The organism is Halorubrum salsamenti, assembly GCF_007671685.1.
In the GTDB taxonomy this organism is placed as follows: Archaea; Halobacteriota; Halobacteria; order Halobacteriales; family Haloferacaceae; genus Halorubrum; species Halorubrum salsamenti.
In genome coordinates, this window is record NZ_VCNL01000002.1 from 829,921 (window position 1) to 881,139 (window position 51,219).

51 protein-coding genes and 2 tRNA genes (1 of these 53 only partly in view) are annotated in these 51,219 nt (G+C 68.0%); 26 read left to right on the forward strand and 27 right to left on the reverse strand.

The genetic code is table 11. The features are described 5' to 3' along the window. Window positions 1-565 carry the 5' portion of a hypothetical protein gene (locus FGL94_RS08770; protein WP_144923539.1) on the reverse strand. 2 nt of this gene lie to the left of the window's left edge, so only the first 565 of its 567 coding nucleotides appear in the window; its start codon is at window positions 563-565; its stop codon straddles the left edge of the window (only 1 of its three bases is visible, at window position 1). A gap of 160 nt (window positions 566-725) precedes the next feature. Between FGL94_RS08770 and FGL94_RS08775 the strand changes: the two genes are divergently transcribed. After that, the gene (locus FGL94_RS08775) at window positions 726-1,418 is read left to right on the forward strand and encodes an undecaprenyl diphosphate synthase family protein (protein ID WP_144923543.1); all 693 of its coding nucleotides are present in this window, start codon (window positions 726-728) and stop codon (window positions 1,416-1,418) included. A 51-nt stretch (window positions 1,419-1,469) separates the two neighbouring features. On the opposite strand, the gene FGL94_RS08780 is transcribed toward FGL94_RS08775, so the two are convergent. Continuing rightward, complete coding sequence (locus FGL94_RS08780; protein ID WP_144923546.1) at window positions 1,470-2,636, reverse strand: inorganic phosphate transporter; 1,167 nt, start codon at window positions 2,634-2,636, stop codon at window positions 1,470-1,472. A 175-nt stretch (window positions 2,637-2,811) separates the two neighbouring features. On the opposite strand from FGL94_RS08780, the gene larC reads away from it, so the two are divergent. Then, complete coding sequence (gene larC / locus FGL94_RS08785; RefSeq protein WP_144923549.1) at window positions 2,812-4,281, forward strand: nickel pincer cofactor biosynthesis protein LarC; 1,470 nt, start codon at window positions 2,812-2,814, stop codon at window positions 4,279-4,281. 21 nt (window positions 4,282-4,302) lie between these two features. Here larC and FGL94_RS08790 read toward each other — a convergent pair whose 3' ends face one another. Continuing rightward, window positions 4,303-4,614: a hypothetical protein gene (locus FGL94_RS08790; RefSeq protein WP_144923551.1), complete on the reverse strand. Its 312-nt coding sequence runs from the start codon at window positions 4,612-4,614 to the stop codon at window positions 4,303-4,305. Window positions 4,615-5,152: 538 nt separating this feature from the next. Here FGL94_RS08790 and aspS point away from each other — a divergent pair. The 3 genes from aspS (at window position 5,153) to FGL94_RS08805 (ending at window position 7,705) form a co-directional block, all read left to right on the forward strand. Beyond that, window positions 5,153-6,457, forward strand: coding sequence for an aspartate--tRNA(Asn) ligase (gene aspS, locus FGL94_RS08795; RefSeq protein WP_144923554.1), 1,305 nt, complete (start codon window positions 5,153-5,155; stop codon window positions 6,455-6,457). A gap of 200 nt (window positions 6,458-6,657) precedes the next feature. Further along, the gene (locus FGL94_RS08800) at window positions 6,658-6,951 is read left to right on the forward strand and encodes a hypothetical protein (protein WP_144923557.1); all 294 of its coding nucleotides are present in this window, start codon (window positions 6,658-6,660) and stop codon (window positions 6,949-6,951) included. A gap of 1 nt (window position 6,952) precedes the next feature. Further along, a complete protein-coding gene (locus tag FGL94_RS08805) occupies window positions 6,953-7,705 on the forward strand; it encodes a DUF4382 domain-containing protein (RefSeq protein WP_144923560.1) in 753 nt (250 codons plus the stop codon). A gap of 271 nt (window positions 7,706-7,976) precedes the next feature. On the opposite strand, the gene FGL94_RS08810 is transcribed toward FGL94_RS08805, so the two are convergent. From FGL94_RS08810 to FGL94_RS08820, 3 genes are all read right to left on the reverse strand, one after another. Next, entirely contained in the window at window positions 7,977-8,654 is a 678-nt protein-coding gene (locus FGL94_RS08810) for a TVP38/TMEM64 family protein (RefSeq protein WP_144923563.1), read from the reverse strand. 62 nt (window positions 8,655-8,716) lie between these two features. Continuing rightward, window positions 8,717-9,244: a hypothetical protein gene (locus tag FGL94_RS08815; RefSeq protein ID WP_144923566.1), complete on the reverse strand. Its 528-nt coding sequence runs from the start codon at window positions 9,242-9,244 to the stop codon at window positions 8,717-8,719. 87 nt (window positions 9,245-9,331) lie between these two features. After that, window positions 9,332-10,159, reverse strand: coding sequence for an NAD(+)/NADH kinase (locus FGL94_RS08820; RefSeq protein ID WP_144923569.1), 828 nt, complete (start codon window positions 10,157-10,159; stop codon window positions 9,332-9,334). 120 nt (window positions 10,160-10,279) lie between these two features. On the opposite strand from FGL94_RS08820, the gene FGL94_RS08825 reads away from it, so the two are divergent. Both FGL94_RS08825 and FGL94_RS08830 read left to right on the forward strand, forming a co-directional pair. Beyond that, window positions 10,280-11,572, forward strand: a complete 1,293-nt coding sequence (locus FGL94_RS08825) for a KaiC domain-containing protein (RefSeq protein WP_144923572.1) — start codon at window positions 10,280-10,282, stop codon at window positions 11,570-11,572. A 58-nt stretch (window positions 11,573-11,630) separates the two neighbouring features. Next, entirely contained in the window at window positions 11,631-12,050 is a 420-nt protein-coding gene (locus FGL94_RS08830) for a hypothetical protein (RefSeq protein WP_144923575.1), read from the forward strand. A gap of 255 nt (window positions 12,051-12,305) precedes the next feature. Here the strand turns inward: FGL94_RS08830 and FGL94_RS08835 are convergent. Further along, window positions 12,306-12,376, reverse strand: a tRNA-Gly gene (locus FGL94_RS08835). Window positions 12,377-12,467: 91 nt separating this feature from the next. Between FGL94_RS08835 and FGL94_RS08840 the strand changes: the two genes are divergently transcribed. Beyond that, window positions 12,468-13,943 (forward strand): M28 family metallopeptidase, encoded by a 1,476-nt coding sequence (locus FGL94_RS08840; RefSeq protein ID WP_144923578.1) that lies wholly within the window; start codon window positions 12,468-12,470, stop codon window positions 13,941-13,943. 44 nt (window positions 13,944-13,987) lie between these two features. On the opposite strand, the gene nadE is transcribed toward FGL94_RS08840, so the two are convergent. Then, window positions 13,988-14,905: an NAD(+) synthase gene (gene nadE, locus FGL94_RS08845; protein ID WP_144923582.1), complete on the reverse strand. Its 918-nt coding sequence runs from the start codon at window positions 14,903-14,905 to the stop codon at window positions 13,988-13,990. Window positions 14,906-15,348: 443 nt separating this feature from the next. On the opposite strand from nadE, the gene FGL94_RS08850 reads away from it, so the two are divergent. Beyond that, window positions 15,349-15,882 carry an Rrf2 family transcriptional regulator gene (locus FGL94_RS08850; protein ID WP_144923584.1) on the forward strand — a complete coding sequence of 178 codons (534 nt, stop codon included), beginning with the start codon at window positions 15,349-15,351 and terminating at the stop codon, window positions 15,880-15,882. Between the two features lie 7 nt (window positions 15,883-15,889). Here the strand turns inward: FGL94_RS08850 and truA are convergent, their stop codons facing one another. From truA to FGL94_RS08865, 3 genes are all read right to left on the reverse strand, one after another. Next, window positions 15,890-16,768: a tRNA pseudouridine(38-40) synthase TruA gene (truA, locus tag FGL94_RS08855; RefSeq protein ID WP_144923587.1), complete on the reverse strand. Its 879-nt coding sequence runs from the start codon at window positions 16,766-16,768 to the stop codon at window positions 15,890-15,892. After that, window positions 16,765-17,274, reverse strand: a complete 510-nt coding sequence (locus FGL94_RS08860; RefSeq protein WP_144923590.1) for a universal stress protein — start codon at window positions 17,272-17,274, stop codon at window positions 16,765-16,767. Before FGL94_RS08860 ends, truA begins: the two co-directional genes overlap by 4 nt. 79 nt (window positions 17,275-17,353) lie before the next feature. After that, window positions 17,354-17,554 (reverse strand): XapX domain-containing protein, encoded by a 201-nt coding sequence (locus tag FGL94_RS08865; RefSeq protein ID WP_144923593.1) that lies wholly within the window; start codon window positions 17,552-17,554, stop codon window positions 17,354-17,356. A gap of 134 nt (window positions 17,555-17,688) precedes the next feature. Here FGL94_RS08865 and FGL94_RS08870 point away from each other — a divergent pair, with 134 nt between their 5' ends. After that, window positions 17,689-18,255, forward strand: coding sequence for a peptidylprolyl isomerase (locus tag FGL94_RS08870; protein WP_144923596.1), 567 nt, complete (start codon window positions 17,689-17,691; stop codon window positions 18,253-18,255). 19 nt (window positions 18,256-18,274) lie between these two features. Here FGL94_RS08870 and FGL94_RS08875 read toward each other — a convergent pair whose 3' ends face one another. Then, on the reverse strand, window positions 18,275-18,457 hold the full coding sequence (locus FGL94_RS08875) for a hypothetical protein (protein ID WP_144923599.1): 183 nt from the start codon (window positions 18,455-18,457) through the stop codon (window positions 18,275-18,277). A gap of 45 nt (window positions 18,458-18,502) precedes the next feature. Beyond that, entirely contained in the window at window positions 18,503-19,450 is a 948-nt protein-coding gene (locus FGL94_RS08880; protein ID WP_144923602.1) for a D-2-hydroxyacid dehydrogenase, read from the reverse strand. Between the two features lie 133 nt (window positions 19,451-19,583). Between FGL94_RS08880 and FGL94_RS08885 the strand changes: the two genes are divergently transcribed. Genes FGL94_RS08885 through FGL94_RS08900 form a run of 4 tightly spaced genes read left to right on the forward strand, consistent with a single transcriptional unit; the run spans window position 19,584 to window position 21,873 of the window. Next, window positions 19,584-20,204 (forward strand): DUF2589 domain-containing protein, encoded by a 621-nt coding sequence (locus FGL94_RS08885; protein ID WP_144923605.1) that lies wholly within the window; start codon window positions 19,584-19,586, stop codon window positions 20,202-20,204. 10 nt (window positions 20,205-20,214) lie between these two features. After that, window positions 20,215-20,817, forward strand: a complete 603-nt coding sequence (locus FGL94_RS08890) for a DUF2589 domain-containing protein (protein WP_144923608.1) — start codon at window positions 20,215-20,217, stop codon at window positions 20,815-20,817. Next, on the forward strand, window positions 20,814-21,548 hold the full coding sequence (locus FGL94_RS08895) for a hypothetical protein (RefSeq protein ID WP_144923611.1): 735 nt from the start codon (window positions 20,814-20,816) through the stop codon (window positions 21,546-21,548). The genes FGL94_RS08890 and FGL94_RS08895 overlap by 4 nt, the downstream gene beginning before the upstream one ends. Further along, a complete protein-coding gene (locus FGL94_RS08900) occupies window positions 21,541-21,873 on the forward strand; it encodes a hypothetical protein (protein WP_144923614.1) in 333 nt (110 codons plus the stop codon). Before FGL94_RS08895 ends, FGL94_RS08900 begins: the two co-directional genes overlap by 8 nt. Before the next feature lie 67 nt (window positions 21,874-21,940). Here FGL94_RS08900 and FGL94_RS08905 read toward each other — a convergent pair whose 3' ends face one another. Then, window positions 21,941-23,176: a cystathionine gamma-synthase gene (locus FGL94_RS08905; protein WP_144923617.1), complete on the reverse strand. Its 1,236-nt coding sequence runs from the start codon at window positions 23,174-23,176 to the stop codon at window positions 21,941-21,943. 98 nt (window positions 23,177-23,274) lie between these two features. Next, window positions 23,275-23,385: transfer RNA gene (locus tag FGL94_RS08910), tRNA-Glu, on the reverse strand. 423 nt (window positions 23,386-23,808) lie between these two features. Between FGL94_RS08910 and FGL94_RS08915 the strand changes: the two genes are divergently transcribed. From FGL94_RS08915 to FGL94_RS08940, 6 genes are all read left to right on the forward strand, one after another. Then, window positions 23,809-24,807, forward strand: coding sequence for a phosphate signaling complex PhoU family protein (locus tag FGL94_RS08915; RefSeq protein ID WP_144923620.1), 999 nt, complete (start codon window positions 23,809-23,811; stop codon window positions 24,805-24,807). 84 nt (window positions 24,808-24,891) lie between these two features. Next, window positions 24,892-25,275, forward strand: a complete 384-nt coding sequence (locus tag FGL94_RS08920) for a hypothetical protein (RefSeq protein ID WP_144923623.1) — start codon at window positions 24,892-24,894, stop codon at window positions 25,273-25,275. Between the two features lie 66 nt (window positions 25,276-25,341). Beyond that, entirely contained in the window at window positions 25,342-25,629 is a 288-nt protein-coding gene (locus tag FGL94_RS08925; protein WP_144923626.1) for a ubiquitin-like small modifier protein 1, read from the forward strand. Beyond that, window positions 25,626-25,976 (forward strand): hypothetical protein, encoded by a 351-nt coding sequence (locus FGL94_RS08930; RefSeq protein WP_144923629.1) that lies wholly within the window; start codon window positions 25,626-25,628, stop codon window positions 25,974-25,976. Before FGL94_RS08925 ends, FGL94_RS08930 begins: the two co-directional genes overlap by 4 nt. Beyond that, window positions 25,976-26,374, forward strand: coding sequence for a hypothetical protein (locus tag FGL94_RS08935; protein ID WP_144923632.1), 399 nt, complete (start codon window positions 25,976-25,978; stop codon window positions 26,372-26,374). Before FGL94_RS08930 ends, FGL94_RS08935 begins: the two co-directional genes overlap by 1 nt. 54 nt (window positions 26,375-26,428) lie before the next feature. Beyond that, a complete protein-coding gene (locus FGL94_RS08940) occupies window positions 26,429-27,148 on the forward strand; it encodes a fumarylacetoacetate hydrolase family protein (protein WP_144923635.1) in 720 nt (239 codons plus the stop codon). A 410-nt stretch (window positions 27,149-27,558) separates the two neighbouring features. Here the strand turns inward: FGL94_RS08940 and FGL94_RS08945 are convergent, their stop codons facing one another. The 5 genes from FGL94_RS08945 to FGL94_RS08965 all read right to left on the reverse strand — a co-directional run bounded on the left by FGL94_RS08945 (window position 27,559) and on the right by FGL94_RS08965 (window position 35,760). Then, entirely contained in the window at window positions 27,559-28,761 is a 1,203-nt protein-coding gene (locus tag FGL94_RS08945) for a DUF418 domain-containing protein (protein WP_144923638.1), read from the reverse strand. Window positions 28,762-28,865: 104 nt separating this feature from the next. Continuing rightward, window positions 28,866-29,936: a Gfo/Idh/MocA family protein gene (locus tag FGL94_RS08950; protein WP_144923641.1), complete on the reverse strand. Its 1,071-nt coding sequence runs from the start codon at window positions 29,934-29,936 to the stop codon at window positions 28,866-28,868. Between the two features lie 115 nt (window positions 29,937-30,051). Beyond that, entirely contained in the window at window positions 30,052-30,492 is a 441-nt protein-coding gene (locus FGL94_RS08955; protein ID WP_144923643.1) for a hypothetical protein, read from the reverse strand. 97 nt (window positions 30,493-30,589) lie between these two features. Beyond that, window positions 30,590-32,326 (reverse strand): thiamine pyrophosphate-binding protein, encoded by a 1,737-nt coding sequence (locus FGL94_RS08960; protein ID WP_144923646.1) that lies wholly within the window; start codon window positions 32,324-32,326, stop codon window positions 30,590-30,592. Between the two features lie 92 nt (window positions 32,327-32,418). Next, a complete protein-coding gene (locus tag FGL94_RS08965) occupies window positions 32,419-35,760 on the reverse strand; it encodes an LAGLIDADG family homing endonuclease (protein WP_144923649.1) in 3,342 nt (1,113 codons plus the stop codon). 113 nt (window positions 35,761-35,873) lie between these two features. On the opposite strand from FGL94_RS08965, the gene FGL94_RS18265 reads away from it, so the two are divergent. After that, the gene (locus FGL94_RS18265) at window positions 35,874-36,017 is read left to right on the forward strand and encodes a hypothetical protein (protein WP_186313363.1); all 144 of its coding nucleotides are present in this window, start codon (window positions 35,874-35,876) and stop codon (window positions 36,015-36,017) included. 129 nt (window positions 36,018-36,146) lie between these two features. On the opposite strand, the gene FGL94_RS08970 is transcribed toward FGL94_RS18265, so the two are convergent. The 4 genes from FGL94_RS08970 to FGL94_RS08985 all read right to left on the reverse strand — a co-directional run bounded on the left by FGL94_RS08970 (window position 36,147) and on the right by FGL94_RS08985 (window position 39,916). Beyond that, entirely contained in the window at window positions 36,147-36,872 is a 726-nt protein-coding gene (locus tag FGL94_RS08970; protein WP_144923652.1) for a hypothetical protein, read from the reverse strand. 85 nt (window positions 36,873-36,957) lie between these two features. Next, complete coding sequence (locus FGL94_RS08975) at window positions 36,958-37,926, reverse strand: aldo/keto reductase (RefSeq protein WP_144923655.1); 969 nt, start codon at window positions 37,924-37,926, stop codon at window positions 36,958-36,960. Between the two features lie 123 nt (window positions 37,927-38,049). Next, a complete protein-coding gene (trmB, locus tag FGL94_RS08980) occupies window positions 38,050-39,102 on the reverse strand; it encodes an HTH-type sugar sensing transcriptional regulator TrmB (protein ID WP_144923658.1) in 1,053 nt (350 codons plus the stop codon). Window positions 39,103-39,175: 73 nt separating this feature from the next. After that, window positions 39,176-39,916 carry a proteasome assembly chaperone family protein gene (locus FGL94_RS08985; RefSeq protein WP_144923661.1) on the reverse strand — a complete coding sequence of 247 codons (741 nt, stop codon included), beginning with the start codon at window positions 39,914-39,916 and terminating at the stop codon, window positions 39,176-39,178. A 174-nt stretch (window positions 39,917-40,090) separates the two neighbouring features. Between FGL94_RS08985 and FGL94_RS08990 the strand changes: the two genes are divergently transcribed. Continuing rightward, window positions 40,091-41,203 carry a mechanosensitive ion channel family protein gene (locus tag FGL94_RS08990; RefSeq protein WP_394348594.1) on the forward strand — a complete coding sequence of 371 codons (1,113 nt, stop codon included), beginning with the start codon at window positions 40,091-40,093 and terminating at the stop codon, window positions 41,201-41,203. Between the two features lie 86 nt (window positions 41,204-41,289). Further along, window positions 41,290-43,020: an MATE family efflux transporter gene (locus tag FGL94_RS08995; RefSeq protein WP_186313364.1), complete on the forward strand. Its 1,731-nt coding sequence runs from the start codon at window positions 41,290-41,292 to the stop codon at window positions 43,018-43,020. 36 nt (window positions 43,021-43,056) lie between these two features. Here FGL94_RS08995 and FGL94_RS09000 read toward each other — a convergent pair whose 3' ends face one another. Then, entirely contained in the window at window positions 43,057-43,284 is a 228-nt protein-coding gene (locus FGL94_RS09000; protein ID WP_144923667.1) for a DUF7385 family protein, read from the reverse strand. A 55-nt stretch (window positions 43,285-43,339) separates the two neighbouring features. Continuing rightward, complete coding sequence (locus tag FGL94_RS09005) at window positions 43,340-44,164, reverse strand: DUF7117 family protein (protein WP_144923670.1); 825 nt, start codon at window positions 44,162-44,164, stop codon at window positions 43,340-43,342. Between the two features lie 177 nt (window positions 44,165-44,341). Here FGL94_RS09005 and FGL94_RS09010 point away from each other — a divergent pair, with 177 nt between their 5' ends. The 3 genes from FGL94_RS09010 to FGL94_RS09020 all read left to right on the forward strand — a co-directional run bounded on the left by FGL94_RS09010 (window position 44,342) and on the right by FGL94_RS09020 (window position 49,904). Further along, on the forward strand, window positions 44,342-45,439 hold the full coding sequence (locus FGL94_RS09010) for a DUF7544 domain-containing protein (protein ID WP_144923673.1): 1,098 nt from the start codon (window positions 44,342-44,344) through the stop codon (window positions 45,437-45,439). A 234-nt stretch (window positions 45,440-45,673) separates the two neighbouring features. After that, a complete protein-coding gene (locus FGL94_RS09015; RefSeq protein ID WP_144923676.1) occupies window positions 45,674-47,926 on the forward strand; it encodes an NADP-dependent malic enzyme in 2,253 nt (750 codons plus the stop codon). A gap of 778 nt (window positions 47,927-48,704) precedes the next feature. Then, the gene (locus FGL94_RS09020) at window positions 48,705-49,904 is read left to right on the forward strand and encodes a Cdc6/Cdc18 family protein (RefSeq protein WP_144923679.1); all 1,200 of its coding nucleotides are present in this window, start codon (window positions 48,705-48,707) and stop codon (window positions 49,902-49,904) included. 113 nt (window positions 49,905-50,017) lie between these two features. Here FGL94_RS09020 and FGL94_RS09025 read toward each other — a convergent pair whose 3' ends face one another. Beyond that, window positions 50,018-50,578 carry a TATA-box-binding protein gene (locus tag FGL94_RS09025; protein ID WP_004046033.1) on the reverse strand — a complete coding sequence of 187 codons (561 nt, stop codon included), beginning with the start codon at window positions 50,576-50,578 and terminating at the stop codon, window positions 50,018-50,020. Between the last annotated feature and the right edge of the window lie 641 nt (window positions 50,579-51,219).

The following is a 51,219-nucleotide window of genomic DNA, read 5'->3' on the forward strand; positions in this document are numbered from 1 at the left end:
AAGGGGTGTCGGTGTCGGTCGCGTCGGTGGCGCCGGTCGCGTTCGTCGCCTCGCTCTCGTCGCCCCCCCGAAGCCGGTAGTGGATCGCGAACACGACGAGGGCGGCGAGGACCGGCGGGACGACGCCGGCGATCTGCGGGAGCCCGTAGAGGGCGCCGACGACGGCCGACTCGGTCGGCTCGCGGAGCTCCGCCGGCGCGGAGATGATCAGCCCGACGTACAGCGAGAGGAGGAACAGGAATCCGCCGTACGCGAGCTTCCGGTCGTATCCCGACTTCACGGGGTCGCCGCGGCGGTGTCGGCGAGCGACGAACAGCAGGGGCGCGAGCAGGGGCGCGACCGCGGCGAACCCGGCGATCACGTACAGCGACCGAGAGAACAGGAACGTTCCGCCCTGTACCTCCGCGGTCTCGGCCATCCAGACGACGAGCGCGAGGGAGACCACCGTCGCGATCAGTCCGGCCGCGAGCGCCCCGATCACGCCGTACACGCGCATCGTCCACGACTCCGTCTCGCGGATCGCGTAGGGGATCGCGCCGAACACCCCGCGGTAGCTGTCTGCCATCGCCGCCGCTACGGGCGACGGCGAATTAAACCCCTCGTCGCCGGCCGCGTCCGGTTCGAGTGCCGCGGTCGGCGCTTTTTTCCCGGGAGTCGTGACGCCCGGGAACGCCGCGACGTCCTGGTGACGTGATCTTTTATACTCCGCAGTGGGACCTTCCAACGTGGGCCTGTACGACACGTACCTCGCCGTTCGCCACCGCCTCCACGACGGCGACCCGCCCGAACACGTCGCGATCGTCATCACCGAGCGCGACCTCCTCGCCGACGGCGCGTTCGACACCCTCTCGGCGTCGCTCGGGTGGGCCTTCGAGTACGGCGCGGACCGCGTCACCGTCTCGGTGTCCGTGCTTGACGCCGCCGTCGTCCCGACGCTCGTCCGCGAACTCCGTCAGGTTGACGCCCCCCGACGGCTCGTCGTTCGGGGACCGGAAGACGCGGCGCTCGACGGGGGCGCGGCCGATTTCGAACGCGACGCCGAAAGCGGCGCCGGAAGTGGCACCGGACAGCGGGTGCGCGACGAGCGATCGAGTGACGCGCCGATCCGGATCACGGTCGGGCTCGGCGGCAAGGCCGAGTTCGCGGCCGCGGTCCGGGAGCTCGCGGCCGACGTGGACGTCGGCGACCTCGATCCGGAGTCGATCGACGCCGCCGACATCTCGGACCGGCTGGTGTTCCCCGAGGAGCCGGACCTCGTGATCAAGACCGGAGCCGAGCGGCTCTCCGACTTCGCCATCTGGCAGTCGGTGTACGCCGAGCTCTACTTCACTGACGTGAACTGGCGAGACTTCAGAAAGCGGGACTACCTCCGGGCGGTGCTCGACTTTCAGGACCGACAGCGCCGGTTCGGTCGGTGAGCGCGGGGCGTCCACGCGCTCCCCCGTTCCCCCGCTCGCGGCGGCGCGTCCTCACCAGACGAACCGGAACAGGAGCGTGAACGTGACGAGCGCACCGACCGTCGAGAGGATCGGGACGACGTTCTGCATCAGCACGACGCGCGCGCTCGTGCTCGGGTTGAACAGGTCCGACGCGGAGGGGATGTCCGACGGGTCGCCCTCGCCGATCGGTCCCGTCTCGTCGGCCTTCAGCGCGCCGACGGAGACCTTCGGCTCCTTCTCGCCGCTGATCCCCTGTTTGACCGTCACGGTCCGCGTCGCGCGTCCCCACCCGAGGCCGACGATCGACATCGTCGCGATGATGACGAACGACGCCGGGATCCCCACCGCCGAGAGGCTGATGACGATCCCGGAGGAGACGCAGGCGACGACGATCGCCGCGGTGAGCGGGAGGTCGGTGATGTCGTTGCCGAGCGTGTCGAGCGTCCGGCGCGCGATCGTGAACGCGCCGACCGCGACGGCGGCGCTCCCGAGGAGGATCATCGGCGTCATCTCGACGTTATCGAGCGCGACGAGCGGCGCGATCGCGTTCGCGATGTTCGACGTGCCCGAGGAGAAGGCCATCAGACAGCCGATCGCGATGACGACGAAGCCGCCGACCAGCTCGCGGCGCGTCGTGTTCGGCCCCGGGACGGGCGTCGGGACGAGCCCCGACCGGTCGAACTCGAACAGCGCGCCGTCGGTGCTCTCGATCGCCACCCAGCTGTCGATCGCGGGGTAGAAGTACCGACCGACGACGCCGGAGACCCAGAACCCGATGATCGGCGCGACGATCCACCAGATGGCGATCTCGCCCATCACGGCCCGGTCGAGGGTGCCGGTCGCCAGCCCCAGCCCGGCGATGGCGCCGACCGCCGTCATCGACGTCGACGCGGGCACGCCGGCGAAGTTCCCGACGAACAGCGCGCCGCCGATGAAAAAGAGGACGACGATGCTCGTCTCCAGCGTGAACACGTTCCCGCCGGTGACCAGGTCCTCGCCGAGCGTCGTCACGACGCGCTGTCCGAGCGTCCCCGCGCCGATAAAGAAGAACACCGACATCAGCGCCGCGGCGCCCGACTTCGAGATCACGTCCGCGCCGACCGCCGGCCCGAACGCCGGCCCGGTCGTCGCGCCGCCGATGTTGTATCCGACGAACGCCGCGACCACGAACCCGACGAGAAGTAAGACCTCAACCATATACTCCCACAACGACACACGGCGGGTTAAACGAACAGGTTTCCGCGTCCCGACAGAAGCACCGAAGACCCGACGAACGACGGTATCGGGAGAATCGCTTAAAAGTCGGACGCGGAGCGGATCACCGTGAGTCTGATACCGGGAGTATTTGTTCCGCGGTTGCCTCCGATCGGTCATGCGAACGCTCGTTTTCGACGGTCGGACCGGCGCCGCCGGCGACATGATCTGCGCCGCGCTGATCGCGGCCGGCGCCGACCCCGACGCCCTCGCGCCCGTGGCCGATCGGCTTCCGGTCCGGTACGAGGTCGGGGAGACGACCAAAAACGGGATCCGGGCGACGACCGTCGACGTGCTTCTCGACGGCGACGGCGATGGGGACAGCGATGACGACAGCGACGGCCACACTCACGGTGGCGGTCACACTCCCGATCACACCCATGAGCACGGCCACGACCACTCTCACGCCGACTCCGAACACGACCACTCCCACGAACACGACGATTCCGAACACACCCATAGCGACCGCGAACACACCCATAGCGACCGCGAACACGCCGAAGGGGCCGGCGTCCACCGCAGCTACCCCGAGGTCGTCGGGGTCGTTGAGTCGATGGACCTCCCCGACTCGGTCGAATCGGTCGCGCTCGACGCCTTCGAGCGCCTCGGCCGAGCGGAGGCGTCGGTCCACGGCACCGACCTCGACGAGACCCACTTCCACGAGGTCGGCGCCGACGACGCGATCGCCGACGTGGTCGGCGCGGCGCTGCTGCTCGACGACCTCGGTCCCGATCGGGTCGTGACGACTCCGGTCGCGACGGGCGGCGGCGAGGTGGAGATGAGCCACGGCGTCTACCCGGTCCCCGCGCCGGCGACGACCGAGATCGCGGCCGGCGCCGACTTCGCGGTGGTCGGCGGGCCGGTCGACCGCGAACTGCTCACGCCCACGGGCGCCGCGATCCTCGCCGCGGTCGCCGAGGGCGCCGACGCGATCCCCGGCCTCGCCGTCGACGCCGCCGGGTACGGCGCGGGCGACGCGACCTTCCCGGAGCATCCGAACGTCCTTCGGGCGCTGGTCGGCGAGGGGAGCGAGTCGGAGGCCGAGAATCATGTTCACGGCCACGCTCACGGGCACGGCGGCGCGGCCCACCGGGGCGACGACCGCACCCGCGGCCTCGTCCACGACGAGATCGCGGTCCTCGAAACGAACCTCGACGACGCCGCCCCCGAGGTGCTCGGCGGGCTTCAGGAGACGCTCGAGCACGCCGGCGCGCGCGACGTGACGATCGTCCCGACCACGATGAAGAAGTCGCGGCCGGGCCACCTCGTGAAGGTGATCTGCAAGCCCGAGGACGCCGAGGCGGTCGCGGAGCGGCTCGCCCGGGAGACGGGGACCCTCGGAGTCCGTCAGTCCGGCGCGAGCCACCGGTGGATCGCCGAGCGCGACTTCGAGGCGGCGGCGCTCTCGGTCGACGGCGACGACCACGAAGTGGCGGTGAAAGTCGCGTCGACCGCCGACGGCGACGTGTACGACGTGAGCGCCGAGTACGACGACGCCGCCGCGGTCGCCGAAGCGACCGGGCTCCCGGTTCGGGACGTGCTCCGCCGGGCGGAGCGAGACGTGCGGGACCGACTCGGAGCGGAGTAGGGCCCGACCGAAGTCCCCCGGTCAGCCCGGCGGTTCGACCCGCTCGACCCGTTCCGGTTCGACGCCGAACGCGTCGGCCAACCGGTCGGCGACGCGCTCTGCGACGCGCTCGGCGGATCGGTCCGCGTCCGGGACCGCGAGGGTCGCGACCGCCTCGACCGTCGTGTCGTTGAGCCCGGGCTGGAGGCCGGCGATCGACAGGTCCTCGACGTCGACGCCGTCGACTCGATCCAGTTGCGCGCGGGCGCCGGCGGCGAGGTCGCCGGCGGCCGCCTGCGAGACGCGAACCGTCACGGTCGCTTCCACGGTCTCCGTGTGGATGGCTGCTGCCATGAGCCCCCCGCCGCGAGTCGAACGCGGCGCGGACCGGTCCGCGGCCTCGAACGCGGGTCCGTTACGGGCAGACCCGACGCTCGCGAGGGGAACACGGTCGCGTCCGGCGGTCGGTGATCACCGAGCGACACAGCGACGGCTGGAGAAGTCGGGAGGCGGTCCGTCCCGCGGGGAACTCCCCCAGCCGACGCGCGTCACGCGGTCGGGCGGACGGACCGTGTCTCCGGAATCCCGTAGCCGTTCCAGCCGAGGGACGCGCCGCTGACGGGGGCGGCGGACGCCGAGACGGCGGAACGGAAGCGGGTCATACGTGGACTCCGGCGGCGCAAAGCGCCGTTATCGCTCCGATATGTCGGATGGCTATTAAATCTATGGCGTCCATGTGAAATGGTACCAACCATCTTATAGATGCGGGAGCGTTCCGCCGAGTCAGGGGCGCAAATCCCGCGCAGATGACCCAGATCGGCCGGTTCCGGCGAGGGCGAGACGACAGGCCTATGACGAACGCCCGACCAGTTGCGCGTAAGCAGCCACCGTTATGATCGAGCGAATCCACACGTCGGACGTCGAACCGGACGCGGACGAGGTCGCCATCGCCGGCCACGTCCACGAGATCCGCGACCTGGGAGGCCTCGTCTTCCTCATCGTGCGCGACCGCGAGGGGCTCATCCAGATCGTCTTCAAGGAGGAGCGCGAGCCGGAGCTGTTCGAGGCCGTCCAGGACGTCGGCGCCGAGGACGTGGTCCGCGTGGTCGGCGAGCCGCTGGAGAGCGATCAGGCGCCCGGCGGCGTCGAGATCGCGCCCACCGAGTACGAGGTCATCGACGAGGCCGACTCCCCGCTCCCCTTAGAGATCTCGAAGGACATCGAGGTCGACCTCTCGACCCGGCTCGACAACCGCGCGCTCGACCTCCGCAAGCCGGAGACGCTCGCCGTGTTCACCCTGCGCTCGAAGCTGATGACGGCGATGGAGGAGTGGTTCGACGACGAAGGCTTCGTCGACATCAAGACCCCGCTCATCTCGAAGGGCGGCGCCGAGGGCGGCGCCGAGCTGTTCCCCATCCTCTACTACAACCAGGACGCGTTCCTCTCGCAGAGCCCCCAGCTGTACAAGCAGATGCTGATGGCGTCGGGCTACGAGGCCGTCTACGAGACGGGCACCGCGTTCCGCGCCGAGGACTTCGCGACCTCCCGGCACGTCTCCGAGATCGCGATGTTCGACGTCGAGCTCGCGTACATCGACGACCACGACGACGTGATGGACGTACAGGAGGAGTCGCTGCGCCACGCGCTCCGCGCGGCCGCCGAGAACGCCGAACGCGAGCTCGACCTGCTCGACGTCGACCTCGACGTCCCCGAGGACGACTTCCCGCGGATCACCTTCGACGAGGCGCTCGACATCCTCGAGACCGAGTTCGGCCACTTCCCGGACGACCCGACCGACCTCGACACGAAGGGCGAGAAGCTGCTCGGCCAGCACTTCGAGGAGCGGGGCCACCCCGCGTTCTTCGTTGTCGGCTACCCCGACGAGAAGTTCTACTACATGCAGGACGTGCCCGAGGACGACATCGCCTCGCGGAAGTTCGACCTCATTTATAAGGGCCAGGAGCTCTCCTCGGGCGGCCAGCGCGAGCACGACGTCGACCGCATGGTCGATGTCATGGAGGAGGAGGGCGTCGAGACCGCCAACTTCGAATTTTACATCGAGGCGCTCAGCTTCGGCACCCCGCCGCACGGCGGCTACGGGCTCGGCATCGACCGGCTCGTCCAGAAGGTCGCCGACCTCGACAACATCAAGGAGGCGATCATGTTCCCGCGCGACCCGAACCGACTGGAGCCCTGACCCGGTCGAAGTCCACTGACGCGGTTCGCGCTCGCGGTGTCGATCCGGCCGATAGGCGGGCTCTTTTATAAACGACCGTCGATCGCTCCGAATTCACGCCGTCAGGCCGCCTTCCGTCGATTAAACCGAGTTAAATCGGGCGTAATTGGGCTGAACGGCTCGGGGTATTAAAGGTAACAGCGGCCCGAGCGGAGACCGTCATGAACGCGATCCGAACGACACTGATCGTGGCGCTCGCCACGGTGGTACTGATCGGGACCGGCGCGGCCGCCGGTGCCGTCGCGGCGACGTCCGGACCGGACAACGCCTCGGGCGACGCGGGACCGCCGAGCGACCTGCCGGATCAGGTTCCGGACTTCGTCGGCGACATCCTGAGTAGCGTGAACGACTTCCTCTCCGGCGGCGGCGACGACCTCGGTGAGAACGTGAGCGACGAGGCCGGCAACGGAACCGGTGCGGACGGCGGCGAGGATGACGGGGAGGAGGGTGCGTAACGTGACGGACCGCACGCCCGACCTCGACGCGCTCGACCGGCGGACCTACCTGCAGGCGACCGGCGCCGCCGCGCTCGGCGTGTCCGGCCTCGCCGGCTGCGTCGGTCGCGCGACCGGGACGCTCGCGACCGCCGTCACCGACCAGCCCGCAGACATCGGTGACTTCGAGTCGCTCGTGGTCACCGTCGAAGGGATCTGGCTCGGTCCCGAGGGCGCCGAGAGCGGCGCGGACGGGAACGAGACGGACGACGGGAACGCGACCAACGCCGATGGTACCGACGGCAACGAGACCGATGACGGGAGCGACGGGGAGGACGACGAGGAGGGCGGCGAACCCTCCGGCCGCGAGTACCTCGAGTTCGACGAGGCGCAGGAGGCCGACCTCGTCCGGCTACAGAACGGGGAGACGAAGCTGATCGACGAGCGCGAGCTTTCGGTCGGTACGTACCGGTTCCTCCAGCTCGACGTCTCGAACGCCGACGGCACCCTAGAGGGCGGCGACGAGGCCGCGGTCGACCTCCCGGGGAACGCCCCGCTGACGTTCAACGCGGGGTTCGACGTTCGCGAGAACACCCGAACGGTGTTCACCGCCGACTTCGCCCCCGTCCGGCGCGGGAACGGGCGGTACCTCTTGCGACCGGTCCCGAGCGGGATCGAGGTCGACTACGAGGAGACGGACGGCGAGTCCGGAGACGGCAACGGAACGGACGACGACACCGACGGAACCAACGCGAGCGACGACGAGACGGCGTAGTCGCCGACCCGTCGCACACCCCTCGGTCCCCCGTTGAAGCCGCGGTCCGATCGCACCAATCGGCGAGCGGTCCGACCGCGTCGACCGCGGCTTCGGGGTCAGGGCTGGGAGCGGTCCCGGGATTCGGGGACCAGGGGAATGCACGCTGAGATCGGTCCCTCTTCGGAGGCACACGACCCGTTCGATCGTCCCGCCGCGGCGCTACGCGCCGGGACGGTCGGGTTTCGTTCGACGCGACGGAGCGAGACGACGTGCGCCGTACCCACGCCGGTCACGCGGTCGGCGACGCGCGATCTCTTATAAACGTTCGATACAGCGGTCCGACGAGCAGCAGCGTTCCGAGGCCAGCCATCGCGACTAACGCGGTCGGATCGATCGAGGCGACGCCCCCGTCCGCGAGCCGGGTGACGGAGACCCCGATCGCGACGCCGACGACCGCCCACGGGAGCTCTCCGAACGCCGTGCCGACGAGCAGGGACCGGAGGCGGATCCCCGACCCGCCGGCGGCGACGGAGACGGCGTCCGAGGGGACCGGCAGCAGCCGGCTCGCGGTGACCGCCCGAACGCCGCCGGTGGTCGCGGCCAGCCGCTCGCCGGCGTCGCAGAGTCGGTCGGCGACCCGCGATCCCTCGCGGGCTCGGACGCGCCCGGCCCGCGCGAGCCAGTACGGCGGAAGCGCGGTCGCGACCATCGCGGCGACGCCGAGCGGGAGCCCGGCCCATCCGTACCCGAAGCCGGCGACGACGGCGAGCAGCGTCGTGGGCCACGCGAGAAACGGCCTGATCGCCGTCAGCGCGACCAGCGCGGCCCCGAACCGGACGGGATCGTCGGCGAGCCACGTCAACGGCCCGAGCACGGCGTCGGGTGAGACGACCCACGCGAGCGCCGCGAACGCGGCCAGCGCGACCCCCGCGAGTGCGTACCCGACGATCCCGGTTCGACGATTCACGAGCGGTGGTGTTCCCTCGGGCGATAAACGCTTTGTGGAGCGTCTCGGCATTTTAAGAGACCTCACTCATCGATGAACTCCCGTCGGAACGCCGTCGAGAGGTGCTCCCGCTGCCACGCCTCGATCTCGGTCTCGTCGAGGCGGGACGCCCAGAGCGCGAGCAGGCCGACGGCGAAGGCGACCCCGGGGAGGATCAGCGCGGCGGCGTCGACGAACAGCCCCGGCCGAAAGAGGAAGAGGGCGATCCGGTCTCGGAACGCGACCCACGCCGGCCCGAACGTGACCCACCGAAACGCGGTCGGGACGACCGCCACGGTCCCGACCGGGTAGACGAACGCGTCCGCCACCGGCCCGCCCCTGCCCCGGACGAACCCGGCGGCGTAGAACCCCCAGCAGGCCAGCGACGCGACCGCGGAGGCGACCCGTCGGGGACCGTCCGGTGCGCCGTGATCGAGGGCGCCGATCTCGAACAGGAGCGCGGCGGCGCCGACGTAGCCGATCAGGCAGGCGAGGGCGCCGCCGACGAGGACGCCGGCGTGGGCGGTCCGCGACTGGTTCGCGAACGGGGCCAAACCGATCGGAAGCGACATGGGCGGAAGATGCGACCGACCGGCGGTTGAAGCTTGCGAGTCGACCGGGGGCCCGAGAGCGAGCCGGGCGTCGCCGCGTTCGCCCGCTCACGACAGCTTCCCGAGCGCCTCGAAGAAGTCGGAGGGAGGGCCCGCGATCCGCATCGGCGGGGTCGTTCGCTCGACGGTCACCTCGGCCGGGGCGGGGAGGCTCGTCACGTTTCGCCCGTCGCTGGCGACGACGATCTCCTCGACGCCCTCGACCGCCACGGTCACGGTCGCGTCGGCGTCGACCACGAGCGGGGGCATCCCCTCGTCGGCGACCATCTCGTTGACGACGAGCCCGCTCACCTCGGGGTGGACGAGCGGTCCGCCCTCCGAGAGGTTGTACGCGGTCGAGCCGGTCGGCGTCGCGACGAGGACCCCGTCGGCGTGTCCGCCCGCGTACCGGCTCCCGTCCACGCGGACCTCGTAGTCGATCCCGGCGCCGGGGCCGCGCCGGTCGCCTTGGACCACGATCTCGTTGGCTGCGGGGACGGAGCTCCACTCGTCGGTCGTGGCGGCGAGCCGCGGGGCCTCCCACACGTCCATCTCGCCGCGGTCGAACGCCTCGACCTCCGAGACGACGGCCTCCGCGGCCGCCTCCGGGGGGACGGCGTTGAGGAATCCGACCTCTCCGAGATTGACGCCGACGATCGGGGTGTCCCCGGCGTTGCGCGCGACGAAGAGGAACGTCCCGTCGCCGCCGACCGCGACCGCGAGGTCGCAGGCGGCCAGCGCGTCGACCTCGCGGCCGGCAGCCGGCTCACCGAGCGCGTCGGCGGTCTCCGCGTCGAGCCAGACGGACGCCCCGGCACCGACGACCGCGTCGCGCAGCTCGTCGGCGACGGCGACCGCGCGCTCGCTCCCCTTCCGCGCCACGATTCCGACCTCCATGCGCCACCGATTCTCGCCGCCGGACAAAAGGATGCGGACATCGGACCGCGGTTCCGGAAAGTTTCAAGCCGTCCGCCCGCCTTGCCAGAATCATGTCGACCCCCACGGCCGACCGGAACCATGAGTGAGGAAGACGACTGGTTCGAGCGCGCGTTGCGGGACATCGACGAGGAGCCCGCCGACACGGCCGACAGCGACGAGGAAAGCGGTGCGGCCGACAGCGACGAGGAAAGCGGTGCGGCCGAGGAACCGTCCGACTCCGGGGAACCAGACGACGGCGCGGGCGAACGCGAGAGCGATCCGTTCGGCGGGATCCGGAGGGGCGAACGGGACCCGTCGCGCGACGCCGGCGACGGCCTCGATGACGGCGAGCCCGATAGCGACGGCTTCGATGGCGGCGAGTTCGGAGACGGCGAGTCCGGGGGCGACGATCCGTTTGGCGGCGACGGATCGGGCGACGACCCGTTCGGGGGAGAACCGCCGCCGTCCGACGACGAGAACAGGGACGAGACGAGACCCGATCCGTTCGGCGGCGGGTCGTTCGGCGACGACGACCCGTTCGGCGGCGAATCAGCGGACCCATTCGGCGGGTATCGGGGGAACGCCGCGGGCGGATCGGGAGGCCCGAACGACGTCGGGTTCGACGAGTTCGGCGGCGGAGAGGGCGGCGACGCGTCACCGGGGTTCGACGTCGACCCCGACGAGTTCGAGTCGTCGATCGAGCGCACCGACATCGGGATCGAGGGGCTCGACGAGATGATCCTCGGCGGGGTCCCGCGTCGCTCGCTGTTGTCGGTCATCGGCGGCGCCGGAACCGGGAAGACGACGTTCGCGCTGCAGTTCCTCAACGAGGCGCTCGAATCCGACCGGAAGGGGATCTACATCACCCTCGAACAGACCCGCGAGTCGATCCTCTCGACGGCCGAGGAGAAGGGGTGGTCGTTCCGCGAGCACGCCGAGGAAGACCGGCTCGCGGTGGTCGCCATCGACCCGATCGAGATGGCGAACTCGCTGGCGTCGATCCGGAACGACCTCGTCCGGCTCATCTCGGAGTTCGACGCCGACCGGCTGGTGCTCGACTCCGTCTCGCTCCTCGAGATGATGTACGACCACCCGGCGAAGCGGCGCTCGGAGGTGTTCGGGTTCACCCGGTCGCTGAAGGACGCCGGCGTCACGACCCTGCTCACCTCGGAGGCGAGCGAGACGAACCCCTACGCCTCCCGTCACGGGATCGTCGAGTACCTCACAGACGCGGTGTTCGTGCTCCAGTACGTCCGCGGCACCGACTTCCGCGAGACGCGCCTCGCCGTCGAGATCCAGAAGATCCGCGACGCGAACCACTCCCGGCAGTCGAAGCCGTACGAGATCACCGACACCGGCATCTCGGTGTACGGGCAGGCGAACATCTTCTGACGACCGCGGTCGCGCGCAGCGGGGTGGTTTTATAAATCGTATCTCGAAACGGATCGTCGTGTCCCCCGCGATCGCGCTCCTCATTCCCTCCCGGCGAGCAGTCGGGAGCGGGCTGCTCGCCGGTTTCGCTCACCTGATCGTCGCCGTCGCGCTCGCCGAGTGGTTCGGGCTCTCGATAGGCGCCACCCCCCTGTTAGGGTACGTCGCCGCCGGCGGTCTGCTGCTCGGGGCGGTCCCGGTCGCGATTTGGGTCGGGAGCCGGCTCGTCACCCCGACGATCGTCGTCGGCGGCGCGCTCGCCGCGTCGGCGTACGGGACGTGGTCCGTGTACGTCGCGCCGGTCGTGTCCCCGACGCCGGTCGATCCCACGCCGTTCGGCTGGTACCTGATCGGATGGGTCGTCGTGCTCGGCGCGGCGCTGGTCGCGGGCGGCGCGGAGTACGGTCTCCGTCGGGTGATGGCCGCGCGGCGCGAGTGAGCGGGTGTGGTTCGTTTAAAAGATAGACTCGCAGATCGCGAGATCGATCGTCACAGAACCGCACCGTCCGGGACCCCCCGCGAGCTTGCGAGCGGGGGTACGGACGGTGCACGAACGAAGTGAGGTCCGGGAATTGAACCAGAGGAAGACGGTCCGGGCTTGCGGTCTCGCTGCGCTCGACCGTTCCGGGCTGTGACTTCCAGGGTTCAATTCCACTGCTGATTCCTGCGGCTCGCGGATTGCTCGCCGCAGGAATGCACCGTCCGGGAATTGAACCCGGGCTATTAGCTTGGGAAGCTAATGTCCTACCACTGGACCAACGGTGCTCACTCGAACGTATCGAACCTTCACACTTGAACGTAGCGTTTCCGGTGCCGCGAGCCACACCCTTAACCCGTCGCCGACGGACTCGTCCCCATGCACTCGGAGCCGAACGAGACGGCCGTATCGGCCGATCCGGCGGCCGTCGAGCGCGTCCGCGAGCGCCGCAGCGAACTCGCGCCGGCGCTCGGCCGCACGTGGACCGACGGCGACCCGCGGCGCTTCCTCACCGACCTCACCGCGATCGGGAGCCGTATGGCGGGCAGCGAGGGAGAGCGCCGGGCCGCGGAGGTCGTCGCCGACGCGTTCGAGCGGGCGGGGCTCACCGGGGTCGAGACGAGGGCGTTCGAGATGGACGCGTGGGAGCGCGGGGACGCGACGCTCCGCCTGACCGCGCCCGGGCGCGACGGCGCGGCGGCGACCCGCGAGTTCGAGGCGATCGCCCTGCCGTACTCGCCGGGCGGAAGCGTCACCGGCGAACTCGTGGACGTGGGGTACGGCACGCCCGCCGAAATCGACGAGCGAGACGTCGAGGACCGGATCGCGGTCGCGTCGACGACGACCCCCGAGGGCGGTCGGTTCGTCCATCGAATGGAGAAGTTCGGGTACGCGATCGACGCCGGCGCGGTCGGCTTCGTCTTCGTCAACCACCTCGACGGCCAGCTCCCGCCGACGGGAGCGCTGACGTTCGGCGAGGAGGCCGACGCGGTCGCCGTCGGCGTCTCGAAGGAGACCGGGGCGTGGCTCCGGGAGTACGCGGTCGGCGGGGGCGGCGGAGGCGGCGGGAGCAGCGCGGGCGGTACGGACGGCGGGAGCGCCGCCGAATCGGGCCCCGCGACGACCGCCGAACTGTCGGTCGAGGCGTCGACGACGCCGGGCGAGAGCCGGAACGTGATCGGGCACGCCGGCCCGGACACCGACGAGCGGCTCCTCCTGCTCGCGCACTACGACGCCCACGACATCGCGGAGGGCGCGCTCGACAACGGCTGCGGGATCGCGACCGTCGTGACCACGGCGGAGGTCCTGACCGAGGCGGACCTCCCGATCGGCGTCGACGTGGTCGGTGTCGGGGCCGAGGAAGTCGGGCTCCTCGGCGCGGAGCGACTGGCGGAGCGGCTCGACCTCGACCGGGTCAAGGGCGTGATCAACGTCGACGGCGCGGGGCGGTTCCGCGACCTGGTGGCGCTGGCGCACGCCTCCGAGACGGCCGCGGCGGTCGCCGAGGCGGTGTCGGCGGCGACCAACCAGCCGATCGCGGTGAACGCGGAGCCGCACCCGTTCTCCGACCAGTGGCCGTTCGTCCGGCGCGGGGTGCCCGCGCTCCAACTCCACAGCGACTCCGGCGATCGGGGACGCGGCTGGGGCCACACCCACGCCGACACCCGAGACAAGGTCGACGACCGGAACGTCCGGGAGCACGCGATGCTCGTCGCCCTGCTCGTCGCCGAGTTCGCGTCCCCCGAGCGCGACGCGCCCCGGCTCGACCGCGACGACCTGATCGCGGCGTTGCGGGCGGCCGACTTCGAGACGGGGATGCGCGCGGCCGACCTCTGGCCGGCCGGCTGGGAGTAGGGGCGAGCGCTGACGGGGAGCCGGACGTCGGTCCTCCGCGCCGGTCAGTCCTCTCGTCCCGTCGGCATCGGCGGAGTCGTGCGCTTGTGCGCCGTGGCGCGGTGGCGCGCGAGCAGGTCGGCGACCGTCTCCTCGTCGACCTCGTTCGCCAACCGACCGGCGACCGCCTCCTCGTCGAGCCCGCGGTCGACCCCGAGCCGCAGCACCGCGTCGATCACGTCGTATGGGGCGCCGAGGTCGTCGGCGTCGCGCTGACCGGGGAGGAACCCCGCGGTCGGCGGCTTCTCGACGACGAACTCTGGCACGTCGAGCGCGTCCGCGAGCGCGCGAACGTCGGTCTTGTAGAGGTGACCGAGCGGGAACAGGTCGGCGGCGCCGTCGCCGTGTTTCGTGACGTACCCGAGCAGGTGTTCGCTCCGGTTGGTCGTCCCGCAGACGAGGCGGTTCGTCGCGTTGGCGGCGAGGTACGCCATCGCCATCCGGAGCCGCGCGATCGCGTTCCCGGAGCGGATCGGCTCGTCGTGGAGGTCGAACCGGTCGGGCGCGACCGCGCCGAACTGCGCGAACAGCGGCTGGAGGTGAACCGTATCGTGGTCGATCCCGAGCGCGTCTGCGAGTGCCTCGGCGTCGCGGGCGTGGGGCGCCCCGATCTTGTTACAGGGGAGGATCAGCCCGTACACGCGGTCGGCGCCGAGCGCCTCCACCGCCAGCGCCGCCGTGACCGTCGAGTCGAGCCCGCCGCTCATGTTGACGACCAGCCCGTCCGCGTTCGCGGCCGCGACCGCGTCGTCGAGGAACGTTCGGATCCGGTCGCGCTCCACGGCCGGATCGGGAGCGTCGAAGGGATCAGCGGCGGCGTCGTGGGTGTGGCGGGTCGGTGAGCCCCCGCCGTTCGACGCCGCGGTCGCGGAGCGGTCGGACAGGGTATCCGATCCGAACGCGGTCGACCGCGGATCACCCATCGGTGCGTCCCCCGAACGGCGGTTTCGGGACCGGTTCGACTCGGGAGCGCCCGCTCGAAGCTCGCCGCCCTCCGGCGGTTCGAGCGGTTCTCGTGACCCGTTCGCGCCGCAAATGCGCGCGGGTACCGATTCGAAGTCTCATGTTCGCCCGTCGCTTCCGAACGAACGGGTAAATATCCGTGGTGAGATGTGTTTAAGGTATTACCGAAATTACGCATAGTAAGATCTATTCTATCCGTATTTCAATTCAGAATGTCCAGTTAGTATCCGATATATACACAAAAACAAGAATATCACTCTCCGAGAAAGTGAGGCCAGACGAGTGATCAGATCTGTTTCAATTTGTGACGAATATAAACTTAAGCGCCCAAAATACACAGACAGAACAATATAAGGCCATTATAAACAAACATTTATACACTGAGATCCCCCACAATGCGGTCATGTCGACGATACAGCTCACAACGAGTCAGAGACGGGTGCTCACGGCGCTCGTGAACCTCGCCGAGAACGCGGACCGGCCGGTGTCCGGTTCGCGGATCGCCGAGTCGATCGACCGCAACGCCGGCACGGTTCGAAATCGGATGCAGAGCCTGCGCGACATCGGGTTAGTCGAGGGCGTCGCCGGACCGCAGGGCGGCTACATCCCGACCGACGCGGCCTACGAAACGCTCGGCGTCGAGCGGATGGACGACGCCGCGCGCACGCCCGTCGAGCGCGAGGGCGATCCGGTAGAGGGCGTCAACGTCGAGGAGATCGACCTCTCCAGCGTCGCCAACCCCGAGCTGTGCCGGGCGGAGCTCGTGATCCGCGGTCCGGTCGGCTCCTTCGACGCCGGCGACCGCGTGACCGTCGGCCCGACGCCGGGCGCGGGACTCCGGCTCTCGGGGATCGTCGACGCGACCCACGTCGACGGCAACACCCTGTTGGTCCGCGTCGAGGGAATGGAGACGCCGAGCGGAGAGCAGGCGGCGTAGTTCGCGGTCAGTCTCTCCCCGCGATCCGGTCCCGGATCGCGCCCGTCGCCGCGGCGGCGTGTCGGGCGTCGCGGTACCGCTCCCCGAAGGCGACGCGGGCGCTCTCGGCCGCCTCGGAGTCGACTTCGAACGACACGTCCCCGTAGGACACGTCCCAGAGCACCAACGGTTCGGGTGGCGCGGGACCGATCCCGATCTCCCCGGGGACCGGCTCGGGAGCGAGCAGGCGGTCGATCAGAGAGCGGTCGGTCGCGCCGCGCCCGACCGCGCGGACCGCGGCGACGAGCCGGCGCACGAGCGCTCGCGGGAACCCCCCGGCGCTCACCTCGACGACGAGGAGGTCGTCCTCTCGGGTCGCGGTCGCGGTCAGATCGCGGACGGTCCCGGTCTCGTCGCTCGTCAGGTTGTGGAAGTCGTGTTCGCCCGAGATCCGGGCGAGAGCGTCGCGGACGCGGTCGTCGTCGACCGCGTGGTCGCGATCGGCGTCCCCGTCGCCGCGGGCGGGCGCGTACAGGTGATACCGGTAGGTCCGTCGGACCGCGTCGTGGGTCGCGTGGAGCCCGTCGGGCACGTCGGCGGCCGCCCACACCCGCACCGAACCGGGGAGGTGCCCGTTGAACGCCCGCGGCGTGAGCCAGTCGGGCGCCGCGAACGCGACCGTCTGCGCGAGCGCTGAGACGCCCGCGTCCGTCCGTCCCGCGGCGGCGTACGCCGGCGGCGTCGCGTGCGTCGGCCCGTCGCCGCGGTCGAGGATCCCGTGTTCGGCGAGCGCGCGCAGGAGGGTCCCCTCGACGGTCGTCGCGTGGGGCTGGCGCTGGAAGCCGGCGTACTCGCGGCCGTCGTACGCGACCCGAAACGCGCGGGTCGCCGTCGGGTCGTCGGTCACTCCGCGTCGGAATCGGCGTCGTCGGCCGCGTCTGCATCCCCGCCCGCGGTCTCCGCGTCGGCCTCCGTCTCCTCCTCGCGGTCGGCCATCGGCACCGTGACGACCGGGACGGGGGAGACGCGCACCACTTTCTCGGTGACGCTCCCGAGCAGCACGCGCTGGATCCCGGAGCGCGCGTGGCTCGGCATCACGACGATGTCGGCGCCCACGTCGCCGATCGCGTTCTCGATGACGTCGACGGGCTCGCCGCGGACGACGTTGCCGACTACGTCGACACCGGCCGACTCCAGCTCCGCCGTCACCGTCTCGACCCGCTCCTCGGCGGCGTCCTCGACGCGCTGCGCGAACGCGCCGGCCTGGGGACCGCGCAGCGTCTGCGCGATCGTGTCGATCGCGGAGACGACGTACACGGTCGCGTCGTACCGCTCCGCGAGGCTCTTTGCGTGCGGGATCGCGTCGTTGGCCTCGCCGCCCGGCGCCACGGGGAGGAGGATGTCGTCGTACATACGTGACGGTCCGCCCGCCGGGTGCAAAACGGTACCGGCCGTTCGAGGGAGGGAAGCCACGGTTGCGGAGACGGCGGCGCTACAGCCCGAGCGCGTCGAGCAGATCGAAGCCGACGCCGGCGTAGCCGACGAGCTTGAATCCGAGGTAGATCCCGACGATCGCCACCACGCCCGGCAGTTCGGGCGGGGCGGGGATCGGAACGCGGAGGAAGGCGAACAGCGCACCGACCGTGAGGCCGACGACGAGCGCCGCGATTGTCACCACGGGCGTGGAACTCATGTCGGCGATTCGGCGGCGTCGGCTCATAAGGGCGACGTTCTCCGCCGATGCGGTGTGACCGCTGCGTGACCCGTCGGACACCGTCCACGCCGCGGATGGGCAGGGTTTTCAGACGGGCGCCCCACCACGGGGACATGGCACGAGAGGTTTCCAACTCCGACAACCCGCAGGTGACGCTGCAGACAAATCACGGCGACGTCGTCGTCGAGCTGTTCGCCGACCGCGCGCCGAAGACGGTCGAGAACTTCCTCGGACTGGCGCGCCACGACCCCGCTGCGGACGCCGACCCCGCCCGCGACACGAACACGTGGGAGGACCCCGAGAGCGGCGAGGTCCGCGGCGACTCGCTGTACGAGGGGAACGTCTTCCACCGCGTCATCGAGGACTTCATGATCCAGGGCGGCGACCCGCAGGAGAGCGGCCGCGGCGGCCCCGGCTACCAGTTCGACGACGAGTTCCACGACGACCTCACCCACGACGGTCCGGGCATCCTCTCGATGGCGAACTCCGGCCCGAACACGAACGGCTCGCAGTTCTTCATCACGCTTGACGCCACGCCCCACCTCGACGGCAAACACGCCGTCTTCGGGCAGGTCATCGACGGGATGGACGTGGTCGAGGAGATCGGCTCCGTCCCGACCGACCGCCAAGACGAGCCCCGCGACACGGTCGAGATCGAGCAGGTCACGGTCGACGAGTAGATCCCGTTCGCGGAGCTGTTCAGTCGATAGCCTCCCCTTTTCGAGACAGGTGGAATCCGTACAGCCCGACGAGCGCCGAGATCCACAGGAGGGCCGTGTACGGCCAGACGATGCCGAACCCCTGCCCGTAGACGCGGATCGCCCCGAAGCAAGCGATCACACCCAACAGAATCGCGAGTCGCTGGACAGCATCGCTTTTCATCGAATCACGATTTGGACGGCGCGAACGGATAAACGGTTCGTCCGCTCACGCGACCAGATTCTCCAGTTCCTCGCCGCTGTCGAGCCGGCCGACGTTCTCCGCGAGGATGTCGGCGACGCGCTCGTAGTAGTGCGGGGTGTGGCCGGCGTTGTGCGGGGTGATCGTGACGTTTCCGAGCCCCCACAGCGGGTGGTCCTCGGGGAGCGGCTCGGGGTCGGTCACGTCGAGCGCGGCCCCGCGAATGCGGCTGTTCCGGAGCGCCGAGACGAGCGCGTCGGTGTCGACGATCGGCCCGCGCGCGATATTTATAAGGACCGCGTCGGCTCGCATCGTCCGGAGCGCGTCAGCGTCAACGAGCCCACGGGTCGTCTCCGTGAGCGGACTCGCGAGCACCACGTACTCGGCGTCGGCGATCGCGTCGTGGAACTCGTCGAACCCGTACACCTCGTCGGTGGGTCCCCCCTTCTCGGGCGAGTACCGGACCCCGACCGTGTCGGCGTCGAAGGGTTCCAGGCGGTCGACGACGGCGGAGCCGATCGCGCCGAGCCCGACGACGGCGACGGTCGAACCGTACACCTCGGTCGTCTCGTAGCTCCGCCACTCCCGACGCTCCTGCTGGCGGTGCGCCCGCCCCCACTGGCGGGCGTGGGTGATCATCGACCCGAGGACGTGTTCGGCGATGTTCGGCTCGTGGACCCCCGAGGCGTTCGTCAGGGCGACGCCGTGGTCCGCGAGCACCTCACGGGGGAGGTGACCGGTGCCGGCGAACACGCACGCGAACAGTTCCAGGTTCTCGGCGGCGGCCAGCAGCTCCTCGTCGATGTCGAGCCCGACCGCGATCCGCGCGGTCTCGAGCATCTCTCGCTCCTCGGCCGGCGTTCGGGCCAGCGCCACCGATCGGTCGGGGAGCCGCCCTCGGATCGCCGCCGCCAGTTCGGTGCCGTCCGAGCCGTGGATCGTCTGTCGCAGCACGACGACATCTGGGTCGGTCATGCAGCCGTGTTCGACGACTCCCCTCAAAAGCCTGGGTGCTGCGGCAGCGGATGAGCGACCGGGGATCGATTGTTTCCCGCTTCAGGCCCCGTAAAGACTTAGTATCTTGACAATAGATTGTTGATTGTTACCTATGCCTAATCCAGACTTCGCGGCCGAACTGGGGAGCATTCCCTACGAGGAGGTGATCGGGACGCCGCTTCGAGCCGCCGTGGAGGCGAACGCGAAGGCCTCGATGACGGCGGCAGAGTTCATCAGATCGGTCGGCTTCACCGAGCCGACTGTCGGACAGCCCGAACCGGTGACCGTCGAGTTCGGGTACGAGAAGCGCACTGTCGACGAGGACGGCAACGAGACGGCCGAACGGCGCTCGCTGTCCGTACCGCTGTTGCTGCTCGTGAACGTTCCGTATTTCGAGGTCAGCAACGTGACCATCGACTTCAACGTCAAGTTGAACTCGGTGGAGTCGTACGAGCAGTCGAGCGAGTTCGAGTTCGGGTACCAACAGACGAGCCAGGCGAGCGCGAACCTCGGGTTCCTCCAGGGGAAGACCAAATCCGAGGTCAGCGTGAGCTACCAGCGCTCGTCGTCCCGCGGACAGGAGATCGAGCGGACCTACGACCAGTCGGTCCACGTGGAGGCGGAGTCGGTCGAGCCGCCGGAGGGAGTGAACCGGTTGATGGGCGCGCTCGAACAGACCATCGCCGACGACTCCTCGAACGGGAACGGCAACGGCAACGGGAACACGAGCTGAACGGGGAACAGTGAACGGAACTGACACCCTCGCGGACCTCCCGCTGTCGTCGCTGTTCTCCGGGCCGCTCGTCGCGGCCGTCGAGGCCAGCATTCAGGCGCAGACCGAGTCGCTCGCGCTGGTTCGAGAGATCGGGTTCGACGACGAGGGCGACCTGCGGACGGTCTCCTTCGAGTACCGGACGACCGAGGTCGACCCCGAAACGGGCGAACAGCGCCAAGCGAGCCGGCAGCTCACGGTGCCACTGGTGTTGTTCCTCTCGGTTCCGGAACTCGTCGTCCGCGAGATCGAACAGGAGTTCTCCGCGCGGATCGTCGACACGGAATCCAGGGAGCGGGAGGAGGACTCAGACGGGTCGGGCGGATCGGCGGGGCTCCCGACGCTCTCCCCGAGCCGCCTCCGCGTGTCACCGGCCTCCGAGGAGACCACCTTCTCCCGGAAGACCAAGGCGAAGTTCGATCTCGACGTCCGGATGGTCGCGGAGATCGACAGCCAGTCGACCGGTATGGAAATGCTCGAACGGACGGCGAACGGCGCGATCCGCGATGAGCCCGGATCGGTGGAGAGAATCGAGGACCGATCGCCCCGTCTCGACGAGACCACACGAGAATGACGACGCTCGACAGCTACCTCGCAGCGGTGTACGACGCCGCCGCAGAGGCCGAGACGCTGGCGCTGATCAACGGCCAGCGGCGACTTCGCCGGATGGTCGAGTCAGGGCGGCTGCCCGAGGACGCCAGTGTGCCGGTCTACCACGCGGCCGACCTCTCCGTGACGCTCGACGTCGGGCTCGAGGCGCGCGAGACCGAGGGCGGGACGGAACTCGTCGTGACCGAGTCCGAGTCGAACGACGACACTGCCATCGACATCGATCTCGAGGTGTACGATATGTTAGAGGCGGGATCCCTTCCCCAGTCGGGAGCCGGGCCCCGGGGGCCCGACACTGTCGACGTTCACTTCCCCATCCCCGATGCTTCCGATGAAGACGGGGGGTCCGACGGCGGTCACGCCCCACGGACATCGTCACCAACGAGAGGCAGCGACGAGCGGGAGAGGGAAGACGAAGCGGAGCGGGAGGAGCGCGAACGCGAGCGAGAAGAACGGGAGAACGAGGACGGCGGGCCCGAAGGGCGGGGGAGCGATCGCCGCGGAGACGCCGACGGCGGCGCCCCGTCTGCCCGTCGTTCCGCGGGGAGCGGGGGGATCCTCCCGTTCGACCTCGACGCGGTCACGGAATCGGATCTGGTCGATCCGACCGAAGACGATCCGGACGACCGCGGAGGGACGAGAGACGACGGGACCGATACGAACGACGACGCCGAAACCGACCGAAACGATGACTGAGAACGATCCACCACTCGACGACTACTTCGATCCGCTGCGCACCGACCATCGAACGTCGCTCCGGAAGCGCATGGAGCGCTACCGTGAGCAACTGGAGGACCGAGGGTACGAGGTGACGATCGCCGAGGGAACGACGGGCCTGTTCGCCGGCGTGCTCGTCATCGATGAGGACCGGGGGCGCTTCGGGTTCCTCGAGGAGGACGGCAGCGTCTCGTGGCTCGACGGCACGGGGAGCATCGGCGCGCTCGGGTCCGCCATCGTCCAGAACCACAGCGAGGCGTTCGAACGGCAGACGGCGGAGCTCGACGACCTCGACGTCGAGTGACGGACGAGCGCGACAGGAACCGACGGCGCCGCGGCGCCACGGAGCGGCGGCGCCGCGATGTCGACGGTTACGCGAGCGCCGCGTCGAACGCCCGCTGGAGATCTGCCTTCATGTCGTCGACGTGCTCGATCCCCACCGAGACCCGGATGAGTCCGTCGGTGAGCCCGGCCGCGAGCCGCTCCTCGCGGGGGATCGCGGCGTGGGTCATCGCCGCGGGCTGCTCGATCAGGCTCTCGACGCCGCCGAGCGACTCGGCGAGCGTGAACACCTCGGTCTCGCTGACGACCGTCGACGCCTGATCGAGGGTCCCGTCGAACTCGAAGGAGAGCATGCCGCCGAACGCGTCCATCTGCTCGGCCGCGAGCTCGTGGTCCGGGTGGCTCTCCAGTCCGGGGTAGTAGACGCGGCTCACGTCGTCGTGGTCCTCCAGCCACTCCGCCAGTTCCATCGCGTTCTCGCAGTGGCGCTCCATCCGGACGGAGAGCGTCTTCGTCCCGCGCAACACGAGGAAGGAGTCGAACGGACCCGGCGTCGCGCCCACCGAGTTCTGGTAGAAGCCGAGCCGCTCGTCGAGGTCGGCGTCGTCGACGATCAGCGCGCCGCCGATGGTGTCGGAGTGCCCGCCGAGGTACTTCGTCAGCGACTGGGAGACGACGTCGGCGCCGTGTTCGAGCGGGCGCTGGAGGTACGGGGTCGCGAACGTGTTGTCGACCGCGCAGAGCGCGTCGTTCGCGTGGGCGATGTCCGCGAGGGCGCCGATATCGTTGACGTTCAACAGGGGGTTCGTCGGCGTCTCGACCCACACCAGCTCCGTCTCCTCGCGCACCGCGTCCCGAACCGCGTCGTGGTCGGTCGTGTCGACGAAGGAGGTCTCGATGTCGTACTGCTCGTACACCTGCGTGAGGATGCGGTGAGTCCCGCCGTACACGTCGTCGCCGGCGACGACGTGGTCGCCCGCCTCCAGCAGGTTCAAGACGGTGTTTATCGCGGCCATCCCGGAGGCGAAACAGCGCGCGTGGCTCCCGGACTCCAGCGAGGCGAGGTTGGCTTCGAGGTCGGTCCGCGTCGGGTTCCCGGTGCGGCTGTACTCGTACCCGCGGTGCTCGCCCGGGCCGTCCTGTTGATACGTGGAGTTCGCGTGGATCGGCGTCATCAGCGCGCCGGTCTCCGGGTCGGGCTCCTGTCCGGCGTGGATCGCGCGGGTCTCGAAGTGTCGGTCGTCGCCGCCGGCCGCGTCGCCCTCGTGGTGATCGCCGCTCTCGCTGGGAGCGTCGCCCTCGGCGTCGTCGGATCGGTCGCTCATACCCGACGGTCGTCGCCGAGGGAGGTGATTCTTCCCCTTCCGAGGCGGGGGAGAGTAAACGGCTATCGCGGCCGCTAACAGCGTGAGACTGTGAGAAGTGCTCGGTCAGGGATTTGAACCCTGGTCGTCGGCTGTCTTCCAAACCGGCGCGCCGTCGCGCCGCGTCTGCCGAAAGGCCAACATGATTGGCCGGACTACACCAACCGAGCGCAATTTCGGGTTGTGCCGCATCCGATTTAACTCTTCTCAAGTCGCGGCACCGTGGGAGGCGTCGGCAGGGTCGCGTCTCCCGGTTCGGGCGCGCTCCGCGCAGCCGTCAGCCCCGGCTTCGGTTCGCGTTTCGACCGTCGTTCCGGCCATCGGCGACCGTCAAGAACGACCGGAGCGGTTCCGGATCGGACGCCGAAGACCTCGTTCCCGGATATCACCCCCGAAATCCGGTGTCTCGATCGTGTCTCGAATTAGATATATAGTACTATATAAAACAAAGGTGTATAATTATCAGTCGGTATTCTCAGATGAGTCGTGTTCGGATATCTATGTAAAATTGGGCGTTTCAGCTCCTAGAAGCTCTTTATAGGCTGGTATATATTTCGAACAACTTTAAGGGATATGGGATCTGATACCGAGGTATGGAGACGAGGAAGGTGCAAGTCACCGGCGGTTCGACGTACACGGTCTCGATTCCGAAGACGTGGGCGACCGACAACGACGTCGAGGCGGGAACGGAGATCGAGTTCCACCCCGACGGTGACTCGCTGTTCCTCACGCCGCGCTCAGAGGAGGAGCGCACCCGCGGGACGCTCGACATCTCGGACCTGTCGGGACAGGCGCTCACCCGAGCGGTGACGACGATGTACGTCAGCGGATTCGACGTGATCGAACTCGAAGGCGCCGAGATCACCACCGAGCAGCGGTCGACGGTCCGCGAGGCGGTCCAGAGCCTCGTCGGGCTGGAGGTGTTAGAGGAGACCCGCGACCGGGTGGTCGTACAGGACCTCCTCGACTCCTCGGAGCTGTCGATCCACAACGCGGTCACGCGGATGCGGCTGATCTCGCTGTCGATGCTCGAAGACGCCATCGCGGCGCTCTCCGAGCGCGACCACGACCTCGCGCGCGACGTGATCGGACGGGACGACGACCTCGACCGGCTCTGGCTCGTCGTCTCGCGGATCTTCCGGGCGACGCTCCGGACGCCGAAGGCGGCCGAGGAGCTCGGGCTCCCCCGCGAGGAGTGCTTCGACTACCACTCCAGCGCCCGCCAGCTCGAACGGATCGGCGACCACGCGACGAAGATCGCACACCTGACGCTGAGCATCGAAGAGCCCCTCCCTGACGACGTGGTCGAGGCGGTCAACGAGCTCTACGGCGACGCGGTCGAGGTGATCGACACCGCGATGGACGCGCTGTTCGCGGACGACAGCGAGGAGGCGACCCGCCTCGCGAACGAGGCGCGCACCGGCGTCCGGGCGATCGACGAGCGGGTGCGCGCCATCGACGAGCTGCTCCGCGAGCTGGATCCCACCCGCGCGCAGCTGCTCGGGCTGGTCGTCGACTCCGTGCTCCGGTCGGCCGATTACGGCGGCAACGTCGCGGAGACGGCGCTGCAGAAGGCCGCGCCGACGCCGTGAACTGAGGGTTCTCAATCGGCGACGACCGTCGGTCGGATGGCCGGGGAGGCGGGTTTTTTGGGTGTCGCCGTCGGACGGATCGGTATGCCAGAGATCGAACTCGGCGTGCCGAGGGGCGTCGTCGAGTCGCTGCCCGAGGAGGACGGCACCGCCGAACAGGACATGCGACGCGCGATCGCCGGGATCCAGTCCCGGCTGAACGACGAGATCGCGGACGCGGAGCCCGCGGAGGCGGCCGAGGTCGTCGCCGACGCCGTCGAGCGCATGGAGGCGCAGGCGAGCACGTACCACGAGTTCGTCCCCGAACTGCGAGCGTGGGGACAGTCGCCGATCTACGCGATCGCGTGGCGGAACCTCTACGTGGAGCTCATCGGCCAGCTGTACGAGCACGAGTGGCTCGGCGACGAGCTCGGCCGCGAGCGAAACTTCCGGCTCGTCGAAGACGGGATCCGGCTGTCGGATCTGTAGGCGGAGGGGCGCAGACGGATCCCCGGTGTCGCCCGTTTTTAAGCCTTCGCAGCCCGATGAACACGTATGGAACTCGAACTGCGGTTCTTCGCGACCTTTCGTGAGGCCGCCGGCGGGAAGACGCTCCACGCGGAATTCGCCGACGGTTCGTCCGTCGGCGACGTGTTGCGAGAGCTGGAGGCGGAGTACGATGGGATGGACGGCCGCCTGATCGTCGACGGCGCCCTCGCCCCGCAGATCAACGTGTTGAAGAACGGCCGCGAGGTGCTCCACCTCGACGGGCTCGACACGCCCCTCGACGACGGCGACCGAGTCTCCGTGTTCCCGCCCGTGGCCGGCGGAGGAGGGACATGAGCGACGCGGGAGGCAGGAACAGCGAAACCGGCGGTGACGCTCCCGAGTCCCAACCGCCCGCCGAGGAAGGGTGGGAACGCAAGGAGGTCGCGTACCGAGGCATCTCGCGGCGCCTCGCGGCCCACTACCTCGTCAATCTCGGCGGCGAACTCGTCGGGACCGACGACCCCGCGGAGGCGACCCGCGTGGACGGCGACGGGTGGCGCGTCGCGCTCAGCGCCGAGAAGGTGACGGCCGCCGGTTCGATCTCGCTCACGGAGGTGACCGCCTCGTTCGCGGGCGAGTCCGAGGCGCTCGCGGCGCTGCTCCCGAAGTACCGGCAGAAGGCGATGCGCGCGGGCGGGTGATGGCCGACGAGGACTCGCACTCCCCCGGCCCGTACCCGATCGAGGGGACCGCCCTCGTGAAGACGGCGGCGCTCGCGAGCGTTCCCGCCGAACGCCTCCCCGAACTGCTCGCTCGGGTGCAGGCCGACCTCGGGCCGCAGATCGACGAGTACCGCCGACGGTACGAGCGGGTCGCGGCGGAGCCGGACCGCGAGACGTTCCTCGTCGAGCCCGACCACTGGGAGGGGATCGCGGACCGGCTCGCACTCTCGGACCGCGAGCGCGACGCCGTCGCCCGGGCCCACGAGGCCGCCGTCGAGCGCGCCGGCGACGACGATCGGCGGGCCGAGTTCGAGACCGCCCTCGAGATCCGGTCCGGCGTCGTGATCGGCGTGTCGGACGACCGCGACTCCGAGTAACGACCCGGTTGCGGTCACCGACGCCTTTTCGGCGCCCCGCACAGACGTGCCTGCATGCGACTCGCTCGCCTGCTCACGCCGGACGGACCGGTTTCGGGACGCTACGAGGACGGGACCGTCGTCGCCGAAGACGGCCGGTACGAGGTCGGCCGCGACGGGCGTCTCCTCCCGCCCTGCGACCCGAGCGCGCTCTACTGCGTCGGCCGGAACTACGCGGAGACGCTCGACCAGATGGAGTACGAGCGGCCCGATGAGCCGGACTTCTTCATCAAGCCGCCCGCGAGCCTGCTCGCGCACGGCGAGCCGGTCCGGTACCCCGAGTGGACCGACGAGCTGACGTACGCCGGCGAGTTGGTCGCCGTCATCGGCGAGCGGTGCCGCGACGTCGAACCCGCCGACGTGCCCGAGGTCGTCCGCGGGTACACGATCTTGAACGACGTCGACGCGTTAGACCAGCAGGGCCGGACCGCTCGCAAGGCGTTCGACGGCTCCGCGCCCCTCGGGCCGTGGATCGAGACCGACGTCGACCCGACGAACCTCGACATCTCGACGACGGTCGGCGGGGAACAGCGCCAGGACGCAAACACCGAGCTGATGCTGTTCGGGCCCCACGAGATCGTCTCGTACCTCTCGGAGCGGTTCACGTTCGAGCCCGGCGACTGCATCGCCTTCGGCAGCCCGGCGAACCCGGGACTCGTCGAGCCCGGCGAGCGCGTCGAGATCACCTACGAGGGCGTCGGAACGCTGTCGAATCCGGTCGTCGACGGGGAGTAGCCGAGAGTGTTTTTAAAAGACGTGCGGTGGCGCGTGCCTTCGAGTGGCCGCCGAAGGCGGCCGCGAGGAGCACGCGCGAGGGACGCGGCGACCGGAGGGAGCCGCGAGGCTGGGGAGGTGTGAGGCTGAGCTGTACGGTCGGGCGGGACTCAAAGGGGCAGTCGCGAGGAGCGCGGAGGCGATGTAAGCACCGCAAGAGCGAGTGAAACGAGCGACTGAGGAGCGTGGTTCGAGAGAGCTTTGCTCTCTCGTCATCGCCAGAAATCGGTGATCTCTGGCTAGCAGTCAGAACGCTTTGCGTTCTGACGACATCACGAAAGGCGCGCAGCGCCTTTCGAACGACAGCGAGCGTGCGCGCTCCTCGCGACTGGGGCTTTGGAGGTGTTCACCGTCTCGCTGCCAGCGACGACTTATTTCGGATTTCGCATCGGCTGCGTCTCTCCGTACGTGAGCGTCCGCCACACCCACTCGACGGGCCCGAACCGGAAGCGCCGCAGCCACAGCACCGACAGGACGATCTGCACCGCCCAGACGGCGACGACGAACCCGAGCTGTTCGACGCGGTTGACGGAGCCGAACAGCCCGAGTCCGTGACCGTAGAAGACGGTGGTCGCGATCACCGTCTGGAGCAGGTAGTTCGTGAACGCCGTCCGGCCGACCGCGGCGAGCCCGCGGGTCACGGGGCCGTCCGGGCGCCGGCGCGCGTACAGCATCACGAGCCCGAGGTAGCCGCCCGCGAGGGGGAAACTGCCGATATAGATGAACTGCCGCCAGTACAGCGCGGCGGTGGCGCTCCAGTCGTTGGCCTCGATGTAGACGACGCCGGCGACGGTGATCGCGAGGCCGACGACGCCGAGCGCGACGAGCCGGCGGTACAGGGCCGCCGACCGCTCGCCGGTCAACACGCCCCAGCGGTACAGCGCCATCCCGAGGAGCATGGTGCCGCCGACCTGCCAGAACGGCCCGTTGATGTAGCCGCTCGTCTGTCGGCCGAACGACGAGGGGGCTCGGTGGTCGAGCTGTTCGAGCCAGCCGCCGCGGTACGTGGCGACCTCCTGTCGGAGCGCGGCCTCCGCCGGCGCCCACTGCGAGGCGATCGCGTCGCCGCCGAGGCTGACCGCGGCGAGCAGCTCTACCACGGGGAGGAACAGCAGGAAGACCGCGCCGACCCCGGCGAGCTGCCGGGCTTCGAAGTCCCGGAACGCGACGACCACCAGCGCGGTCACCCCGTACGCGACGAGGATGTCGCCGTACCACAGCAGGTACGCGTGCATGAGCCCGATCGCGATGAGGATCGCGGTCCGCCGGTAGTGGAGCCGCATCGCGTCCTGTCCTTTCCCCTCTTTGCTCTCGATGAACAGCAGGATCCCCGCGCCGAACAGCGCCGAGAACAGCGTGATGAACTTGTTCTGTGCGAACACGTGGCTGACGGCCCACGCCCAGTAGTTCGCGCCCGTGAAGTCGCCGTAGATCGTCGGGTTCAGCAGCGTCTGCTCGGGCATCGAGAACGACCAGACGTTGATCAGGAGGATGCCGAGCAGGGCGACGCCCCGGAGCGCGTCGAGGCTGACGATTCGTTCAGAGGGCGGCGTCGGGCCGGCGTCGCGGGTCACGAGTTGGCTCGCAAAAGGGAGCGCAGGACCGAATAGGTTCGGATGACGGGCGGAGCCCACCAGTCCAGCCGGGCGGACCGGTCTACTCCAGCCGGGCGGGCCGATCAGTCCAGTCGGACCGCCTCGCCGCGCTCCGAGGACCGGTAGATCGCGTCGATCACGCGCTGGACGGAGAGCGCCTCCTCGACCGTGTTGATGTCGGGCGCCTCGCCCGCGGCGACCGCCTCGAGGAACGCCGCCTGCTCGGCGGCGTGACTGTCGCTCTCCCGCGTCTCGATCGCGGCGTCCGAGAAGTGGTGGTGGTCGTCGTCGAAGGCGGTCGCCTCGTGGAGCGTGAGCTCGTCGCTCCCGCGGTCGAACGTCGCGCCGGCCTCCGTGCCGCGGATCACGAACTCGTCGTTCGTCGGACGGTTCGTCGCCCACGCGACCTCCAGCGAGACGGTGTTGCCGCGGGCGTCGCGAATGAACGCCGACGCGGAGTCCTCGACGTCGAACCCGTCGGAGCCGTTGTCGTCGCCCCACATGTGGACGAACGCGTAATCGTCGCGACCGCCGAACTCCGAGCGCGTCTCGCCGGACACCTCGACGACCTCGGGGTGGTCGAGGAAGTAGAGCGCCAGGTCGATCGCGTGGACGCCGATGTCGATGAGCGCGCCGCCGCCGGCGACCTCGTCGGAGGTGAACCACGACCCGCGGCCGGGGACGCCGCGTCGGCGGACGTAGTTGGCCTCGACGTGGGTGGTCTCGCCGAACCGCCCCTCCGCCTGATACTCCTTCAGCACCTGCACGGGCTCCGCGAAGCGGTTGTTGAACCCGACCATGCAGAACCCCTCGGCGTCGCGAGCGGCCTCGGCGATCCGCTCCGCGCTCTCGGCGGTGTGCGCCAGCGGCTTCTCCAGGAGCACGTCGAGCCCCGCTTCGAGCGCCGAGACCGCGTACTGCTCGTGGAACCGGTTCGGCGTCGTGATCAGGACGGCGTCGCACTCCTCGTAGAGATCGGACTCGTCCTCGTAGGCGTGAACGTCGAACTCCTCGTGGAACCGCCGACGCGCGTCCGCGTCGATGTCCATCCCGGCAACGAGGTTCGCGCCGCGGTCGACAAGCTTCGTCGCGTGATGGTTCCCGATCCCGCCGAGGCCGACGATACCGACGGCCACGTCGTTCGCGTGAGTCATGGTCGAGATTCACAACGAATGTTGTTAAGGTTCACGCTCCGGGCAGGGGGAGGGGCGAGGGAGGCGGTCGAACACGCGGGTACCGGTGGCAAGTCACGGAACCGCCGGGAGGGGATCACGGAACCGCCGCAAACGCGGCGAGGAGCACGTCGAGCAGCTCAAGCAACTGATCGACCGACTCCGCCCCGGCGCCGAGGCGCTCGCCGTCGGTCAGGACCCCCTCGATCCGCTTCGATTCCCCGGTCCACACGAACCGTGCGAGGACCCAGCCGCCCCCGAGGAACGCGAGCGCCGCCGAGAGCCGCGAGATGAGGAGGAGCCGCAGGAGAAGCGGAAGCAGCAGCACCGCGGCCAGCGCGCCGACCACGTAGGTGACGATCGACGCCGCCGACTCGCCGAGCCCCGGATCGACGATCCCCGTTCCCGAGAGGAGCACGAAGCCGCCGACGGCGACGGCGAGCGCGCCCCACACGAGCGTCGCGAGGAGTCGAACGTGACCGTCGTACCCGGCGCCGGCCGACTCGGGCATGTCGTCGTGGACCCAGGGGTTGCGCACGGTCGATGTCACGCATCCACCGACATATACCTCGCTTCAGATACCCGAAACGCGACCGGTGAAGGGAACGGAACAGGAGGGGAAAACGCGACCCAACTCACCGCTCCCGCGTCATCCGCTCGCTCGCCTGCGGCTCGTTCGGATCGGTGACGACCTCGACGAGGGCGGGCCCGTCGTGATCAAGCGCGGACGCGACCGCATCCCCGACCGCGCCCCGAGCGGTCACCCGCTCGGCGCGGACGCCCATCCCGGACGCGACGGCGACGAGGTCCAGTCCCGCCTCGGTCCAGCCGTACGCGCCGGTCGGGAGGTCGTACGACCGCGACGCCTCCTCGCTGATGATCGCGTAGTCGTCGTTGTTGAACGCGACGACGGTCACGTCGATTCCCTCCGCGGCCAGCGTGTGTAATTCGTGAACGCACATCATGAGCCCGCCGTCGCCGACGAGCGTCACCACGTCGCGGTCGGGGTTCGCGAGCTTCGCGCCGATCGCCGACGGGAGCGCGGTCCCCATCGTCGCCCACGACCCGGGGTTCACGTACCGCGAGGGGCCGGCCGCAGGGAACGAGACGAGGGCCCACTGACGAGACCCGCCGGCGTCCGCGGTGACGACTGCCTCCGCCGGAAGTGTCTCGCGGACCTCGCGGAGGACCTCGACGGATCGGAGGGGATCGTCGGGGGCGCGCTCGTCGGCGACCGCCGCGAACCGCTCGCGGTCCGCGGACCGGACCGCGTCGGCACGGGCGGCGCCGGTCGAGTGCGAAGACGGGTCCGTCGCCTCATCGGCCGACCGCTTCTCTCCCGTCAGTCGGTCCCCGAGCGCCCCCAGAAACAGGTCCGCGTCCGCGACGACGCCGAGGTCGGTCTCGTAGCCGAATCCGATGTCGCCGCCGTCGAGCGTGACGTGAATCAGGGATCCGGGAAGCGACACCGACCACGAGGCGGTCGCGACCGCGTCGAGGTCGGAGCCGACGACGAGCCCGCGGTCCGCGTCCGCAAGAAGCTCGCGGAGCTCGGCGCTCGACCCGCCACAGAGCACGCCCGCGGAGAGTGGGTGCGTCTCGGGGAACGTTCCCTTTCCCTTGTACGTCGTGACGACCGGGGCGTCGAGGCGCTCGGCGACCGCGCGGAGCGAGTCGCTCGCGCCCGCGCGCCTGACGCCGCCGCCCGCGAGGACCACCGGCGCGTCGGCCTCGGTGAGCAGGTCGGCCGCACGTTCCACCGCGTCCGCGGGCGGCGCGGGCGGCGCGGCCGGCTCCCGCTCTCCCACCGCCGGCTGCGGCGTGCGGCTCGCGAGGGCGTTCTTCGGAATCCCGACCCGGACCGGACCCTGCGGGTGCTCGCGGGCGACGCGGATCGCCTCGGCGACGGCGGGGACCGCGCCGGCGGGCGAGTCGACGTGGACGTTCTCCTTGACGACCGTGTCGTACGTCTCGGGCGGCGTCTCGTGGATGCCGTCGCCGCCGCGGACCTCTCGCTCGGTCTCGACCGCGATGTGGAGGAGCGGGACGCAGTCGTTCAGGGCGTTCTTCAGCCCGTTCATCGCGTTCATGTCGCCGGGCCCGGGGACGACGATCGACGCCGCCATCGCTCCGGGCTCGCTCGTCTCCGCGTACCCCCACGCCTGATGCGTCACCGCCGTCTCGTGACGTGCGACGACGAACCGGGCGTCGCGCTCGCCGAGCGCCCGGTTCAGCGGGAGGGTCTGCTTGCCGGGGATCCCGAAGGCGACGTCGACTCCGCGGTCGAGCATGCAGTCGACGACCGACTCGGCGACGGTCGGGGCGTCGCCCGCGCCCGGGTCCGTATCGCTCGGGGGCTCGTCCGTGTTCATACCGCGAGGTTGACGGACCGGATGTTGAAACCTTCGCCCCCGGTGGCGGCGCTCCCGGAGGCGGTACGAGGGGGCCGGTCTCGAACCGCCGTCTACTCCGCGACGTTCGTCTCCCGCACCCGGATCCCCTTGCGCGCGAGGTGCCGCATCTGCCGCTGGGCGAACTCCTCCTCGCTCGACCCTCGGGTCGCGAGGACGTACACGAGCGCGGACCCGGCCGGTCGCATGGTGCGGCCCGCGCGCTGCGAGCCCTGTCGGCGCGAGCCCCCGAGGCCGCTGGCGACGATCGCGAGCTCGGCGTTCGGGAGGTCGATCCCCTCGTCGCCGACGCGAGAGACGACGAGGGTGTCTATGTCGTCGCGGTCGGGATCGGACGACTCTCCGTCCTCGCGGAACCGCCGGAACAGCTCCGCGCGCTCGTAGTGGGGGGTCTCGCCGCTTATAAACGGGACGCCGAGCGCGTCGGCGATCGCCTCGCCCTGATCGAGGTACTCGATGAACACGAGCGCCTTCTTGTCGCGGTGGGCGGCCAGCAGGTACCGGATCTCCTCGACCTTCGCGGGGTTCTCGGCCGCGAGCCGGCGTCGCTCCCGCCCGTCGGCGCTGGCGTACTCGTTGCGGGCCATCTCGTCGCGCCACGGGACGTACCGGATCTCCACTTCCGGCTCCTGGACGAAGCCGGCCTCGAACAGTTCGTCCCAGTCCGCGCCGATCGGCCGGCCGATCAGGGTGTATATCTCCTCCTCGCTGCCGGTCTCGCGGACCGGCGTGGCCGAGAGGCCGAGGCGGTGTTTGGTCTGGAGCTCGGCGGATCTGGAGAACACCGGAGCCGTGATGTGGTGACAGTTGTGCGTTAGATAACCATCTGCGACGAACGTATGGTCCTGCGTCTCGAAGTCATATACCGTCTCAACTCCCTGTTCTTCGACCGATGTGACTTCGACGATCTGTAGGTCTGCAAGCTGATCCAACCGATCTGCATGCCCGGCTGCGTTTATACGACAATTTTGATCACGTTCATCGATCACCCTCTCTGTTCGTTCATCTCCTTTGGAAACCAGCGTATACGCATGACTGGTTGAGACATCTAGTTTGTCACCGATCTCTGCGTATGTGACTCCGTTATCCCCACGCATCGCAGTAACCGAGATCGGATCCGTCTGTGCATATTCCCGAAGCCCCTCGGCGAGAGAACTTAGATGCCGTTGACCCAGACGATTGTCCCCACGAATGACATCTCCGATCGTCTGCCGAGCCACACCAATCATATCTGCGATCTGTTCGTTAGAGAGTTCCACGTCGTCCTTGATCCGTTCTAGATATGTCCCAACAGGAACTCCCGTTGCGGGAGTCTTGCCAACGGAAATCCGATTCGATTTGTGCTGTAATCTGAATCCGACTTTCTCAGAGAATAGCACGCCGTACCGCGATGCGATCAGTACCCGACACTGATCGCTGTGCGGATCATCTTTGTCTATCCGAAGATGATTTGACGGGATTCCTAGGTGCTGTAGAAGCAAGATAACATCTTTGGCGAGTCGTTCTGAAACCGTGTTAAACTGTATTCGTCCCTTCTTATCAACAGAGCCCTCGGCGTCAAATAGCCCTCTCAACAACGAACCGACTTGATCAGGGTGCCATCCGTATGCTTCCGACGGAACGGTCACTCGTCCTGCCTTACTTCCGGACAGAAGATTCCACGGAAGTTGGTCTGCAAAGCGTTTCGACCATAGCGTGAGGTCACCCCTACTGTTCTCGAACACCGAGTAGTCGAGTCCGACCCGGTTACACAGATCTTCGAGGATGTCTATCTGTTCCTGCTTGTTCCGTGCGAACGAGAACTTTGCGTGTCCGTGCCGATCTCGGTGACCATCTCCGAGGAACCAACCAAGCAGTTCGGCAGATGGGGTGCTGGGCGTGTTTGTCTCCGTATAATTCTTCGATTCTGTTTGCGGCCTAACAATGAAATCACCCTCTGAGACACCTTTTTGTTTCGTGATGCGTCCGGACTCGGGATCGAATACGAAGTGAGTGTGTCCCGCAGTCGCCGTTATCGGGTAGCCCTGGCGTGTTTCGATCCGTTCGACTGGTGCCGTCGATTTATAAATACCCGTGACAGGAGTGAATCGGTATGTGCCCCGCTCTCGATCGAAAGTGCGGACCGAGAGATCGATATCTGTCGTCCATCCATCCCCCAACGCGTACCTCTCATCGAGTTCATCGAACGTCGTTCTTCCAGACGGTGTTTCAACGATAGTATCTCCAGTCAGACACTCGTCGAAGCAGATCAACCCCCACTTCCGGGAGTCGAACAGGGCCCGGTGACGGTCCATCCCGGCGATCTGGTAGGTCGCGATCGTGACCGGCCGGATCTCTTTTTCCCCGCCGTGGTACAGTCCGATGTCGCCCGGGTCGATCGTGGAGTGGTCGAGCAGCTCCTCGCGCCACTGGCCGGCGAGTTCGCGCGAGGGGACCAGAATCAGCGTCTCGCCGCCGACCGCCGCGATGGTCGCGATGGCGGCGACGGTCTTGCCGGAGCCGGGCGGGCCGACGTACACCCCGGAGCGCGCGTCGAGGAAGGTCTCGACCCACGTCTCCTGATAGGACCGGAGATCGGTCGTCAGGTCGACGTCGACGGGGTCGCCGACGTCGAGGTCGCGGTCGTCCTCGACCGGGTAGCCGGCGTCGTAGAGGGCGCGTTTCACCGCGGCGACCGCGTCCTCGTTCACCCACGCCTCCGTCTCGGAGATGGGTGCCCGAAGGTGGTCGTCGTCGAGGTGCTGGTCCGCGACGTTCCCCATCAGGCTCTCGGAGGCGGCCTGCAAGACGACGTAGCCGTCCTCGTGGGTGTAGAGCCGGAAGCGGTGCGCGCGGCGCCACTGGTCGCGGACCCACTCTTCGAGGTGATCGGACCGGCGAGGGAGCACCGACCGGAGGCTCGCGATCAGCCCGTCGGCGTCCTCGAACGGCGCGGCCCACACGTCCTCCTGTCTGATCCGGTAGAGGTACCCGCGCGTCCCGGGCTCGGTTCCGGTGGTGTCGACCAGGTGCGCGAACTGCGAGAGCCGCGCGCGGGTGAACTGCGTCGGGCGATCGACCACGATCTCCCGGCGGTCCGGGAACGCGACGACGCGCTCGCGCGTCGCCAGCCGCCCCCAGTCGGTCGGGTAGAAGACGACGGGGTCGCTCTCGACGTCGAGCCGGTCCACGTCGCCCCGGTCGACGAGCGCCGCGAGGGCGTCGCGCGCGGCCGCCTGCGAGGTCCCGAGTCGCCGGGCGACCTCGCTCGCGGTCGCGACGGGGCGCTCCTCGGCCTCCAACGCCTCGTGGAAGCGGTCGAGCGAGAGATCGGTGTCGTCGTTCCCGGGGTTATCGTCGGAACCGTTCCCGGGGTCGTCGCCGGCGGTGTCGCCGTCGCCGGTGTCGTCGGTCATCGTCGCCGCTTCGGCCGCGACGCGGAAATGGATAGCGTCACCGGACGAGGGGCCGGCCGACCGCCGGTGACTGACACAAAACATATACGACGCGTTCGTCAACTACCGCCCCCATGCTAGACGCCGAATTCGAAGTGTGTACCGAGTGCGGCAACCTCCACATGGAAGGCGGCGCCGGGCCGGCGCACGTCGAGGAGTGCGCCGTCTGCGGGGGACACGTCAGCGACGTCGAACTCGACGACCTCGTCGGCTTCTAAGCGGCGCTACGAACCGGGCGGGTCGGCGTCGAACCCGCGATCGGTGCCGAAATTTCGGTCGTCCAGTACCAGTCGTTTACTTATAAATAGTCGCCGAACGCGTCGCCTCAATAAATAGCCGTAACGCGCTCACCGTCCCGGCGACCGCTTTCGACAGCGCCGCGAGGTGATCCCCTCCTTCGACCGGAACCGGCAGCCGCAGGCCGTACAGCGGACGAACGGCTCGCCCGGTTCGGTCTCGAGTCGGTGCTCGCCGACGACGAAGGGACGCGTCACGGTCCGAGGCCGGATCCGGTCCGGGATCGGCGTCGAGGCGGACTCGCTCAGCGCCGCCCGCACGGCGATGGTGTCGACGTCGACGGAGTCCCACCGGGGGGCTTCGAGGGCCGCCTCGCGGTCGGCCACCTCGGTCCAGCCGGTGACGACGACCGGGGAGTTCGTCTCCGTGTCGCTCACGACGACGACGAACCGGATCCCGCCGTCGACGAGGGCGAACCGCCACCCGTCGGTCCGGTTCCAGCGGAGCTGGCCGTTCCGGATCGCGTCGCTGACGGTCCTGGTCGAGACGTATCTCCCGGGCTGTTCTAACCGCTCGCGGAAGTGATCGGTCAGGGCGTAGAGTCCGGGATCGCGGACGGGGGGATCCTCGGCCGTTCTGCCGGCCGAGGGACGTTTGCCCGCCCTCGGAGACCGAGATCGGGGGGCGTCCGTGTCGGGTCCGTGCGGGAGGGAGTCCGATCTCGTCGCCGCCCGCCGGCGAGACCCCGCCGGCGCGGTCGTGGACGCGGTCCGACGCTCCGTCGATCCGGGACGGGGTGACTCGGCGTCCCCCGGCCCGCCCTGTCGGGATGCCACTGCGTGTGAGTATAGAGCGGGGTCTTAAGTGTGTTACGGCGACACAGGGGTGCGGTCGAGCGATCCCGAGGCTGATCCCCCGGACTCACTCGTGGCCGGAGACGCGGACCGGCTCGTACGGCTCCTCTAACCACTCCACGTCCGACTCCGAGAGGTCGATGTCGAGCGCCTCGACGGCGTCTTCGAGGTGGTCCACGCTGGAGGTGCCGACGATTGGCGCGTCCACGACCTCCTTCCCGGCGACCCAGCGGAGCGCGATCTGGGCCATCCGCACCCCCTTCTCGTCTGCCAGTTCCTCTATCCGGCGGTTGATCTCCTCGCCGCCGCCCTCGCGGTACGGGCGTCCGAGCGCCGTCTCGTGTTCCCCGCGAGTCGTCGCGTCGTCCTGCTCGTAGGGGCGCGCGAGGTAGCCGGCGCCGACGGGGCTCCACGGGATCATCGCGATCCCCTCCTTCTCACAGAGGGGGACCATCTCGCGCTCCTCCTCGCGGTACGCGAGGTTGTAGAGGTTCTGCATGGTGACGAACCGCTCGTACCCCTCGCGGTCGCTCGTTTGCAAGGCCTCGGCGAACTGGTGGGCCCACATCGAGGAGGCGCCGACGTACCGCACCCTCCCGCGTCGCACGGCGTCGTCGAGCGTCGCCAGCGTCTCTTCGATCGGCGTGTCGTAGTCCCACCGGTGGATCTGATAGAGATCGACTGTATCCATCCCGAGCCGATCGAGGCTGTTCTCCAGCTCCTGTTCGATCGCCTTCCGCGAGAGCCCCCCCGAGTTCGGGTTCGACTCGTCCATCTGCCCGTACACCTTGGTGGCGACGGTGAACCGGTCGCGGTCGTACTCGGCGAGCACGTCGCCGAGGATCTCCTCGCTCTCGCCGTTCGAGTAGACGTTCGCGGTGTCGAAGAAGGTGATTCCTAGATCGATCGCGCGCTCGATCAGCTCCCGGCCCTCCTCCTCGTCGAGCATCCACTCGTGCTCGCTTCCGAAGCTCATACAGCCGAGCGCGAGTCGGCTGACGGTCGCGCCCGTGTCGCCCAGCGTCGTGTGCTCCATACGGATCGGGCGACCTCGGTACTTAAAAAATCACAGCGTGGGCGGGACGCCTCGGCGACGCGAACACCGCGCCGATCACAGACGGTTGTCGCGCGCCGATCACAGACGGTTGTCACGCGCCGATCACAGCGCCGGCGGCTCGTCGCGGCCGATGACGATCTCCTGTCCCTCGACGTCTTCGAGGGCGGCGACGCGGCCGCCGATGTCGACTCGGCCGGTCTCGGTCTCGACGGTCAGCGACGCCACCTCCTCGGTGTCCTCGAAGGCGAGGTCGACGACGCGGCCCTGCACCGTCACCGAGTCGCCCGTCTCGATGTCGCGGCCCTCGACGGTCACGTAGAACTCCTCGCCCTCGAACTCGCGGAGGTCCTTGACAGCGCGGCGGATCGAGGCGTAGCGGCGCGGGAACGGGCGGGCGGCCCCGTCGGCGGCGAGCGTCTCGGCCGTCGTCCACAGCACGGTGCCGAAGAAGCCGGAGACGAGGAACCCGAGCGCGGAGCGGTTGAAGATGACGCCGTAGCGCTCGCGGTCGTCGCGGAGCGCGTCCTGCGTGGCGTACACGGAGTACTGGCCGTCGCCGACGGCGAGGATCGGCGTGGTGATCCCGCGGCGCGCGCGGGCGATGGTCGCGACCTCCAGGTAGTCGAACTCCTCGGGGTTCGGCGCCCGAGACGCCGGCGTGACGAGGAGTTCGACGCTGACGCCCGCCTGGACCTTCGCCGCGAGCTCGTCGCGGAAGCGGCGGAGCAGGCCCGGCGTGAGCGAGAGCGCCAGCTCGTACTCGGCGCCGGCGATCACCTCCTCGAGGTACCGGAGGATCGTCGACCGCGACTTCACCAGCGACACCGCCTCGGTCTCGCGGGTGGGCGCGGTGTAGCGGGCCTCCAGTTCGTCGACCATCTCGGCGAACGACGACCGGAGGTCGCCGAACGCGTCGTCCGGATCGACGGCGACGATCTTCATCGGTCGCGACTCGCGGAGTTCGACAAGTCCCCGGTCCGAGAGGCTTCGAACCGTGTCGTACACGCGGGGCTGCGGGATGTCGGTTCGGTCGGCAATGTCGCTCGCCGTCAGCTCGCCGTGTTCCAGCACGGCGAGGTACGCGTCGATCTCGTACTCGCCGAGGTTGAATCGGTCCCCGACGCGGTCGAGCGTGCCACGGAGATCGTCGGTCATAGATCCGTCGAGGCGGTCCTCCGGTATAGGTTTTTACTATGAGTCGAGTTGCACGCTTTTTCAGAGCTGCGTCCTACATATACATCCGATCGTAGGTCCCGTCCGGCTCGCGCTCCTCGATCCGCTCGGCGAGGTCCTCGTAGTGGCGGCGGACATCGGCCGCGAAGGAGGCCAGCGGCTCGGAGTCGACCCCCAAGTCGTACGTTTCGTCGATCGTGTCCACGAGCCGGACCGCGGCGTCGGCGTCCGGGGCCTGTGCGTGGACCGGCGTGATGAACACGCCGACGCCGAGCGGAGAGTCGATCCCCCGTTCGAGCAGCGACGCGTTCGTCCCGTCGAGGAACCCCGTCTCCATCGGCGGGACCTCGTCGTCGTCGAGGCGCCGCTCGTGGTAGTCGTCCGTCGCGACGTGGAAGGTGCGATGTGCGTCCGGAGCGTGGGGGATCGGAGCCCCCGAGAGCACCGCGATCTCCGAGACGCCCGCCGCTTCCGTCCAGTCGAGGATTGCCGCTGCGATCCGCTCGCCGAGTACGGGCGGGACGAATTGCTCGGCCACGAGCACGGTGACGTCCAGATCGTCCGCGGAGTACAGCCGGATCGGGTGCCGCGGTCGTCCCTTCTCGAAGGGCGTGATCGACGGGAGCCCCTCGGCTTGAACGTGCCCCGTCTGTTCGAGTTCGAGGTTCTTGACGAGGTAGTCGACGGCGGTCAGTCCGGCGAGTCCGAACGACGAGAATCCGGCGACGAGCACGTCGCTCGGGGTGGACTCGTGTGTGACGCTGAAGGACGGGCGATCGCGTAGGGGCTCTGACATACCTTCGATTTGCCGGGACGCGTGTTAGTGGTTACTCAAAAACGCCCGATCCACGGCTCCGGAAGCCGAACTTTCGGTCACCGGGGAAGCGCTCCGCTTTCGGCCGCCGGGGAAGCGCTCCGCTTTCGGCCGCCGGGAGAAACGCTTTTTCGAGTGGGCGACGGCGGGTTTGCTATGGCACCGCCCGAGGTCCTCGTCTCGATCGCGGGGCGGCTCACACGGTTCGCGGACGTACTCGGGGGGATCGCGGGATCCGCCGTCGGAGGGTTGCTGTTCGTGGTCCTATCCGTCGCCGCCGGCGTCCTCGCCTCGAAGTTCCTCGTGCGGCTTATTGGTCGTCCCGTCGCGCGTCGCGTGTCGAGACAGAGCGTCGCGCAGACGATCGTCAGGGGAGTTCGCGTCGGGACGATCACGCTCTCGCTGCTCGTCGGCCTCTGGGCGGTCGGGTTCCGTTTCACCGACCTCCTCGTGGGGACCGCCGTCTTCTCCGCCGTGATCGGTATCATCCTCGCGCCGCTGGTCGGGAACTTCATCAACGGCGTGTTCATCCTCGCCGACCAGCCGTTCGAGATCGGCGACATGATCGAGTTGGAGAACGGGACGACGGGGTTCGTCGAGGACATCACGATCCGGTACACGAAGATATTCACGCTCGACAACACGTTCCTCGTCGTGCCGAACGGGGCGATGCGCGAGCGCGACGTGACCAACTACTCCGCCGAGGACGAGCGCACCCGGCGGACGATCGACGTGCTCGTCACCTACGAAAGCGACATCTCCGAGGCCCGGCGGCTCATCGAGCGCGCGGCGCGGGACTGCGAGGCGGTGATCGACGGCGGCCCCGACATCCGGGTGGGCGTCGCGCGCTACACCGCGAGCCCGGACTGCCGCCTCCACGAGTTCGGAGACGACGGCATACTCCTTCGCCTCCGGTACTGGGTGAAGAAGCCGTACAAGCTCGCGAAGGTCCAGTCGGACGTGAACACCCGGATCCGCGAGCGGCTCACGGACGCCGACGTGGAGATGGCGTACCCGCACCGACACCTCGTTTTCGACGACACCTCGGGGATCGCGCGGGTCGGCGGCCCGGAGGACGGTCGACCGGAGGGCGAGCGGGCGGGTGACAAGCCCGATCCGGAGGGTCGGGGCGAAAACGGGTCTGCAGACGGGACCGCGGAAGGGACACCGACCGACGGCGAGCCGTCGGCGGGAGCGGACGCCACCCAGACCGATCCCGCCGCTCAGACCGACCTCGCCGGTGGATCCGAACCCGCTGATGACCGGTGAGCGGACCGCTTCGGGCGTGTTACTCCGTGGCGCGCGATCCCGAGCAACCGGAAGTCTGATAGACCGAGGCGCCCGCTTATAAATCAGTGAGCGACGAGCCCTCCGAGGACCCGCCGGAGTCGCCTTCGGAGTTCGGCGATTCCGGTCCCAGTTCCGCCGACGATGACGCCGGTGACGAACCGATCGACGGATCGACCGATGAAACGACCGGTAGCGACGCCGCCGAAGACGCCCGTGACGGTGGTTCCGGCGATGTTTTCGGCGATGGTTCCAGCGATGGTTCCGGCGATGGTTCCGGCGATGATTCCGGCGACCGGGTGTCGGAGGAGTCGATCACCGAAGGCAGTCTGATCCGGCCGCTGTTTCACCTCGCGTGGCCGATCGTCGTCATCCAGCTGTTGCAGGTGATGTACAACGTCGTCGATACGCTGTACCTCGGGCGGCTGTCGGCCGAGGCGGTCGGGGCGATCAGCCTCGCGTTCCCCCTTATCTTCTTGCTCATCGCGGTCGCGGGCGGCTTCACGACCGCGGGGGCGATCCTCGTCGCGCAGTACACCGGCGCCGACGGGGACCGGTCCGCGGGGCTCGTCGCCGGTCAGACCATCTTCAGCGTCTCCGTGCTCTCGGTGTTCATCGGGATCGGCGGGTACTTTTACACGCGCCCGGCGCTGGAGATACTTCCCAGCGATCCCGACACGGCGGCGACCGTGATCCCGCTCGCGGCCGACTACATGGAGGTCATCTTCGCCGGCATCCCGCTGATGTTCGGGTTCTTCGTGTTCTCCGCGCTGATGCGCGGCTACGGAGACACCCGGACGCCGATGGCGGTGATGGTCGTCTCGGTGTTCCTGAACGTGCTGCTCGACCCGTTCCTCATCTTCGGGTTCGCTGAGAATCCCCTGTTCGAGTGGCTGGCGGCGGTGCCGCTCCTCGCGGCGCTCGATCCCGTCGGCCTGCAGGAGGTCCTGTTCGCGGCCACCGGGTTCGCCGGCTACGGGATCGAGGGGGCCGCGATGGCGACGATCTTCTCGCGGGGGGTCGCCACCGCGATCGGTATCTGGTTGCTGTTCGCCACGGCGCTCGGGCCGGCCGTCTCGGTGAGTCACCTCGCGCCGGACCTCGGATTCATCGAGGACATCTTCCGGCTCGGGCTCCCCTCAAGCGTCGAGCAGACGACGAGCGCGCTGGCGATGATCACACTCACCGCGATGATCGTCACGTTCTCGCCGCCGGTCGTCGCGGCCTACGGGCTGGGCAATCGGCTCATCTCGCTCGTGTTCCTCCCCGCGATGGGGCTCGGGCGCGCGATCGATACCATGGTCGGGCAGAACCTCGGGGCGAATCGGGCGGACCGCGCGGCGCGGTCGGTGAAGCTCGCGGCGTCGACCGGAGCCGGGGTGATGTTCCTCGTCGCGGTCGTCGCCGTGACGTTCACGGAGCCGATCGTCGGCGCCTTCCTCGGCGACGTGCCCGACGCGCCCGCGACCATCGACTTCGCGGTCGAGTACGTGCAGATCCGGTCCGTCGAGTTCGCCTTCATCGGCATCTCGCAGGTCATCCTCGGTGCGTTCCGCGGGGCCGGAAACACGAAGACCGCGATGGTGATCTCGATCCTCACCCTCTGGGTCGGACGGGTCGCCAGCGTGGCGTACCTCGTCTTCGTCGCCGGCTGGGGCGAGACGGGGATCTGGGTCGGGATGGCGCTCGGGAACATATTGGGCGCGGCCGTCGCCGTCGCGTGGTTCGCGCGCGGGACGTGGGCGGAGCGGTACATCGACGACCCGGCGCCGGGCGTCGATCCCGCGGGCGACGACTGAGGGCGGGACGGAACTCGGGGGACGAACGACAGAGAATCAGTGCCGGAACAGGTGAATCGCGTCCTCGTCGCGGAAGAGACAGAAGCGCGCGCCGTCGTTCTCCGGGAAGGTCGTCCCCGGCTGTCGGGTGATGAACAGTCGATCGAACGGGGCGTCACACACCGGACAGGCCACGTCTTTTCGGTTCTCCCAGAGGCTCGTCGCGCCCGTGTCCCTGAGCTGTTTCAGCGCGTGACGGCGATCGTGTACGTCGAAACGCGGCATACGTCGAGGTCCGCGGGCCGGAAGTTGAACGTGACCCCGTGAGTATCAGCGGTGATTACGTTTCGGTGTCCGCGAGCTGATCGCGAGCGCGATCGAGAGCGGTTTCATCGCCGGTCCTGACGTACTCGCCGAGCGCGTCGGCGGCGTCGACGAGGGCGTCTGCGTCGGTCGGCGACACGTCACCCGTGAGCGCCTCCGCGCGCTTCGTGCGGTCGCGGAGGCGTTCGAGGAGCGCCCGCGCGGGTTCGATCCGGGAGAGCGGGTCGTCGCCGGCGACGGAGACCGTGTGGGTGGAAACGTCGGTATCAACGCTCTCTCCGCTCTCGTCGGCTCCCTCAGCGTCCTTGGACCCGGCAAGCTCGTCGAGGAACGCGAGGAGGTCGCTCCGGTACTCGTCGACCGCGCGGACCGCGGCCATCCCCCGGGCCTCGCGCAGGGAGTCGGGGACCGCCTCGGTCGCGGGTCGGTCGCCGTCGTCGGCGCCGGCGAGCAGCGCGAGGAGATATTCCCGGTCGCGATCGGTGGGGTCGCGGAGCCGGTCGTACAGGTCGACCGCCTCCAGCAGCTCGCGGGCGGCGAGGTAGGTGTCGTCCAGCGGGAGGAGTTCGCCGCCGCGGATGAACCCACGCTCGCGGGCGTACTCGCGGAGATCGCTCTTGAGGTCGTCGACGCCCTCCTCGGGGAGCGTCCCGCGGGCGTCCCCGAACCGGGCGTGATAGGGCGTCAGATCGAGAGTCGCCGGCGCGTCGGTGTGGGCGGTCCTGTCGTCGACGCCGACGCTCCTGAGCGATCCGCAGTCGGGACATTCGACGGACCCCGTCTCGTAGTACGACCAGCGCGCGCCGCACTTCTGGCACTCCCGTTCGCCACGGACCTTCATGCGAGCCCCTTCGCCGCGTTCGGCGTAAAGGGCTGTGGGTCGTGGCGGAGTCGGTTCAGGCAGTGAGTCGTGGCGGAGTCGGTTCAGGCAGTGAGTCGTGGCGGAGTCGGTTAGTTGGGCGAAGCGCGGGAGGGAATCTCGACACAATATATAAGCGTTCCCAGTGAATCGGGAGGCATGAGTTGGCACGCCGTCGAGGCCGTGGACGACGCCGTCGAGACCACTCGTCGGTTCCTGTTCCCGTTCAGTCCCGTTCGCTGGGCGAAGCTCGCTTTTCTCGTCCTCCTGATGGGCGGAAGTGCGAACGCCGGCGTGTCTGTTCCCCCCGCCCCTGACGCCCGCATTGGGGGGTTCGCGGGGTTTTCTGAGGCACAGGAATCGGACACCAGAGCGGGGAGCCCGTTCGATCCGGTCGACGCCGTCGTTTCGGACTTCGTTGCCGAGATGCCCGCCGATCGGCTGATCGTCGCCGCCGCGGTCGCGGTCCTCGTCACCGCGGTCGCGCTCTCGGTGGTCTCGCTGGCGCTTCGACTGGTCTTTTACGACGCGCTCCGGACGAACGAGGTCCGACTGTGGCGTCCGTTTCTCGCACGGCTCCGGCAGGCGGCCGGGCTGTTCGTCGCGTCCGCGATTCTCTGGGCGATCGCCGCTGGACCGATTGCGGTGGTGGTGCTCGTTGACGTGGCAGCGGAGGCGCCGATCGGGTGGGAGCCGGTCGACTCGTTCGTGACGGCGGTCGGATCGCTTTCGCTCGGTCCCGCGGTCGTCGTGGGAATCCTCGGGAGCGCGGTCGTCCTGTTCGCGACGCTCGCACTCCGACTCACCTACGAGTTCGTCGTTCCCGCGATGGTGGTCGAAGAGCACGGTGTGCTCGCCGGCTGGCGACGGATCTGGCGCGCGGTGAGCGGGGAGTGGCCGGAGGTTCTCGTCTACCTCGCGGTTCACTTCTTCGTCGGCGTCGGAACCGCGATCGTCGAGGGGATCGCGGTTGTGATCGCCGGCTCGGCGGTCACCGTGGTCGCCGGAATCCTGCTCCTGCTTGCGGCCGTTCCCCTCGGCGGTCTCGGTGCGTTGGTGGGGACGACCGCCGGAATCGTGACGGTCACGCTCGTCGGGCTCGCCGCCGTGGTGACGCTGCTGGCACTGACGCTCCCCGTCAGCCTCGTTACTCGGTCATATCTGATCGCATACGAGGTCGCCACGCTCGGCGGGATCGATCCGGGACTGACGCTGCTCCATCCGGATCTCGCTACGGCATCCACCGACAGCGACTGATTCTCGATCCGGCACCTACCGACAGCGGCTGATTCTCGATCCGACATCTGCCGACAGCGGCTGATTCCCGATCCGACATCTACCGACAGCGACTGATTCCCGACCCGATCGCGACTAACCCAGACCGATCCGGCCACGAGGGGCTCATCGGAGGTCGTCTGGGATCGTCGAATGTCGAATCAGTATTCGACGGGTTCACATACCTTTTTACTCCGTTACCGAATTGGGGGAGACATGGGACTGGACGACGACGCGAGGGAGTATCACAGACAGGAGCCGCCGGGGAAGATCGCGATCGAGACCACCAAGCCGACGAACACGCAGCGAGACCTCTCGCTCGCGTACTCACCGGGGGTCGCGGCGCCGTGTCGTGACATCGCTGCGGATCCGGAATCGGTGTTCGAGTACACGGCGAAGGGCAACCTCGTCGCGGTCGTCTCGAACGGGTCCGCCGTACTCGGTCTGGGAGATATCGGCGCGTCGGCGTCGAAGCCCGTCATGGAGGGGAAGGGCGTGCTGTTCAAGCGCTTCGCCGACATCGACGTGTTCGACATCGAACTCGATATCGACGAGGTCGACCCGTTCTGTGAGGCGGTGAAAGCCATGGGACCGACCTTCGGCGGCGTGAACCTCGAGGACATCAAGGCGCCCGAGTGCTTCAAGATCGAGGAGCGGCTTCGCGAGGAGATGGACGTGCCCGTGTTCCACGACGACCAGCACGGGACCGCGATCATCTCCGGGGCGGCGCTGATGAACGCGACGGAGATCTCCGGGAAGGACCTCTCCGAGATCGACATCGTGTTCTCGGGCGCGGGCGCGTCCGCGATCGCGACGGCTCGCTTCTACGTCGAGCTCGGTGCGAAGAAGGAGAACATCACGATGTGTGACTCCTCCGGTATCATCACCGAGGACCGCGTCGCGGACGGCGACGTCAACGAGTACAAGAGGCAGTTCGCCAGCGAGGGAGCGGGCGGCGACCTCGCCGACGCGATGGAGGACGCGGACGTGTTCGTCGGGCTCTCCGTCGGCGGGATCGTCTCGCAGGAGATGGTCCGGTCGATGGCGGCGGACCCGATCATCTTCGCGATGGCGAACCCCGACCCGGAGATCACCTACGAGGACGCGAAGGACGCCCGCGACGACACGGTGATCATGGCGACGGGCCGGTCCGACTACCCGAACATGGTGAACAACGTACTCGGGTTCCCGTTCCTGTTCCGCGGCGCGCTCGACGTGCGCGCGACGGAGATCAATGAGGAGATGAAGCGCGCGGCCGCGGAGGCGCTCGCTGAACTGGCTCGCAAGGACGTGCCGGACGCGGTCGTGAAGGCGTACGGCGACGACCCGCTCCAGTTCGGCCCGGACTACGTGATTCCGAAGCCCCTCGACCCCCGCGTGCTTTTCGAGGTCGCTCCCAGCGTCGCGAAGGCGGCGATGGACTCGGGATCCGCACGGACAGAGATCGACCTCGAACAGTACCGAGAGCGGCTGGAGGCGCGCCTCGGAAAATCCCGCGAGATGATGCGGGTCGTGTTGAACAAAGCGAAAAGCGATCCGAAGCGTATCGCGCTCGCGGAGGGGACCGACGAGAAGATGATCCGCGCGGCCTACCAGCTCTCCGAGCAGGGAATCGCCGAGCCGGTGCTGCTCGGCGACGCCGACGATATCGCCAGGACCGCCGACCGGCTCGGGCTCTCGTTCCGTCCGGAGATCGTCGATCCGGACGATCGCGACGTATCCGCGTACGGGGACCAACTCTATCAGCTCCGCAAGCGGAAGGGGATCACCAGTCGGGAGGCGAACGAGCTGGTTCGCCGAGACACGAACTACCTCGGGAGCGTCATGGTGAAGTCGGGGGACGTCGACGCGATGCTCACGGGACTGACGCATCACTACCCGTCGGCGCTCCGACCGCCGCTGCAGGTCGTGGGATCCGCGGCCGACACCGACACCGTCGCCGGCGTGTATATGCTCACGTTCAAAAATCGGGTCATCTTCTGTGCCGACACCACGGTGAACCAAGACCCTGACGCGGAGACGCTCGCGGAGATCACCCGTCACACCGCCGACCTCGCTCGCCGGTTCAACGTCGAGCCGCGCGCGGCGATGCTCTCCTACTCCAACTTCGGGAGCGTCGACAACGAGGGGACTCGGAAGCCACGGGAAGCGGTCGATATCCTTCACGAGGACGAGAACGTCGACTTCCCCGTCGACGGTGAGATGCAGGCCGACACCGCGGTCGTCGACGACATTCTCAACGACACCTACGAGTTCTCGGAGCTCGACGAGGCCGCGAACGTGCTCGTGTTCCCGAACCTCGAAGCCGGGAACATCGGATACAAGCTGCTTCAGCGCCTCGGCGGCGCAGAGGCGATCGGTCCGATGCTGGTGGGTATGGACGAGCCCGTCCACGTGCTCCAGCGGGGTGACGAGGTCAAAGACATCGTCAACTTGGCCAGCGTAGCCGTCGTCGACGCGCAGGAGTAAGGACGACCCCTTCGAGCAGACGGGTATTCGCGGCTCGTCGGTCGTTTCTCGCGATTTCTCGTGGACTCTCGTTCTTGGTTCCGATATTCGTTCCTGGTACCGAAACTCGTGAGTGACAGAGCCGCTGGTACTGACCCACTGGTACTGACCCACTGGTACTGACCTGACAGACCGTAGTCGCTTGAGAGACACACCGTGTTTCCGGTGAAACGGGGTCGATTGGGGGTGGGTAGGTGGCAGTTGCCGGTTGAGGCAGGCAATCCGGATCTCTTCGAGCTTCGGATCTCGAGCAGATCACCTGGAACGAATTCTCTTAGACCGCGCCGTGAATCAGAAAGAACTATAAACGAGTTTTGAGTATAGTCCGTCAAGCCGATAAGTTAGAAGTAGTGAAGCCGAAGGCTAGTGTTCCATCGGAAATCAGAGTCCATCGGAGACCGGATTACATCGGAAATACGGTCTCTGGTTTCGCAGCGTGTGTGGGGATCCAACTCAGATGGGCGTTCGAACCTAACCTCCTTGCATTCGATACGTTCTCTCCGCTCCGGCTCGCTGCCGGATATTAGTGAATCAGTCCGAGGTGGTGACACCGGGTTTCCGGTGAACTAGACTACCGGGGCTCCGATACCGTTTATATCCCTCCCCTAACTCACCGACCACCCCACCGTCCCCCACCCCCGACCCACCCCGTTTCACCGGAAACACGGTGTGTGTCTCAAACCTCATCTCGTCACGTCCGAAGCGGAACGCATTTCACCGGAAACCCGGTGTCGATCCCATGGACGCAGCGGACGACCTCTTCACTAGGGAGGACCCGATCTTCGCGAACAAGGAACTCCTCGAGATCAGCCATCTCCCCGGAGAGGGTCGGATCGTCGGCCGCGACGACGAGATCGCTGACCTCGCGACGGCGGTCAATCCCGCGATTTTCGGTCAGAGCCCGAGCAACGTTCTGATCTACGGGAAGACGGGAACCGGAAAGTCGCTCTGTGCGAAGTACGTCTCCAAGCGTCTCGTCTCGACGGCGGGGGAAGAGGGCGTCAACGCGACGTTCGCGTACGTCGACTGCGCGCAGGACACGACCGAGACGCAAGCCGTTCAGACCATCGCCGACGCGGTCAACGATCCGGACGCCACCGGGATCAACGTCCCGGACAAGGGTCTCTCGACCTCGACGTACTACAAGCGGCTCTGGCGGATCCTCGATCAGCGGTACGACGTCGTGCTCATCATCCTCGACGAGATCGATAAGCTCGACGACGACGCCATCCTGATGCAGCTGTCGCGGGCCGGCGAGGCCGGAAAGATCACCGACTGCAAGCTTGGAGTAGTCGGAATCAGCAACAAGATCCAGTACAAGGACCGCATGGACGAACGGGTCAAATCGAGCCTCTGTGAACGCGAATTCGTATTTCCTCCGTACGACGCCAACCAACTCCGTGAGATCATGCAGGCGCGCGCGGACGCGTTTCACGACGACGTCCTCGAACCGTCGACAATCCCCCGCGCCGCTGCGCTCGCCGCGCGCGAACACGGTGACGCGCGCAAGGCAATCGACATCCTCCGGTACGCGGGTGAGATCGCACAGAGCAACGGTGAACCAACAGTCAGAGAAGAGTTCGTTACGCAGGCGCGAGAGCGCGCGGAAACCGACCGGTTCCGCGAACTTATCCGGGGATCGACCCCACACTCTCGGTACGTCCTTCAAGCGCTCGCGCTGCTCTCGCTTTCGGGCGGTCGTCAGGACGGCTTCCGAACAAGTCGCGTGTACGAGATCTATGAAAACATCTGCCGCCAAGAGGGCTCAGACAGTCTGTCACTCCGTCGCGTTCGGGACCTCCTCAAGGAACACGCCTTCCTCGACATCATCGAACAGTCGAAACACAGCGGGGGAAGCGCAGAGGGTAGCTACACGAAACACCAGCTGTTGGAAGACCCGAGCGTCGTTAAAGAGGTGCTGACCGAGGATTCCTCGTAGCGTAGTAATTCGCCTGAAAAGCAACTCCATTTACACCGGACCAACCCGGCCCGATCGATTCGACCACCTATCACCCGTCGTCTCTCGTTCGACTGCGATCCGATCGCGATCCGTTACCCCAGCAGGCCGAGCCCTTCGATCCGTTCGACAATCTCCTCGACGGCCTCTTCTGCATCGTCGGTCCGCTTCCCGCCCGTGATGACGATCTTCCCGCTCCCGAACAGGAGAATTACAACTTCCGGCTCGTCCATCCGGTACACGAGACCCGGGAACTGCTCCGGTTCGTACTCGACGTCTTCGAGTCCGAGCCCGATCGCGAGCGCGTTGAGGTTGAGGTTGTGTCCGAGGTCGGCACTCGATACGATGTTCTGAACGGTGATCTCCGGATCGTCCTCGACCGGAATCTGCAGTCCGCGGAGCTTCTCGAAGATGATCCCGAGCGCCTCGTGGACGTCGTCGATGCTTTTCGCACCCGTACAGACGATCTTCCCGGACCGGAAGATCAGTGCGGCCGCCTTCGGTTCTTGGGTCCGGTAGACGAGCCCCGGGAAGTTGTCGGGGTTGAAATCTGCCCCGGGAAGGTCTTCGGCTAGCGCCTCCAAATCGAGCTCTTGGCCGATCCCCGTCGATGCAACTACGTTCTGGATCTCGATCGAATCTGCAGGGTTCGTCATCGTTCGCTTTTATATGTGTCCCCCTCCCTTATAAACGCCCGTGGTATAAACGACCGCTCGGTCGTCGACCGTTGCGCCGCGTGGCGCGCTCTGTGAATGCACGCACCCACCGACGAGCGGGCAGTATCGTCTGGCTGGTGGGGTCGGTAGACTGACCTCGGATCCCGCTTCGGTCCTCGGTTTGACACGCGCGTCGGTATCGGTGAAACTATGATATTGTTCTGATAATTCTCGATGTTTTCGGATTATCGGTCGAGGCGTCCGAGCCGATCTTCCATCCGTTTCGCACACCGGAAATCCGATCTCCTCGTGCGAACTGCTCCCTATGAAAACGCATGACGTGGCGTCGATGGTTCGACGGGGTTAAGTACAACCCGGCATTCGTGTTAGATGCGAAGGTCCCCCGGCGCGGGGGACAACGGTCGGCCGCACCGCGGCCGGTCGAAGCGTTCCGACGTGCTTAAGTGTATAAGCCCGTTCGGTTGAAACGCGAAGAACGCACCGCGGACTCGGGACGTTCAATTCGTCCCGGTTTCGCAGAGTCGGTTCATCCGACTCACCCGAATGAGGATTTCGCCCCCTGCGCTCCGGCGTAAGAGGAAATCTGATGTGAGCCGTGGTAGTTCGGTGTCATCCAGGTC

Bases quoted from the DNA above. Each gene is read 5' to 3' on its own strand.
- FGL94_RS08780 (WP_144923546.1), bottom strand. From the start codon at position 2,636: ATGGTTGAGGTCTTACTTCTCGTCGGGTTCGTGGTCGCGGCGTTCGTC.
- larC (WP_144923549.1), top strand. From the start codon at position 2,812: ATGCGAACGCTCGTTTTCGACGGTCGGACCGGCGCCGCCGGCGACATG.
- FGL94_RS08790 (WP_144923551.1), bottom strand. From the start codon at position 4,614: ATGGCAGCAGCCATCCACACGGAGACCGTGGAAGCGACCGTGACGGTT.
- aspS (WP_144923554.1), top strand. From the start codon at position 5,153: ATGATCGAGCGAATCCACACGTCGGACGTCGAACCGGACGCGGACGAG.
- FGL94_RS08800 (WP_144923557.1), top strand. From the start codon at position 6,658: ATGAACGCGATCCGAACGACACTGATCGTGGCGCTCGCCACGGTGGTA.
- FGL94_RS08815 (WP_144923566.1), bottom strand. From the start codon at position 9,244: ATGTCGCTTCCGATCGGTTTGGCCCCGTTCGCGAACCAGTCGCGGACC.
- FGL94_RS08820 (WP_144923569.1), bottom strand. From the start codon at position 10,159: ATGGAGGTCGGAATCGTGGCGCGGAAGGGGAGCGAGCGCGCGGTCGCC.
- FGL94_RS08825 (WP_144923572.1), top strand. From the start codon at position 10,280: ATGAGTGAGGAAGACGACTGGTTCGAGCGCGCGTTGCGGGACATCGAC.
- FGL94_RS08840 (WP_144923578.1), top strand. From the start codon at position 12,468: ATGCACTCGGAGCCGAACGAGACGGCCGTATCGGCCGATCCGGCGGCC.
- nadE (WP_144923582.1), bottom strand. From the start codon at position 14,905: ATGGGTGATCCGCGGTCGACCGCGTTCGGATCGGATACCCTGTCCGAC.
- FGL94_RS08850 (WP_144923584.1), top strand. From the start codon at position 15,349: ATGTCGACGATACAGCTCACAACGAGTCAGAGACGGGTGCTCACGGCG.
- FGL94_RS08860 (WP_144923590.1), bottom strand. From the start codon at position 17,274: ATGTACGACGACATCCTCCTCCCCGTGGCGCCGGGCGGCGAGGCCAAC.
- FGL94_RS08865 (WP_144923593.1), bottom strand. From the start codon at position 17,554: ATGAGTTCCACGCCCGTGGTGACAATCGCGGCGCTCGTCGTCGGCCTC.
- FGL94_RS08870 (WP_144923596.1), top strand. From the start codon at position 17,689: ATGGCACGAGAGGTTTCCAACTCCGACAACCCGCAGGTGACGCTGCAG.
- FGL94_RS08875 (WP_144923599.1), bottom strand. From the start codon at position 18,457: ATGAAAAGCGATGCTGTCCAGCGACTCGCGATTCTGTTGGGTGTGATC.
- FGL94_RS08880 (WP_144923602.1), bottom strand. From the start codon at position 19,450: ATGACCGACCCAGATGTCGTCGTGCTGCGACAGACGATCCACGGCTCG.
- FGL94_RS08885 (WP_144923605.1), top strand. From the start codon at position 19,584: ATGCCTAATCCAGACTTCGCGGCCGAACTGGGGAGCATTCCCTACGAG.
- FGL94_RS08895 (WP_144923611.1), top strand. From the start codon at position 20,814: ATGACGACGCTCGACAGCTACCTCGCAGCGGTGTACGACGCCGCCGCA.
- FGL94_RS08900 (WP_144923614.1), top strand. From the start codon at position 21,541: ATGACTGAGAACGATCCACCACTCGACGACTACTTCGATCCGCTGCGC.
- FGL94_RS08905 (WP_144923617.1), bottom strand. From the start codon at position 23,176: ATGAGCGACCGATCCGACGACGCCGAGGGCGACGCTCCCAGCGAGAGC.
- FGL94_RS08915 (WP_144923620.1), top strand. From the start codon at position 23,809: ATGGAGACGAGGAAGGTGCAAGTCACCGGCGGTTCGACGTACACGGTC.
- FGL94_RS08920 (WP_144923623.1), top strand. From the start codon at position 24,892: ATGCCAGAGATCGAACTCGGCGTGCCGAGGGGCGTCGTCGAGTCGCTG.
- FGL94_RS08925 (WP_144923626.1), top strand. From the start codon at position 25,342: ATGGAACTCGAACTGCGGTTCTTCGCGACCTTTCGTGAGGCCGCCGGC.
- FGL94_RS08930 (WP_144923629.1), top strand. From the start codon at position 25,626: ATGAGCGACGCGGGAGGCAGGAACAGCGAAACCGGCGGTGACGCTCCC.
- FGL94_RS08935 (WP_144923632.1), top strand. From the start codon at position 25,976: ATGGCCGACGAGGACTCGCACTCCCCCGGCCCGTACCCGATCGAGGGG.
- FGL94_RS08940 (WP_144923635.1), top strand. From the start codon at position 26,429: ATGCGACTCGCTCGCCTGCTCACGCCGGACGGACCGGTTTCGGGACGC.
- FGL94_RS08950 (WP_144923641.1), bottom strand. From the start codon at position 29,936: ATGACTCACGCGAACGACGTGGCCGTCGGTATCGTCGGCCTCGGCGGG.
- FGL94_RS08960 (WP_144923646.1), bottom strand. From the start codon at position 32,326: ATGAACACGGACGAGCCCCCGAGCGATACGGACCCGGGCGCGGGCGAC.
- FGL94_RS08965 (WP_144923649.1), bottom strand. From the start codon at position 35,760: ATGACCGACGACACCGGCGACGGCGACACCGCCGGCGACGACCCCGGG.
- FGL94_RS18265 (WP_186313363.1), top strand. From the start codon at position 35,874: ATGCTAGACGCCGAATTCGAAGTGTGTACCGAGTGCGGCAACCTCCAC.
- FGL94_RS08975 (WP_144923655.1), bottom strand. From the start codon at position 37,926: ATGGAGCACACGACGCTGGGCGACACGGGCGCGACCGTCAGCCGACTC.
- trmB (WP_144923658.1), bottom strand. From the start codon at position 39,102: ATGACCGACGATCTCCGTGGCACGCTCGACCGCGTCGGGGACCGATTC.
- FGL94_RS08985 (WP_144923661.1), bottom strand. From the start codon at position 39,916: ATGTCAGAGCCCCTACGCGATCGCCCGTCCTTCAGCGTCACACACGAG.
- FGL94_RS08990 (WP_394348594.1), top strand. From the start codon at position 40,091: ATGGCACCGCCCGAGGTCCTCGTCTCGATCGCGGGGCGGCTCACACGG.
- FGL94_RS09000 (WP_144923667.1), bottom strand. From the start codon at position 43,284: ATGCCGCGTTTCGACGTACACGATCGCCGTCACGCGCTGAAACAGCTC.
- FGL94_RS09005 (WP_144923670.1), bottom strand. From the start codon at position 44,164: ATGAAGGTCCGTGGCGAACGGGAGTGCCAGAAGTGCGGCGCGCGCTGG.
- FGL94_RS09010 (WP_144923673.1), top strand. From the start codon at position 44,342: ATGAGTTGGCACGCCGTCGAGGCCGTGGACGACGCCGTCGAGACCACT.
- FGL94_RS09015 (WP_144923676.1), top strand. From the start codon at position 45,674: ATGGGACTGGACGACGACGCGAGGGAGTATCACAGACAGGAGCCGCCG.
- FGL94_RS09020 (WP_144923679.1), top strand. From the start codon at position 48,705: ATGGACGCAGCGGACGACCTCTTCACTAGGGAGGACCCGATCTTCGCG.
- FGL94_RS09025 (WP_004046033.1), bottom strand. From the start codon at position 50,578: ATGACGAACCCTGCAGATTCGATCGAGATCCAGAACGTAGTTGCATCG.